The 57,671-nt window shown below is 50.7% G+C and carries 55 protein-coding genes and 1 riboswitch (1 of these 56 only partly in view); of the genes, 35 read left to right on the top strand and 20 right to left on the bottom strand.

What is annotated here, in order from left to right:
- The 7 genes from NYR52_RS14430 to NYR52_RS14400 form a co-directional block, all read right to left on the bottom strand.
- Positions 1-446: the 5' portion of a S8 family peptidase gene (locus tag NYR52_RS14430; protein ID WP_022737151.1), read on the bottom strand. Its footprint begins 718 nt before the window's first position; 446 of the gene's 1,164 nt are visible here — the first part of the coding sequence; it begins with the start codon at positions 444-446; its stop codon lies off the left edge, out of view.
- 341 nt (positions 447-787) lie between these two features.
- A complete protein-coding gene (locus tag NYR52_RS14425; protein ID WP_022737150.1) occupies positions 788-1,342 on the bottom strand; it encodes a DJ-1/PfpI family protein in 555 nt (184 codons plus the stop codon).
- 665 nt (positions 1,343-2,007) lie between these two features.
- Positions 2,008-3,261 carry an MFS transporter gene (locus tag NYR52_RS14420; RefSeq protein WP_132221287.1) on the bottom strand — a complete coding sequence of 418 codons (1,254 nt, stop codon included), beginning with the start codon at positions 3,259-3,261 and terminating at the stop codon, positions 2,008-2,010.
- A gap of 22 nt (positions 3,262-3,283) precedes the next feature.
- Positions 3,284-4,498 (bottom strand): ATP-grasp domain-containing protein, encoded by a 1,215-nt coding sequence (locus tag NYR52_RS14415; RefSeq protein WP_132221285.1) that lies wholly within the window; start codon positions 4,496-4,498, stop codon positions 3,284-3,286.
- Between the two features lie 9 nt (positions 4,499-4,507).
- Positions 4,508-5,743 (bottom strand): ATP-grasp domain-containing protein, encoded by a 1,236-nt coding sequence (locus NYR52_RS14410; protein WP_259435899.1) that lies wholly within the window; start codon positions 5,741-5,743, stop codon positions 4,508-4,510.
- A 78-nt stretch (positions 5,744-5,821) separates the two neighbouring features.
- Positions 5,822-6,517, bottom strand: coding sequence for an iron-containing redox enzyme family protein (locus NYR52_RS14405; RefSeq protein WP_022737145.1), 696 nt, complete (start codon positions 6,515-6,517; stop codon positions 5,822-5,824).
- A gap of 492 nt (positions 6,518-7,009) precedes the next feature.
- Positions 7,010-8,095: a nitric oxide synthase oxygenase gene (locus tag NYR52_RS14400; protein ID WP_132221281.1), complete on the bottom strand. Its 1,086-nt coding sequence runs from the start codon at positions 8,093-8,095 to the stop codon at positions 7,010-7,012.
- 285 nt (positions 8,096-8,380) lie between these two features.
- Between NYR52_RS14400 and NYR52_RS14395 the strand changes: the two genes are divergently transcribed.
- The 8 genes from NYR52_RS14395 (at position 8,381) to NYR52_RS14360 (ending at position 13,834) form a co-directional block, all read left to right on the top strand.
- Complete coding sequence (locus NYR52_RS14395; protein WP_259435898.1) at positions 8,381-8,758, top strand: hypothetical protein; 378 nt, start codon at positions 8,381-8,383, stop codon at positions 8,756-8,758.
- Between the two features lie 33 nt (positions 8,759-8,791).
- The gene (locus NYR52_RS14390) at positions 8,792-9,433 is read left to right on the top strand and encodes a PspA/IM30 family protein (protein ID WP_259435897.1); all 642 of its coding nucleotides are present in this window, start codon (positions 8,792-8,794) and stop codon (positions 9,431-9,433) included.
- A 154-nt stretch (positions 9,434-9,587) separates the two neighbouring features.
- Positions 9,588-9,875 (top strand): hypothetical protein, encoded by a 288-nt coding sequence (locus NYR52_RS14385; RefSeq protein ID WP_132221275.1) that lies wholly within the window; start codon positions 9,588-9,590, stop codon positions 9,873-9,875.
- Positions 9,876-10,058: 183 nt separating this feature from the next.
- Positions 10,059-10,769, top strand: coding sequence for a cell wall-active antibiotics response protein LiaF (gene liaF / locus NYR52_RS14380; protein ID WP_259435896.1), 711 nt, complete (start codon positions 10,059-10,061; stop codon positions 10,767-10,769).
- Positions 10,766-11,830, top strand: coding sequence for a HAMP domain-containing sensor histidine kinase (locus tag NYR52_RS14375; RefSeq protein WP_106342343.1), 1,065 nt, complete (start codon positions 10,766-10,768; stop codon positions 11,828-11,830). Before liaF ends, NYR52_RS14375 begins: the two co-directional genes overlap by 4 nt.
- On the top strand, positions 11,827-12,459 hold the full coding sequence (locus tag NYR52_RS14370; RefSeq protein ID WP_022737138.1) for a response regulator transcription factor: 633 nt from the start codon (positions 11,827-11,829) through the stop codon (positions 12,457-12,459). The genes NYR52_RS14375 and NYR52_RS14370 overlap by 4 nt, the downstream gene beginning before the upstream one ends.
- Before the next feature lie 91 nt (positions 12,460-12,550).
- Positions 12,551-12,823 (top strand): hypothetical protein, encoded by a 273-nt coding sequence (locus NYR52_RS14365; protein WP_259435895.1) that lies wholly within the window; start codon positions 12,551-12,553, stop codon positions 12,821-12,823.
- A 243-nt stretch (positions 12,824-13,066) separates the two neighbouring features.
- Positions 13,067-13,834, top strand: a complete 768-nt coding sequence (locus NYR52_RS14360; RefSeq protein WP_259435894.1) for a CAP domain-containing protein — start codon at positions 13,067-13,069, stop codon at positions 13,832-13,834.
- A gap of 378 nt (positions 13,835-14,212) precedes the next feature.
- Here NYR52_RS14360 and trxA read toward each other — a convergent pair whose 3' ends face one another.
- Complete coding sequence (trxA, locus tag NYR52_RS14355; protein ID WP_132221267.1) at positions 14,213-14,530, bottom strand: thioredoxin; 318 nt, start codon at positions 14,528-14,530, stop codon at positions 14,213-14,215.
- Positions 14,531-14,698: 168 nt separating this feature from the next.
- Positions 14,699-15,124: an RrF2 family transcriptional regulator gene (locus NYR52_RS14350; RefSeq protein ID WP_102993376.1), complete on the bottom strand. Its 426-nt coding sequence runs from the start codon at positions 15,122-15,124 to the stop codon at positions 14,699-14,701.
- Positions 15,125-15,468: 344 nt separating this feature from the next.
- On the opposite strand from NYR52_RS14350, the gene NYR52_RS14345 reads away from it, so the two are divergent.
- On the top strand, positions 15,469-16,239 hold the full coding sequence (locus NYR52_RS14345; RefSeq protein ID WP_259435893.1) for a peptidoglycan DD-metalloendopeptidase family protein: 771 nt from the start codon (positions 15,469-15,471) through the stop codon (positions 16,237-16,239).
- 48 nt (positions 16,240-16,287) lie between these two features.
- Here the strand turns inward: NYR52_RS14345 and NYR52_RS14340 are convergent, their stop codons facing one another.
- Complete coding sequence (locus NYR52_RS14340) at positions 16,288-16,905, bottom strand: LysE/ArgO family amino acid transporter (RefSeq protein WP_154987370.1); 618 nt, start codon at positions 16,903-16,905, stop codon at positions 16,288-16,290.
- A gap of 303 nt (positions 16,906-17,208) precedes the next feature.
- Here NYR52_RS14340 and NYR52_RS14335 point away from each other — a divergent pair, with 303 nt between their 5' ends.
- The 4 genes from NYR52_RS14335 (at position 17,209) to NYR52_RS14320 (ending at position 22,109) form a co-directional block, all read left to right on the top strand.
- Positions 17,209-18,645 carry an FAD-linked oxidase C-terminal domain-containing protein gene (locus tag NYR52_RS14335; protein ID WP_054096224.1) on the top strand — a complete coding sequence of 479 codons (1,437 nt, stop codon included), beginning with the start codon at positions 17,209-17,211 and terminating at the stop codon, positions 18,643-18,645.
- Between the two features lie 47 nt (positions 18,646-18,692).
- Positions 18,693-19,973, top strand: a complete 1,281-nt coding sequence (locus NYR52_RS14330; RefSeq protein ID WP_259436773.1) for a (Fe-S)-binding protein — start codon at positions 18,693-18,695, stop codon at positions 19,971-19,973.
- Between the two features lie 43 nt (positions 19,974-20,016).
- On the top strand, positions 20,017-20,937 hold the full coding sequence (gene murQ / locus NYR52_RS14325; RefSeq protein WP_259435892.1) for an N-acetylmuramic acid 6-phosphate etherase: 921 nt from the start codon (positions 20,017-20,019) through the stop codon (positions 20,935-20,937).
- A 317-nt stretch (positions 20,938-21,254) separates the two neighbouring features.
- On the top strand, positions 21,255-22,109 hold the full coding sequence (locus NYR52_RS14320) for an undecaprenyl-diphosphate phosphatase (protein ID WP_375163156.1): 855 nt from the start codon (positions 21,255-21,257) through the stop codon (positions 22,107-22,109).
- A gap of 67 nt (positions 22,110-22,176) precedes the next feature.
- Here the strand turns inward: NYR52_RS14320 and NYR52_RS14315 are convergent, their stop codons facing one another.
- The 4 genes from NYR52_RS14315 to NYR52_RS14300 all read right to left on the bottom strand — a co-directional run bounded on the left by NYR52_RS14315 (position 22,177) and on the right by NYR52_RS14300 (position 25,685).
- A complete protein-coding gene (locus NYR52_RS14315) occupies positions 22,177-22,398 on the bottom strand; it encodes a hypothetical protein (protein WP_022737127.1) in 222 nt (73 codons plus the stop codon).
- Between the two features lie 172 nt (positions 22,399-22,570).
- Positions 22,571-23,398, bottom strand: coding sequence for a carbohydrate ABC transporter permease (locus NYR52_RS14310; RefSeq protein ID WP_259435890.1), 828 nt, complete (start codon positions 23,396-23,398; stop codon positions 22,571-22,573).
- A 1-nt stretch (position 23,399) separates the two neighbouring features.
- Positions 23,400-24,320: a carbohydrate ABC transporter permease gene (locus tag NYR52_RS14305; RefSeq protein WP_246026894.1), complete on the bottom strand. Its 921-nt coding sequence runs from the start codon at positions 24,318-24,320 to the stop codon at positions 23,400-23,402.
- 114 nt (positions 24,321-24,434) lie between these two features.
- Complete coding sequence (locus NYR52_RS14300; RefSeq protein WP_259435889.1) at positions 24,435-25,685, bottom strand: extracellular solute-binding protein; 1,251 nt, start codon at positions 25,683-25,685, stop codon at positions 24,435-24,437.
- Between the two features lie 461 nt (positions 25,686-26,146).
- Here NYR52_RS14300 and NYR52_RS14295 point away from each other — a divergent pair, with 461 nt between their 5' ends.
- The 5 genes from NYR52_RS14295 to NYR52_RS14275 all read left to right on the top strand — a co-directional run bounded on the left by NYR52_RS14295 (position 26,147) and on the right by NYR52_RS14275 (position 32,341).
- Positions 26,147-27,187, top strand: coding sequence for a LacI family DNA-binding transcriptional regulator (locus NYR52_RS14295; protein WP_259435888.1), 1,041 nt, complete (start codon positions 26,147-26,149; stop codon positions 27,185-27,187).
- 145 nt (positions 27,188-27,332) lie between these two features.
- Positions 27,333-29,294, top strand: a complete 1,962-nt coding sequence (locus NYR52_RS14290; RefSeq protein WP_259435887.1) for a glycoside hydrolase family 15 protein — start codon at positions 27,333-27,335, stop codon at positions 29,292-29,294.
- A 222-nt stretch (positions 29,295-29,516) separates the two neighbouring features.
- Positions 29,517-31,073 carry an ABC-F family ATP-binding cassette domain-containing protein gene (locus tag NYR52_RS14285; RefSeq protein WP_259435886.1) on the top strand — a complete coding sequence of 519 codons (1,557 nt, stop codon included), beginning with the start codon at positions 29,517-29,519 and terminating at the stop codon, positions 31,071-31,073.
- Between the two features lie 176 nt (positions 31,074-31,249).
- On the top strand, positions 31,250-32,005 hold the full coding sequence (locus NYR52_RS14280; protein ID WP_259435885.1) for a hypothetical protein: 756 nt from the start codon (positions 31,250-31,252) through the stop codon (positions 32,003-32,005).
- A 135-nt stretch (positions 32,006-32,140) separates the two neighbouring features.
- A complete protein-coding gene (locus tag NYR52_RS14275) occupies positions 32,141-32,341 on the top strand; it encodes a YwbE family protein (RefSeq protein ID WP_259435884.1) in 201 nt (66 codons plus the stop codon).
- Here NYR52_RS14275 and NYR52_RS14270 read toward each other — a convergent pair.
- On the bottom strand, positions 32,338-33,048 hold the full coding sequence (locus tag NYR52_RS14270; RefSeq protein WP_029071924.1) for an endonuclease/exonuclease/phosphatase family protein: 711 nt from the start codon (positions 33,046-33,048) through the stop codon (positions 32,338-32,340). The genes NYR52_RS14275 and NYR52_RS14270 overlap by 4 nt on opposite strands.
- A gap of 95 nt (positions 33,049-33,143) precedes the next feature.
- Between NYR52_RS14270 and NYR52_RS14265 the strand changes: the two genes are divergently transcribed.
- From NYR52_RS14265 to NYR52_RS14220, 10 genes are all read left to right on the top strand, one after another.
- On the top strand, positions 33,144-34,016 hold the full coding sequence (locus tag NYR52_RS14265) for a hypothetical protein (RefSeq protein ID WP_132221244.1): 873 nt from the start codon (positions 33,144-33,146) through the stop codon (positions 34,014-34,016).
- 320 nt (positions 34,017-34,336) lie between these two features.
- A complete protein-coding gene (lepB, locus tag NYR52_RS14260; RefSeq protein WP_132221242.1) occupies positions 34,337-34,801 on the top strand; it encodes a signal peptidase I in 465 nt (154 codons plus the stop codon).
- 138 nt (positions 34,802-34,939) lie between these two features.
- Positions 34,940-37,069: a HelD family protein gene (locus tag NYR52_RS14255; RefSeq protein WP_259435883.1), complete on the top strand. Its 2,130-nt coding sequence runs from the start codon at positions 34,940-34,942 to the stop codon at positions 37,067-37,069.
- 69 nt (positions 37,070-37,138) lie between these two features.
- Positions 37,139-39,169, top strand: coding sequence for a hypothetical protein (locus tag NYR52_RS14250; protein WP_259435882.1), 2,031 nt, complete (start codon positions 37,139-37,141; stop codon positions 39,167-39,169).
- Between the two features lie 135 nt (positions 39,170-39,304).
- The gene (locus NYR52_RS14245; protein ID WP_158283285.1) at positions 39,305-40,087 is read left to right on the top strand and encodes an SGNH/GDSL hydrolase family protein; all 783 of its coding nucleotides are present in this window, start codon (positions 39,305-39,307) and stop codon (positions 40,085-40,087) included.
- 217 nt (positions 40,088-40,304) lie between these two features.
- Positions 40,305-40,931 carry a tetratricopeptide repeat protein gene (locus NYR52_RS14240; RefSeq protein WP_022737112.1) on the top strand — a complete coding sequence of 209 codons (627 nt, stop codon included), beginning with the start codon at positions 40,305-40,307 and terminating at the stop codon, positions 40,929-40,931.
- Between the two features lie 158 nt (positions 40,932-41,089).
- Positions 41,090-41,836 (top strand): thioesterase II family protein, encoded by a 747-nt coding sequence (locus NYR52_RS14235; protein WP_035952075.1) that lies wholly within the window; start codon positions 41,090-41,092, stop codon positions 41,834-41,836.
- 131 nt (positions 41,837-41,967) lie between these two features.
- Positions 41,968-42,636 (top strand): DUF4145 domain-containing protein, encoded by a 669-nt coding sequence (locus NYR52_RS14230; protein WP_259435881.1) that lies wholly within the window; start codon positions 41,968-41,970, stop codon positions 42,634-42,636.
- A complete protein-coding gene (locus NYR52_RS14225) occupies positions 42,637-43,263 on the top strand; it encodes a tetratricopeptide repeat protein (RefSeq protein ID WP_259435880.1) in 627 nt (208 codons plus the stop codon).
- The gene (locus tag NYR52_RS14220) at positions 43,260-43,745 is read left to right on the top strand and encodes a tetratricopeptide repeat protein (RefSeq protein WP_259435879.1); all 486 of its coding nucleotides are present in this window, start codon (positions 43,260-43,262) and stop codon (positions 43,743-43,745) included. Before NYR52_RS14225 ends, NYR52_RS14220 begins: the two co-directional genes overlap by 4 nt.
- Before the next feature lie 74 nt (positions 43,746-43,819).
- On the opposite strand, the gene NYR52_RS14215 is transcribed toward NYR52_RS14220, so the two are convergent.
- Positions 43,820-44,296 (bottom strand): DinB family protein, encoded by a 477-nt coding sequence (locus tag NYR52_RS14215; protein WP_132221234.1) that lies wholly within the window; start codon positions 44,294-44,296, stop codon positions 43,820-43,822.
- Between the two features lie 63 nt (positions 44,297-44,359).
- Here NYR52_RS14215 and NYR52_RS14210 point away from each other — a divergent pair, with 63 nt between their 5' ends.
- A complete protein-coding gene (locus NYR52_RS14210) occupies positions 44,360-44,548 on the top strand; it encodes a hypothetical protein (RefSeq protein ID WP_259435878.1) in 189 nt (62 codons plus the stop codon).
- Here the strand turns inward: NYR52_RS14210 and NYR52_RS14205 are convergent.
- The 4 genes from NYR52_RS14205 to NYR52_RS14190 all read right to left on the bottom strand — a co-directional run bounded on the left by NYR52_RS14205 (position 44,545) and on the right by NYR52_RS14190 (position 48,469).
- Entirely contained in the window at positions 44,545-46,389 is a 1,845-nt protein-coding gene (locus NYR52_RS14205) for a PTS fructose transporter subunit IIABC (RefSeq protein WP_259435877.1), read from the bottom strand. The genes NYR52_RS14210 and NYR52_RS14205 overlap by 4 nt on opposite strands.
- Before the next feature lie 11 nt (positions 46,390-46,400).
- Positions 46,401-47,315, bottom strand: coding sequence for a 1-phosphofructokinase (gene pfkB, locus NYR52_RS14200; RefSeq protein WP_132221228.1), 915 nt, complete (start codon positions 47,313-47,315; stop codon positions 46,401-46,403).
- Positions 47,312-48,055, bottom strand: a complete 744-nt coding sequence (locus tag NYR52_RS14195; protein WP_132221226.1) for a DeoR/GlpR family DNA-binding transcription regulator — start codon at positions 48,053-48,055, stop codon at positions 47,312-47,314. Before NYR52_RS14195 ends, pfkB begins: the two co-directional genes overlap by 4 nt.
- 279 nt (positions 48,056-48,334) lie before the next feature.
- Positions 48,335-48,469: a hypothetical protein gene (locus NYR52_RS14190; RefSeq protein WP_259435876.1), complete on the bottom strand. Its 135-nt coding sequence runs from the start codon at positions 48,467-48,469 to the stop codon at positions 48,335-48,337.
- Between the two features lie 135 nt (positions 48,470-48,604).
- On the opposite strand from NYR52_RS14190, the gene NYR52_RS14185 reads away from it, so the two are divergent.
- The 6 genes from NYR52_RS14185 (at position 48,605) to NYR52_RS14160 (ending at position 57,535) form a co-directional block, all read left to right on the top strand.
- Positions 48,605-48,844 carry a hypothetical protein gene (locus NYR52_RS14185; RefSeq protein ID WP_132221224.1) on the top strand — a complete coding sequence of 80 codons (240 nt, stop codon included), beginning with the start codon at positions 48,605-48,607 and terminating at the stop codon, positions 48,842-48,844.
- A gap of 17 nt (positions 48,845-48,861) precedes the next feature.
- The gene (locus NYR52_RS14180; RefSeq protein ID WP_259435875.1) at positions 48,862-49,200 is read left to right on the top strand and encodes a DUF2085 domain-containing protein; all 339 of its coding nucleotides are present in this window, start codon (positions 48,862-48,864) and stop codon (positions 49,198-49,200) included.
- Between the two features lie 293 nt (positions 49,201-49,493).
- Positions 49,494-50,819, top strand: coding sequence for a tetratricopeptide repeat protein (locus tag NYR52_RS14175; protein ID WP_132221220.1), 1,326 nt, complete (start codon positions 49,494-49,496; stop codon positions 50,817-50,819).
- Between the two features lie 54 nt (positions 50,820-50,873).
- Positions 50,874-50,983: riboswitch (SAM riboswitch) on the top strand.
- An 80-nt stretch (positions 50,984-51,063) separates the two neighbouring features.
- Positions 51,064-54,507, top strand: a complete 3,444-nt coding sequence (metH, locus tag NYR52_RS14170) for a methionine synthase (protein WP_259435874.1) — start codon at positions 51,064-51,066, stop codon at positions 54,505-54,507.
- A 12-nt stretch (positions 54,508-54,519) separates the two neighbouring features.
- Positions 54,520-56,376, top strand: coding sequence for a bifunctional homocysteine S-methyltransferase/methylenetetrahydrofolate reductase (locus tag NYR52_RS14165; protein WP_132221217.1), 1,857 nt, complete (start codon positions 54,520-54,522; stop codon positions 56,374-56,376).
- 1,030 nt (positions 56,377-57,406) lie between these two features.
- Positions 57,407-57,535, top strand: a complete 129-nt coding sequence (locus tag NYR52_RS14160; RefSeq protein WP_259435873.1) for a hypothetical protein — start codon at positions 57,407-57,409, stop codon at positions 57,533-57,535.
- The last annotated feature ends 136 nt before the right edge of the window (positions 57,536-57,671 follow it).

Below are 57,671 nucleotides of genomic sequence, written 5' to 3'. Positions count from 1 at the left end.
ACGCCGGTGTCAACAATGGCCACTTTTACTTGGTTAGAACCCTTTGTTACATCCCAAGCAGCTTCCGCCCCCACTTTTTGCGGAGCGTATTGTTGAGAGTATTTGGGATCGTTTGGGATGAAGGTGGCATGCACTTCGCCGTTGGGTTCAACATATTCGACGTTGGGGTTCTTTTTATAGGCATTGATGGCTTCTTGGACACTTTGCCCTTTGTTCAGTTTGATCACTTGGTACCCCAATTTGGCATGTTTGGAGGCTACTTGACCTTTGGCAGTCGCATGAATGGAAGCGGCTTTGGTTGAAGACGTGCCAGGTTTGAACTTAACGATGATTTCTTGCGGCTTTTGGTCTTGGGCGACTGCATGAGCTTGGGGAATGGCGGGCGATATGACCATCATGGTGCTCAGGGCCAAAGCGGTGACCACAGCAAATGGATGCTTAAACATCGGCTCATCCTTTCGTTATCGGATTAATATTCTACAAAATGAAAATAATCAAATTTTGTTACAAAAGTGTGTCGGTAATTATGTGGTTTTGTGGAAGTTATTTCATATAATTTAATGTACAAGGAATTTATTTTATTATTTAAAATGTTATATGTTGCTTTGTATTGCTTTATTTTTTCAATTATTTCCATTTTGGAGTGAGGTTTTTTACAAGATATGCGGGCGAGTTGGGTTAGAATTCAAAAATAAATCTGCTGGATATATAAGAAAAGGGAACCGATGGGTTCCCTTGTTGTTGATGCTGCTCAGGTGTCTGATATGGTGCTGATCCGATAGTGTGTTCAGCGCTTTTCCACCTGTTGGATGAATTCACGCATCAAATCGGGCAAGTTGTTCCAAGCATGGCCGGAGATGAGATTGCCGTCCACGTGTACATGGTTTTCTACATAGGTAGCGCCTAAAGCTTCGATATCGGGCTTGCAGGCGGTATAAGCGGTCATGGATCGACCTTGGATCAGGTCTTTAACTGGAGCGAGGGAGATTCCCCCATGGCAAACAACCATGATCGGTTTGTTGTTTTCAAAAAACGGACGCAAAATCCGACCGTAATCGGGATGGAGGCGGATGTATTCGGGAGCTCGCCCGCCTGGAATGATGAGTCCGTCATACTGGTTGGGGTCAACCTCTGCGAAGGAGAGGGTGGCCGCCAAACCATACCCCTTTTTCTCGGTGTAGGTTTCCCAAGCTTCAAAATCGTGTACCACAGTGTGAATGGTTTTCTTGGTTGGTGCGGCAATATCTGTTTCATAGCCTTGTTCCAGACACCGGTAGTACGGATAGTAAACTTCCAACGCTTCGACAGCGTCACCGGCGACAATCAGTATTTTTTTGGACATGGCTGGTCCCCCTTTTGCATTTGGTTGTGGGAGATGAATTTCCCCTCATTTTTTTCACTTTCGGCGCAAGGATGAAACGTCTTTTTTAGCTGTTTGGCTCCATGGTCGAAAAGTGGTTCCGTCTGTCCGCGTTTTGTGTGCTTCTTGTGGATGGAAAAGATATAAACAGTGTAATCGGCCCTGGATTTGCACATGAAACAGGGGCGAGTCATGTTGTTCATTTGATTGACATGGGGGACCAGATACTGTTTTACCGCTTGTAACAGATGCTTTTTACAAGAGTAAATCAATCGATTCACATCCTCTGCCCTCTAGAGTGCGTGTCTGATAAATGGGCCGCGATCCGTCAATTTGAAAAGGTTAGACACGCTCTAGACGTTATCTCTCGATGTAGGTTGAACGCGCGAGCCGGAAAGGGGAATGCAAGTGGGCTCCATGTCTTGTCTTTTTCAGGGCTTGAAGGAACGCTGTTTGGAGGAAAAGATGCTGTCCATCTGACACATGGTGAATAATCAGCCTTGTCTGCCGGTGGGCGGATGCGGACTGGAGAAGGAGCACCGGCTCTGAAGGCCGCCAAAAGACGGCCTTATTGAGGTTTGCTATGCTTATTAACCTTCCTTTGCCATGGTTGTGATCAACAGAGAACAAGCGTGTTGCCTCTCGTCTTAATCATTGGATACCGCCTTTCTTTGTTGTGTGTGAACAAGGCTGTCCGATTCCACTCGTCTTTTGCCCAACCACGTGCAGATGAGGGGAAACACCAATGTGCCAGCCAATGCGTAGTAAGCCAATTTCAAGTCGATTTCCCCAATGTAACTCACCGCCCAACAACTGACGATCGCCAACAAAAGGCTGAGCATGGAAATAGCTGTCATAGTACGTCCGACATAATCAGGATGGACATAAGTGAACACGAGCGATTTGGACAAGACTTTCGTATTTCCCACAAACAGGCCCAGTAGCAAGTAATAGAAAAAAGCCCACAATGTATTTGGTGATGCGGCAAACAGGTAGGTGGACAATGCGGTGAACAGAATCGACCCCAGCAACAAACCAGGTAAGCGTTTGCTGTTGGCCAAGATGATACAGATGGCGGCGGAAATCAAGCTGCCAATTCCCGCTGCTGAATCGATGACTCCCAGCGTGAGTTCATTGCCGTTGATAAGGTTGTAGTTGAATGGAGAGATCAGTACATTCATGGTCATCAAGTAAGGGAGGGAGATGGCGGAAGCCAAGCTGAAGTAAAACATTTTTTTGTGGTTGACTAGATAATCCCAGCCTTCCTTCATGTCGTTGAAATAGGCCGTCAAGGAAAGCGAAGCTGCTTGTGGGCGGTCGGCGTAGACTCCTTTCAACGGCATGAAGAGAGCGACGCCAAGCAGGTAAGTGGCCGCGGTGATGATCAGCGTCACATCGACGCCCCACATTTTCATAAACAGTCCTGCGAACAGTGCCGCTGACAGCAGCCCCACTTGCCAAGCCGATTCGGTGAGCGATACGCCGTAAACGTATTCATCTTCTTTCAGTATTTTTTTCAACATGCTTTCTGTGGTCGGAGCCAGAATATACCAAGCGATATAATTTAAGAAGACAGACAGATAAAACAGGGGCATGTTGAATGCGCCCAGATAGGTGAGCAATGGCAAGGCACCGATGCACAGGAAGCGGAGTAGGTTGCACCAAATGGCGATGTTGGCGTTGTTGATCCGGTCGATTAATACGCCAGCGAAGGGAGAGAGAAACAGGGATGGCGTTAATTGCAGGATGAGCATATAGCCGATTGCAATGACTGAGCCAGTTGTTTTGGTCATGATGACGAGTGTGGCCAAAGTAAACATCCCTTCGCCGAGTAGCCCGACGAGCGTGGCTAAAAAGAAGAAGTTGAAATGTCTGTTTTTAAACACTTTTAGACGAGACATGCATGAACCACCTTCTCATTTTCTAGTCGCATAAACGGGTAATCAATTTGTATTTCTCGATGGTCATGGCAATATCCCGCTCAATTTGCATGGGATCCAGGGACTTGTATCGGAAGCGGCCACCGATCTTCAGATAGCCGCCGTTCCCATCCAAGATCTGGCCGGGTTCAGGCAGGATCTGTTTGTACAAGGTACCGATGGTTTGAATCAGATCTGTTCGCTCTACCACTTCGCAAGGGGTTTCGGTCGGTTCCGGTACCATGAGGAAGCCTCCGTACCAAGACGAGTTTTTGATATGCAAGCCCTTAAACTGGTCCAGCTCGAGATCCACCCATTCTTTGACCAAGTCCAGCCCGTAGAGGTCTTTAATCAAAAAAGGAATTTCTCCTCCACCAATTCTGGCCCCGATCTCCAGAAAGACCGGCTCGGAATCGTGCCGCATAATGATCTCCAAATGGAAAATGCCACGCTCCAGACCCAAGGTTTGAAGTACTTGTTTGGTAAACTGCGTGATGGTGTCGTTTTGTTCGCCCGGAGGCAACATGACTGACCCAAGCGGCTGGCCATGGTTGAAATCCAGACAGGTGTGGATATAGCGGGAGGGTCGGACGAATAGCAACTGTTGTTGATGAATCACACCGTCCACATGATAGATGGGGCCGTTCACATACTCCTCACACTCGTAATCGGTGATGTCGATCGCTTGAAGAAGGCAGTGGAGGTCTGCTTCCGTGTCGACCTTATACACCCCTTGGCTCGCGGCGCCCGTCCGGGGTTTGAGAATCAGCGGGTAACCCACTTCCGCAGCGAAACGGATGGCATCTTCACTGTCGCGCAAGTCAAGGAAGCGGGGAACGGACAACCCTTTGGTGAGCAGCCGCTCCTTCATGCTCACCTTGTCGCGAAACAGTTTGACTTGCTCCCTGTCCACACCGGGGATACGAAAGCGTGAACGCAATTCGGCCGCTTGGATCAAATCAAACTCCGACAGGGCTAAGAGCCGGTCAATTTGTCCATGTTCATCGCTAATCGCCTGCATGGGACCCATCAATTGGTTTATATCTTCGAGATCGTCCACCATATACGTTTTTGTATGTTGTTTAATATGGCGGATGCCCTCAGCACCGGCTTTATTCACAATGTAGAAGATGCGGTGTTGCTGATGGTCTATCAAGCGATCATATGCGGCGAAGTCGTCATCCCAACGGTTGATCACCACGATGTTTTCCGCTTTCATCGGCTCCTCCTATTTTTTGGTGAGCTGCTTAAACTTGATTTGGCGGTCGCCTTGCAACAAAGTTTCTTTCAGGCGATCATAGTCGTCACCAACCACGGCAAAATATCCGATTCTGCCCATGAAACTGTTCGCTTCTGGAATCTCCTGACCTGTGGGGATGGTGAGGTTGCAGTCAATGAGACCGTCAAGGGCGCGAAGTTGCTCCAATCCTTCTACCGTGTCATAGCGTTTGAGATTTTCGCGAACGAAGAAGCGGACTCCCGCTACCCGCTGGGAAGTTTGCTCCGGCAATGACAAAGGGCTGCCCAAGTAACTGTCTATCATCAACTTGTACAGGTCGATTCCTTTGGCATGATAAATCAAATCGCAGATGTAATCTCCAGCCAAGCGCACCCCGATTTCGATCAAGACGGGCCCTGTTGATGTCAGGCGGATTTCAGCATGGAATGGGCCCATGTTGATGCCGAGTGCTTTGATGACTTGGCCTACGTAATGATGGATGGTTTCTTCAGCTTCTGCGTCCAAGGGGGCGCTGACAATATGGCCCACTTCCACAAAGTAAGGCTCCGGGCCCAGCAGTTTTTCGGTGATGCTGAAATAGTGAATCATTTCCCCATCTACCAAGCCTTCCACACTGTATTCCGGCCCTTGCAAATATTCTTCAAGCAGCACATCCCCCCGCGCTGTCTGTTCCAAATCGTTAACCGCCATTTCCGAGATGCGCCGGTAAGCTTCTTCCAATTCCGAGTGGTTGTTCGCTTTTCGCACGTTGAAGCTTCCCGAGCAGTCAACCGGTTTGGCGACCAGGGGGAAACCGACATACGCCGCCGCTGCTTCGAGCTCCTCTGCGTCAGTCACCAAGCGGTAGCGAGGGACACGCACTCCAGCATCGGCAAGGGCTGTTCGCATCAAATCCTTGTATCGCACGTGATTGACCACTTCAGGCTTTAATCCCGCGTTGCCCAACAAATGGTTAATCCGGTTACTCAGGGGGACATAATACTCAAATCCGGGTATAACCGCATCGATACCCAGTTCTTTATCCAGTTTCCAAGCTAGATCTATCACTGCCTGGTCGTCGTTTGTGTCAACGCGCTCAATCCGGTCGGCCAGCCGCAGAAACTCGGCGGGAATGATCCGTTCCCCTTGGTCATAGGTCAGAACAATCACGGTGTGGTTCAACTCTTTCGCTTTGGGAATCAGCTTCCATCCCGAAGAAACAGGCTCTAATATTACCACGTTCATTGCCTTTCTCATCCTTTCAATATGTGGGGATTATATAGAAGGGAGAAAATGAAGAACATTTTCTCCCTTGGGTTTGCTTTAAGCGTTTTGACCAATCGTTGTGTCATATAACTCTTGGAAGTACATGCTGATGAGGTGGATGAATTTACGCAGATAATCTTTTGCTTTCTCGCCGTCTTCTGGGGTTTTCATCACCCGCTCGACGGTTTGATACATGAGCCCGACGTGATCTTCATGCTCATCCACGCCCAGGTGGGCCATGGAGCCCTTCACATATTCTGTGCCGTATTCGTCAGCGGCTTTTTTGGCGATGTTCATGTTATATTGGTCGGAATACCATTCGACGAACCAGTTCCACACCATGGTGGGCATGGGGCCGTCTTTGTCGATGGAATAGTACATGTAGCCGATCAGCAATTGGGTAGAAAAGAGCGGGGGAGTGTTTTTTACTTCTTCCCTGGTCACGCCGAATTTCTCCAGGTCGGATAGGAACAGGTTGTCATGGCCGAATTCTTCCGCGAGGTAAGTGGAGAGGAGTTGCGCTAGTTTGTTGTCGCTGTAGCCGATTTTGTACAAGCAATAGGAGTCGACTTCATTGTTCAGTCCGATCCGAATGATCGTTTCCATCAGATGACGTTTGTAATATTCCCGATCAATAGCTTGTCCGGCGTGAAACTCTTTGGTCATCGGAACAGTCTCAAACAACTTCTCCATTTCTTCCTTAGCAATGCTTTCCATTTCTTCTCTTGTCGGAATACCCGTTGTTACGGCCATGGTTTGGCATCCACCCTTCTTTTCGTGATATTTGAATTCACAAGTACAATATATCACCCGACAATAAAATATTCAATAAATTTAGTCGAATCAGTTATATATAAAATTTAATTATATGTACATTCATTATTTTTATTATGAATTGATTGAGTGTTGCTAGGATGTGTCTGGCAAATCAAGATGTGTGAGGAAGAAGCGGGGGGAGGAAACCTTTTCTTGAGGAGTGCCTCGCAATGTGTGAAGCGAATGAAAATAAGGTTTTGGAGCCGCTGGTCTATTTATCAGACACGCTTTGGAATGGTTGGGAAGTTATTGTTGTTATTTATTGATTTTATGTTTTTTAATAACGGATCATTTGCAGATGACGGACTGTGAACGGAAGTGCTCATGTTCGTCTGCTTTGGAATATAAATTTAAAATTTTACTTTCGATCATACACCTGCCCCGTGTGTGGTTCAAGGTTTTCTTAGATAACAAGATTAAACCGCCTTATTAGTGATAAGGCGGCTGTTGATAGAAAAAATTGGGTGACACAATCGCGTTTTCGTAAGTTTGGTGGAAAATGTGGGTTGCCGCGGGCGACAGGGGAGGGATCAGCCAAGTCCAGTCTCCGGTCAAGTCCCGTTCAGCTTTTGCTTCGTTTTTTTCAAAGGTTTTAAACTGTTGAGCGGCTGTGTGGTGATCTACGATGGTCACCCCGTGGTGTTTGTAGGAGTGCAACACGGCGATGTTCAACTCGACCAAGGCCCGGTCTTTCCATAAGGAGGCGTTGGAACGCGTGTCCAAACCAAGGTTGGCCGCGATGCGCGGAAGCAAGTTGTAACGCGTTTCATCTGCCAGATTTCGCGCTCCGATTTCTGTGCCCATGTACCAGCCGTTAAACGGAGCTGCCGGGTAGTTGATCCCGCCGATTTCCAAACGCATGTCCGCGATGATTGGCACGGCGTACCATTTGACCTCCAACCCGCCAAATAAGTCATGGTGCGGATGAAGGATCGGCACTTCTAAGATGAGTTCTTGCGGTATCGGCAGCCACCGCGGCGTTTGCCCGTTCAGTTGGACGACGAGAGGCAACGGGTCGAAATGCGTGCCAGCTCCGCGCCAACCCAAGGATTGGCAAGCGCGAGTGAAAGCCAGGGATGATGGGTCCCCTACGATGCCGGAGGGGGTGTCATATCCCGCATAGCGGATGAGTTGATGGTTCCAGATCCGCACTGGGGCGACTTGAGCCATCTCTGGTTGGAAGATAGTGATGGTGGGGATGATTTCACCACCGTTGGTGCTTATTTCAATGTGATTGAGCAAGGCTTGAAACACATCCGCCTCTTTTTGGAGATGACGGGCGTCGATCACGTTTAAGCGATTCCAGAACAGGCGGCCGATGCAACGATTGGCATTGCGCCAGGCCATCTTGGCGCCATGCACCAGTTCTTCGTCTGTGTGCTCATAATAGCCGAACTGGTCAATGTGCCGTTTCACTTCTTTCAGTCTCGCCTGTGTTTCGGTTGATGGTTTGCCCAGTTCCTGGTGGCAAGTCTGGATGAATTGTTCTGCCGCATGATGTAGCGCGTTGTTCATATGAAAATGAGCGTCCTCCTGAATAAACAATGTAGGTTTAAGCAATCGGTTACTTCATCGAGATATGAAATGGCATGTCCATCATATCAGTTTCTATTGGTGATAAAAAAGAGCCGGTTTGTTTTGGCAAAGCAAATGGTGCATAGAAGGATTGAGAGGGAATCGCGCTATGGTCGCAAGTGCCCCTCCGACTCAAGTCGTAGTCGAAAATAGCACTCAGGGTCGTGTTGTGAACAAGGACGCTTCGGTATGATGGAGTCGAGCAGGTGCAAGGGAGGGAAACAGATGAAAAAATTGTTTGGAGGGTTGTTGTTACTCATCGGGATCGCCATTTGCCTCGATGACATTGGCGGCTTGCTCGTCTTGATGTTGACGGGTGCTCTCATGGTATACGGATTGAAACGGTGGAAACGGGCAACCACTGAAGGGCAAAAGGTAGTAGCCGTATTAGTAATGGGGGCAGCTGCGCTATTGTTATTCAGATGGTTCCCCTCGGTGGTCGGTTTATTGATTGGCGGAGTGCTCTTTTATCTGGGATGGAAGGTGTTCAACGGGGGTCTACCCATCTCTTTGGAGAAGGTGACCGCGCCAAGAACGCCGACAAACGATACTTCTTTTGATGCCGATTGGCGTGCGTTTATGGATAAACAAAACAAACAATAGTATGAAATCAAATATCATGAGGGGGAATGGCTTATGTCTTGGCAACGAATTTGGGATTACTTGGTGGCGACTTACCATGAAATCATCAATGATGCGGACAAGCCAGAAGCAATGCTTAAACGACATCTGCGCAACATTGAAAAGGAAATTTCCGCGGGTAAAGCGATGCTTGCCAAACAACAGTTGCTGACTGAACAATACCGCCGGCAAGCAAGTGATGCGAGCAAGCTGGCTGAAAAACGTGCAGAACAAGCCAGAATCGCCAAAGAAGCGGGAGAAGAAGAGTTGGCAAACAGAGCCTTGGCGGAAGAAGAATACTATCTAGAAAAAGTGAAAGAATACGAAGGATATGAGCAAAAATCTACCACGCAGACAGAAGCCTTGCGGCATCGAGTGAGCCAACTGGAGAAAAAATATCTTGATCTGAAAGACAAGAAAAATGAATTGGTGGCCCGCGCTGAGATGGCTAAAGCGAATCAGCGCGTTCAAGCCATGCTTCATTTCACCACTTCTGACACCTTACTGAAAGAGTTCCAGCGCATTGAAGAGCGCATTGCGGAAATGGAGATGAAGACACAGGAGCTAGCTGGTGAGAATCCCACGGAGGCGAAGCTGATTCCGGCACCGTCATCCGCCGCACAGATCGCTCTGAATCCGGCTGAAGGGAGTTCATAAGGACAAGAGGGCATGCGCACAAAAGACTCCGTCCGAATCCGGAGTCTTTTGTGCGTTGGCTGTTGGATTGCCCGGTCAGGGCTCGGGCATGAGGTGGTTTTAGATTCGTTGTACCGAAGGCCAATGGGAACATAATTGATAAAGGTGGGGAAAGATGAAGCGGGACAAAAAAAAGCAGGCTGGCTTGTTTTTTATGATTCTTGGGGCGCTGGCGTTCATAAATGGCATCCCCGATGGCATAGCGGGCTCTTTGCTTGCTGGGGCCGTGATCGTCATTGGCGTCAGCTTGATGAAAAGAGCGGAATCGACGGAGGAAAAACGGGTGGGACTGTTTACTTTTCTTTTCGGTATTCTTCTGTTTTTGCCCGGGGTCCCCTTTTTAATCGGCTTTTGCTTTGGCGCGGCATGCTTGTATTGGGGATGGCGCATGATCCGGGATTGACCGTTGCCCTGTTTTCAATGCCGGGGCTCTTCGTCCATAATAGAAGGATATGATCCCTGAAAATAAATTGGATGGAAGGACGACCAACGAATAGGGGAGGCATGCCATTATGCAGGAGAATCTGAGCGGCAAGATCCGTGTGTATTGAGCACTCGGCCATGTGGGAATGAAGGGGGGAGCATTGTGCGCCTGTTTCAAAACAGGTTGGCGGGATGGATTATCTTAGGTGCTGGGGCCTTGATTTTATGGGGGTTGACTGATTGGTCTTTTGTTGGTTCATTGGTTTTATTTATTATCGGGGTTATTTTATTGCGCAATCACCGCCGCAAATGGGGTTATGGCTTTTTGCTTTTATCCGCGATTGTATTTATCAGTCACCTTGCTGAAGTGGAGTGGGGATGGATTGCCTTCTCCATCCTGCTGGTCTTTTTCGGCTACCGCCTGTTCACTGGCCGTAGCCAAGAGAAGACGCCGGAAATAGATGGAGGTGCCCATGTGCCGCCAGCTGATTTGATCGTAAAGAAATCCGGCTCCCCCAATGCAATGGCGGGGACCCTGCACTTGATGAATCTGCGTTATGACTTGGTTGATCTCAATCGGTCCGCTATGGTTAACGATATTAAATTGGATTTGTCAAAAGCGATCATTCCCGAAGGGGAAAGTGCGATTGTGATCAGCGGACTTATCGGTGATGTGGACATTTATGTCCCGGATGACCTCGATGTGTCTGTGGCCGCGACCGTTAGCGCCGGTTATTTGGATATCCTAGGCCACCACCAAGGAGGCGTTAACCGCCAAATCATGTTGGAGACCAAAGGGTATGAGCAAGCCAGGCGGAAAGTGAAAATAAGCATTTCCCTGTTGGTAGGGGACGTGGGCGTGAGGCAATTATGAACGGAAACCGACCGACCAACATCCACTGGCGCATGACACAGTATACCATCTGGGTTTGCGCCGTTTTGGCCTTCTTGTTGCTGACCGTGTTTCTCAATGCCTATCGCTTGGGTTGGGAAACGCTGTGGACAACCAAGTTGTCGAAAGTGCCTGTTTTGTTGGTGGCGTTTGTTTTGGTTCTGCTTGTGGGCGCTTGCGCCGGCTTTCTCTACGGGTATGCGATTAAACGGAGGCTGTCCCGCTTGATTGAGGCCATTCTGCGCTTTGAGCGAGGTAATTTCTCCTATCGCCTGCCCGATCTTGGGGAAGATGAAATCGGCTTGGTGGGAACCCGGTTGAATCAGATGGCAGAACGGATTGAAAAGCAAGTCGCCTCATTGCAAAAATTATCTACGGAGAAAGCGGAATGGGTAGAAGCTCAGAAACAAGCGGTTATCTCCGAAGAGCGGCAAAGGTTGGCACGGGAGTTGCACGACGCTGTCAGTCAACAGCTGTTTGCCATCTCCTTGATGGCTTCGGCGATGAAAGAAACCTTGCCTGAAGCGGAGGACTCGGTGGGCAAGCAAATTGCGATGATTGAGAAAATGGCCGGGATTGCCCAAAACGAGATGCGTGCGCTGTTGTTGCAATTGCGCCCGGTAACTCTGGAGGGCAAAGGGCTGAAAGAGGGATTGGCGGAGTTGCTTGAGGAGTTTGGCGCCAAGCATCCCGCTTCGTTGCACTGGGAAGTAGGGGATTTGCCTCGCTTGCCCAAAGGAGTAGAGGATCATTTGTTTCGGATTGTGCAAGAAGGGTTGTCCAATGTGTTTCGCCACGCGCAAGCGACGTCAGTCACCGTGCGTTTGGTGTTCCGGGGACGCCATGTCCATTTGCGGATGATTGACAACGGCGTGGGTTTCGATATGTCCAAAGTGAAGTCCTCTTCATACGGTTTGCAGTCCATTCAGGAGCGGGCCAGTGAAATCGGGGGCATCGCTGAAGTAATTTCCGTGCCGGGCAAAGGGACGCAAATCGAAGTGAAAGTGCCCATTGTGGTTGATGGAGAGGGGGAGAAAGCGTGATTCGAGTCATGATCGTGGATGACCATGAGATGGTGCGGATGGGTTTGGCTTCCTATTTGTCGGTTATGCCGGACATCACGATTGTCGCGGAAGCAGCCAATGGCCTTGAGGCCGTTCGGCTGGCACAAGAGACCCAGCCAGATGTGATTTTGATGGATCTGGTCATGGATGTGATGGATGGAATCGAGGCTACCAAGGAGATCTGCCGCGTCATGGAGAATCCGAAGATCATTGTCCTGACCAGCTTTATTGATGATGACAAGTTGTATCCTGTGCTTGAGGCCGGCGCTTTTAGTTATTTGTTAAAAACATCCAAGGCGCATGAAATCGCCGAGGCGGTGAGGGCGGCGATGAAGGGGGAACCGGTCTTGGAGGCCAAAGTGACTGGCAAGATGCTGTCCAAAATGCGGCGCGCGGAAGAAAGCAAACCGCATGAGTCCCTGACTGCTCGGGAAATAGAGGTGCTCCGCTTGATTGCAGAAGGGAAGACGAACCAAGAGATTGCCGATTTGCTCCACATCACCGTGAAAACGGTGAAAACCCACGTCACCCACATTTTTTCTAAGCTGGAAGTGGAAGACCGCACCCAAGCGGCTATCTACGCCCACCGCAATCGCTTGGTGCCCTAAGGGATATTAGATCCGGTCTTTTTTCGCATTCACTTTGCATCAATAAAAGGTTAATATATATAGGACAAAAACATCGCAAGGGAGACACATGATGATTATCGGTGAGGACCTTTTTTTGCAGCAAGTGAATCGGGAGTTGGAGCGGATTGAAACCAAGTTAAACCAAGAAGGGGAGAAGCCAAAGTGGCTCACCCTCCAACGGCAAAAGATCGCCTTGAATTTGATTTGTCACCAATTGAAACAAATTGACCCAAACGTGGGGGAGTCTTCGGAAAACCCGGATGCGGGGCAAGTGCGGCGAAATTTGTATTATTTTAAGGCGCAGATGTTGTTGCGTCAAATTGAAGAGCGGAAGCAATCATGAGGGTGTTTGGTACAGCCCAGCCAGCACAGAGTCGAGATTGGACCTGTGCTGTTTTTTTAACAAGAGAGTGGGAGAGGTTGGCGAGGTTCAGAGTAGCTCTTTTGCGATGCATGGATGTCAACATGGAATCGCCTTGATTTGGTTTTCCATCTTTCAATGAAATTGCACATTTCACATCGTTGTCACTTTGTTGTTTGAGCTATACTCATTCATATAAGAATATTTTGCTTTAGGAGGTCAATGATGCGCCTAGCCATGTCCGCTCTGGGTTTAGCTGTGTTAGTTGCGCTAACAGGCTGTGCGCCAGAAGCGAAGTCAACCGAGACAGAGACCAAGTCCGTTGCCAAGCCGGTTCCAGAAGCTGAGCCGGTAGCGGAAACCAATGATGTGACAGTGGCCATGGAGGAACCGCCTTCCCCGGAAAAAGCGGAGAAACCAAGTGAACCAGTTGAGAAGCAAACAAAACTAGAGATAAAAGAAGAAGCCAAGCCATCCGCACCATCTTCGTCCAAACAGGAAAAGAGAGAAGAAAGTACTGACCGGGAGAAGAGTACAAATAATCGAACAACGAATCAAGCTGATGACAAGTCAAACCAATCCATCCCTGACAAATCCCAGTCCGCGATGTTGGAAATTGAAAAAGAAGTTGTTGCACTGGTTAACAAAGAGCGGCAACAACGGGGATTGCACAAATTGGAGATCAGCGAAAGCGTATCTCGCGTCGCTCGGAAAAAATCAGAAGACATGAAAGAAAATAATTACTTCAGCCATGATTCGCCCACTTACGGTTCGCCGTTTGATATGTTGAAGCAGTTTGGAGTGAAATACCGGATGGCGGGAGAAAATATCGCTGCCGGGCAAACCACCGCCGAGAAAGTGATGGAGAGCTGGATGAATTCCGATGGACACCGCGCCAACATCTTGAATCCGGATTACACGCATATTGGTGTCGGATATGTCAAAGGCGGTTCTTACGGATGCTATTGGACTCAGCAATTTATCGCTAAATAATCCAAGTGGGTGTTCATGATATACGATAGATACAATAGCAAACGACAGCCCCTGTTGGGCTGTCGTTTGGCTTTTTAGAAGGTTACCCAGTCAGCACTCGCACTCGTCTTTGCCGCATTTTGAACATTTGGACAATTGTGGGCGGACCATGCGCGCTCCCTCCTTCAACGTGATAGGCAAAGAAAACTAGCATGGGTGATAGTGCGATGCGAAATGGGAAAGCGTGATGGGATTCCTAGGTATTTACTGTTATTATACCATTTTGAATCGGTATTTTTACTATAAAAAAAGAATTGGTTTTATATACTGGTGCTACAACATAGCGAAAAGACCGGCAACAGCCTGATCGGGGAGGTGTTGCCGGTCTTGAAAGGGATGTTATTGATGTTGGAGAATCAGATTTTTCAGCTCTTTCAGCGGTTGCAAACCGACACGTGAATCTACTTCGGTGCCATTTTTGAACAGTTTCAGGGCCGGAATGCTTCTAATGCCGAAGTTGGCAGCTGTTTGCGGATTTTCATCTACATTCAGCTTGGCGATGACGACTTGGCCTTGCAATTCGGCCGCCAATTCATCCAAGATCGGGGCCAAAGCTCTGCATGGGCCGCACCACGGAGCCCAGAAGTCGACGAGCACCAAGGGGGCGCTTTTCAAAGTTTGTTCAAACGTAGCATCATTAATGTTGATTACGGACATCAGGTGTCACTTCCCTTTTAGTTTAATTGTAACTATATCAGTTACACTTTACCCGAAACAAAGAGCCGCAAACCCACAAATGATTGCAAAGTAAATGAGTGGTCCAGAGCGTGTCTGGCAAACCAAGTAATCACATGGAGTGGAATATGTGCTACCTAGACACGCCCCCTAATTTCTTTTATTCATTTGCATTTGGTTGAGTAGGTCCTGGATGGTGTACTGATCCAAATGGCGTTCGAATTGCTCCTCTGCGCCCTCGAAGATGTGACTCATCACTTGGCCGATTTGCGAGGCGACGATGCAATCCATGGTCGGGTCGCCGGAGCGCCAGTCAGAAACCAGCGAGCCTGCAGATGTCAGGCGGTAGATCGATCCCAATGTGATCTGGCGGGGATTGCCACGTAAAATGTATCCGCCGCCCGTTCCTTTTTGCACGTCGACCAAGCCAGCTGTTTTCAACAGGTTCATCACTTTCCTGATCCGCACGGGATTGGTGCAGATATTGGAGGCGAGCAATTCACTGGAAGCCATGCGCGAGGGCAGATAGGCCAAAAAGACCAGACTGTGTACGGCGATGTGAAATTCACTGTTCAATGCAGCCATCCTCCTCGGGTAAATGTAATCATAACAGTTACATTTGGCTTTGTCAAACGAGGGTGGCAGGAAAATTCACAAATTTAATGTTATTTTTACCGGTTTTAATAGAGGGAATTATGTTTCTTTTGAATAATTATATATGCGTTTTCTCTTTATCTTGTGCCAACAAAGGAGGAGATGGGGCAAAAGAAAAGTAGGGACGGTTTATTCGTAACAGGAGAGCAAATGGTGGCGAAAAAGGACATAATTGTTTAGGGCATTTCGCGAACAGCAAAAATGACAAATCCTTTCCCGGCTAGGAGAAATGGGTTTGGCAATCATCGTTTGGAGGAGATGCTGTGATGAATCACATCGTGCGGTTTTCATTGTTGACCCTGCTATTGTCGGTTGTTGTTACATTTTTTCCGCAAAGCGCTCTCGCCGCTCCGGCTTTTCAAATGCCGTTCCCTTGTGGCCAAGTTTGGGAAGGACAGACGCGTACCAATCATAATCCTCAGAACTCGGTTGATTTGAATCGGGCCGATGATTTGGGAGACCCGGTTGTCGCGTCTGCCGCGGGCAAGGTGACTACCGTGCGCGATTTGGGCTCGACCAGTTACGGCAAGTACGTGGTGATTGATCACGGAAGCGGATGGACGACCCTGTACGCGCATCTCAACTCGTTCAGCGTCAGTGTTGGACAATCGGTTTCACAAGGACAAAAAATCGGAACTGTCGGTTCAACGGGGGGATCGACGGGGCCGCACTTGCATTATGAGCAACGTCTAAACGGGTCCCCGCAAAAAATCGTGTGGAACGGGTCGCAAATTTACTACTTCGGCACCAAAAATTACACCAGCAAGAACAGTTGTAGCACGGGCGGAGTCACTGGCACGGTGAACACGAACAGCGGCGTTTCGGTCAATGTGCGTTCCGGCCCGGGAACCAACTATGCCATTGTTGGATCTGTGGCTGATGGGCAAAAAGTTACGATCAAGTGCCAAAAACGGGGAGAAACCGTGACGGGAACATATGGCACCAGTAACTTGTGGGATTACATTGGCACGGGCTATATTTCCGATACGTATGTTTACACCGGTTCAGATGGGCAAGTGGCTCCCACTTGTAGTTAATGGGTGAAGTTGAAGCGCCAATCCGCGGATTGGCGCTTTGCTTTGCAACTAATTTGGGTTGGTGAGGTGAAGGATCATATAGACAGCCACGCCCCAAATGATCAAGGCAGAAATCTTGTTGATGAAGCCTAGAGCCCTGCCCGACGCATCCAGTTGGCCAACCCACCTTCCACACAGGCCTAATCCGAAAAACCACAGCCAGGAAACGGAGATACAGGCGAGGCTAAAAGCCCATTTCTCCATTCCTTGATATTGGATGGAACTGGTGCCGATCACCCCGATCGTGTCCAATATCGCATGAGGATTAAATAAGGATACAGAAGCGGCAAAGGAAATCTGTTGCTTGGTCGACATCTGCTCTGCATGTCTCTCAGCCGGGCCTGTTTCTGTTCGCCAGATGGACCAACCCATGTAGAGTAAGAACAAGATGCCGATCGAGAATAAAACGATTTGCAACCAGCTGACTGTAAGGATGAGAACGGAGACGCCCAACACCGCCAAGGTGATGAGCAATGTGTCGCACAACGACGCAGTCAAGATGACGGGCAAGGCCCGACGAAAATGCGTTTGGGTAGCACCTTGGTTGAATACGAACACATTTTGCGCGCCCAAGGGTAAAATTAGGCCAAAGGCGAGAAGCGCGCCATGGATCAGAGCTTGAATCATCGTTGGCACCTCCACTTGGTTAAGCTAAACCGAACCCGTTCCCGGGCGTGTGGTGGGTGTTATTAAAACCAATGTGATGGAAAAACGAAATAGATATAATATTTATTTTATATGAAATGGCATGTTAAATAAAAATTTTTTAGGTTGACTTGGGTGTGACAGCTTCAAGGGGGCATGGCCAACAGGGGCTCAAGTGCTTCGGGCGCCGGCGCATCTTCGTTCCAGGAGTTTGCGCGGGGGCAGAGGAATAACTTAGGGTGAGGAAGCAATCCATCTCATTTTATGCGCGAGGAGGGGTTTGGGATGAATGCGGACAGACTTGAAGGGAAGCTGGCTCCGGATGTAAAGCGGCGCTTGGTTGCGGTCGTTGGTGAAGAGCGGTTTTTGGACAGCTTGAATGAAAGATTTGTTTACTCATATGATGCCACACCGATTTTCCAGGCGATGCCGGACGCGGTGATTATGCCGCAAACCACTGAAGAGGTATCGAACATCCTGAAGATCGCCAATGAACACCGGATCCCTGTCACGACGCGCGGTTCGGGTACCAACTTGGCGGCGGGCACGGTTCCGACGGCGGGAGGGATTGTGCTGAATATGCAACGGTTTAACCGGATCGTGGAGATTGATCGCGAGAATCTGACAGTGACGGTGGAACCGGGTGTAGTGACGGCTGATCTCCACCAGGCGGTGGAAGCGGAAGGCTTGTTTTATCCGCCTGATCCGGGCAGTATGCGCATCTCCACGGTGGGTGGAAATGTGGCTCAGTGCGCGGGAGGGATGAGAGGATTAAAATATGGGGTCACCAAGGACTACCTGATGGGGTTGGAATATGTTTTGCCGTCGGGCGAAGTGTTGCGCTCTGGCGGTAAAAACGTCAAAGATGTGGCCGGATATGATATGACGCGCCTATTGGCCGGATCGGAGGGGACCTTGGCCGTCATCACACAGTTAACGCTCAAATTGCTTCCATTGCCGGAAGCGAAACGGACCATGGCAGCTTATTACGCCAGCCTAGGCGACGCCGCGCGGACGGTCGAGCGGGTGATCGCTGCCAAAATCATCCCGGCGACGATGGAGTTTCTCGATCAGGCCACGATGCAGGTAGTGGATGAATTTGCGAAGCTGGGTTTGCCGACGGAAATGAAGGCGATGTTGCTCATCGAGCAGGATGGTCCGGAAGAATGGGTAGAGCGAGATATAGAGCGGATCGCGGAGATCGCCAAGGAAGAAGGGGCGGTGCAAGTACGGGTGGCTCAGACGCCTGAAGAGGGTGCCAACCTGCTGGCGGCCCGGCGCACAGCTTTGTCGGCATTGTCCCGTTTGCGGCCTACCACCATCCTGGAAGATGCCACGGTGCCCCGTTCCCGTTTGGCGGAGATGGTTGCAGAGATTGAGCGGATCGCGGAAAAATACGATGTGCAGATCTGCACGTTTGGCCATGCTGGGGATGGCAACTTGCATCCCACTTGTCTGACGGATGAACGGAACAAAGAAGAGCTGGCACGTGTGGAACAGGCCTTTGAGGAAATCTTCCTGGCTGCGCTGCGATTGGGCGGGACGATCTCTGGCGAACACGGGATTGGGCTGGCGAAACGGGATTATCTGCCATTGCAAGTGGGAGAAGGGGGTATCGCCTTGATGAAAGCAATCAAAGAAGCGTTTGATCCCAATCACATCATGAATCCGGGCAAAATGTTTGCCAACAGTGACCGCCGTCGGGTGGTGATCAAACAATGAACCAAACGGATAAAGCGTGTGATCCGGCAGTCGGCCAGGATAAGGCGATGCCTGTAGCTACGGGAAAAATCAAATTGGATGAAATCATGAACTGCATGCAATGCGGCTTTTGCCTGCCCGCTTGCCCAACGTATCGGCAGACGGGTTTGGAATCGCACAGCCCTCGCGGACGGATTGCTTTAATGAAAGGGGTAGCGCAAGCTCAATTGCCAACTGATGCAGAGTTTGCCAAAAACATGTACGCTTGCCTGGGCTGCCGCGCCTGTGAGACAGCTTGTCCAGCGGGCGTCTCTTATGGCAGTTTGCTCGAAACGGCGCGTGAGGTGGTGGAAGATCAGAACAAAAAGACGGCCAAGTCCTCCTTGTTGCGGAGGTTGGTGTTTGAACACCTTTTTCCCCACCCAAACCGGATGAACGCCTTGGGTACGGTGTTGTGGACGGTACAAACGCTGGGATTGCAAAAACTGGCTACGCGCACCGGTTTGGCCCGGGTGTTGCCACGGGCACTGGCGGAAATGCAACAGGCGGTGGAACCGGTGGCCTCACCATTTATTCGCAGTAAGCGCCAACGACGGATGCGGGCGGAAGGGGAGAGCTTGTATACCGTTGGTTATTTTACCGGATGCGTGATGGATGTCTTGTTTTTTGAGACCAATCAAGCGACAGCGCGTTTGTTGGCTAAGGCTGGGTGTGAGGTGGTGTTTGTCAGCGGCCAGACTTGTTGCGGGGCGCTCCATGCTCATGCTGGGGAGAAGGCGTGGGCGGTGGAGTTGGCGAAGCGGAATATTGAAGCGTTTGAACAAAGCCAAGTAGACTTCATCGTCAACAGCGCCGGCGGTTGCGGGGCGGCGCTCAAGGAGTATCCTCATTGGTTTGAGGATGATCCGGGTTGGCAAAAGCGTGCCAAAGCGTTTGCGGACAAGGTGCGGGATGCCAGCGAATGGTTGGCGTCATTGCCACCGCTTTCTTTCACTAAAGAGCTTAGCGCGCGGGTCACTTACCAAGATTCTTGTCACCTTGCCCATGGTCAGGGGGTGCGTGGCCAACCGCGCCAATTGCTTAACCTCATTCCCGGAGTGGAAGTGGTGGAGTTGGAACAGGCGGATCAGTGTTGCGGATCGGCGGGCATTTATAACATCACGCATTTTGCCCAATCGATGGAGATATTGGATGCAAAAATGGAAGCGGTGAAGAAAACGGATGCGCACTTCATTGCAACTTCCAATCCCGGGTGTTTGTTACAGATGAGGCAGGGTATCATCCGGGCGGGGCTAACCGGAAAGGTGGAAGCGGTACATCTCATGGATCTGTTAGACCGCGCCTTGTGAGGATGTGGGATGAGATGGGAACGGATTACGCATGGGAGGGTGGATGAGATTGAAGCAAATCAATGAGCGGTTAAGCACGTTGACGACAGAGTCGCGGAATGAAAAGTCTATGCGGTTGGATTCCGCCGACACGTTGGAGATTTTGCGCATCATTAATGAAGAAGATCAAAAAGTGGCGTTGGCGGTTCAAAAGGTGTTGCCAAATGTCCAAGTAGCTGTGGAGTATGCAGTGAAGTCGTTGAGCCTGGGCGGGCGGCTGATCTATGTGGGAGCCGGAACCAGCGGGCGGTTGGGTGTCTTGGATGCAGTGGAATGCCCGCCTACGTTTAGCACGAGTCCTGAAACGGTGCTGGGATTGATGGCAGGCGGTGAAAAAGCCTTTGTCCAAGCGGTGGAAGGGGCCGAAGACAATGAGGAATGGGGCGAGCGGGATTTGCGTGAAATCGGCCTCACCCATCGGGATACAGTGGTGGGGATTGCTGCCAGCGGACGTACGCCGTATGTGATCGGCGCGCTGAAGTATGCCCGCCGCATTGGCGCTCGTACGGTCGCTCTTTCCTGCAATGAGCGGGCTCGTATCAGTCAGGAGGCCGATCAGGCAATTGAAGTGGTTGTGGGGCCGGAGGTGTTGACCGGCTCCACCCGGATGAAGGCGGGAACGGCTCAGAAGATGGTTCTCAATATGATTTCCACCGCCACCATGGTAAAGCTGGGCAAAGTATACGAAAACTTAATGGTGGATGTGAGCATCAGCAACCGCAAACTGAAGGAGCGGGCCATCGAAATCATTCGCACCGTGACCGGTGTTTCCCGTGAGCGGGCGGAAGAATCATTGGAGCAAGCACGTCATGAAGTGAAAACGGCGATTGTCATGATCAAGGCGGAAACTACATACGAAAGGGCAGTCAGGTTGCTGGAGCGAGCAAATGGCAATGTGCGCCAGGCGCTTTCGCTGGCGCGATGATTCGTCGTCGAAAATGGCTTTACACGCCGATGGATTCACAGGTTCGCATTTTTTGTGGGGAAGGTGAGACAGAATGTGTTCATTAATACGGCATAATCAGCATACATAAGAATCAAGCCGTTGATGAGTAGCGTGTGTTACCAACAACCTCCGGTAAAGTCAAGTGCCTGTCGTTCTTGGGTTTTTAATGCCTTCCTGCGACTGCTGCATCCACTCGATTTAGATCGTAAGTTTGTCTCTATAGGTTCAATAAATTGAACCAACTTCCTTCGTACAACACTGTTATAATCAGAATAGGTTTGATTTGAAACAGAATAATGCACACACATCGTGTCAGGAAAGGTGAGGAATTGAACTTGTGGGACATTATTGTAGCCATCATCTTGGGGCTTGTTGAAGGATTGACAGAGTTTGCCCCGGTTTCGTCCACGGGACACATGATTATTGTCGATGATCTGTGGTTGAAATCGAAAGAGATATTTGGACATGACGTGGCGGTAACATTCAAAGTCTGTATCCAGTTGGGTTCGGTTCTGGCTGTGGTCGTCGTGATGAAAGACCGCTTTATCGACTTGCTGGGACTGGGCAAGAAGAAGGATGGAGAAGGCAACCGCCTCAAATTGACCCAAGTGATTGTCGGTCTGTTGCCGGCTGGCATCTTGGGGCTGTTGTTTGAAGATAAAATTGAGGAATTCTTTACTGTTAATCTGGTTATCTACTCTTTGATCGGCGGCGCTATTTTGATGATTGCCGCAGACTGGTTCCGTCCGGCTCGACCCAAAGTGGAGACGGTGGATCAGATTACATACAAGCATGCGATTGGGATCGGGTTGTTCCAATGCATTGCCGTGTTGTGGCCGGGCTTTTCCCGTTCTGGATCGACCATTTCCGGTGGGGTGTTGATGGGCTTGAGCCACCGTGCGGCCTCGGACTTCACCTTCATCATGGCTGTACCGATCATGTTGGGTGCTAGCACCGTATCCTTGCTCAAAAACTGGGAGCACTTCACAATGGATGCATTGCCGTTTTTCATCGTCGGCTTTGCAAGTGCCTTTATCTTTGCCCTTCTGTCAATCCGTTACTTCCTGAAGCTGATTAACAAAATCAAGCTGGTGCCGTTTGCTATTTACCGCATCGTGCTGGCGTTGATCTTGTTCTTGGTCGTATCTTGACCATACCGAAAAACCACCTCAGATGCCTGGTTGCCAGGCTTGGGGTGGTTTTTGTATGGGGTCGATCTTACCAATATCTATATCTCCGATAAGGTCTCCGATATGGATAGAAAGGAGCGATGAAAAACGGAAAGGGACGCGGAAACGGAAAGGGGAAGAAGAACGGGTAAAATTGTTGCGTCTGGGCATCGGGCGTCGGCCAAGCGTTGTGCGTCATCAAATCCTCCTCAAACGCATAAGGCGCATGCTGCTCTTCATATTCATGTGCATAGGGCTGATTTTGAGTCATGATAGGCACCTCCCATGGATTTATGATTATTCTATTCTGGGGGCGTTTGTTGGTGCTTGGCTATATCCGAGAAGAAGGAAGGACGAAAAAAAGAACCCCAATGGTTGGGGTTTTAGGAAGGCTGGATTTACCATTCAACTCTTCGTTAGCAGGTCTTGCCTTGGGCTGAAAATCATCCTTTGGTGCCACCGGCAGTCATACCGGAGATCAAGTAGCGTTGCGCAAACAGGAAGAAGCACAAGACCGGCAACGTGATTAGGATTGCGGCGGCCGCCATCAGGTGGTAGTCGGTGTTGAATTGATTGACAAACTGTTGCAAGCCAATCGGCAAGGTGTACATCGTTTCTTCATTCATTAAGGTGATGGCGATCAAAAATTCATTCCAGGCGGTGATGAAGGAATAAAATGCCGTCACAGCCAGACCGGGCAAGGAGAGCGGCAGGACGATCCGCACAAAGGTACCCAAGTGGGACAGCCCGTCTACTCGAGCTGCTTCTTCCAGCTCATAAGGGATGGTGTCGAAAAAGCTTTTCAAGTTCATGATGCAAAAAGGCACTGAAACCGTGGAGTAAGCCAAGATAATACCAAAGTAACTGTTTAGCAAACCCAATTTGTTGATGATCAGATAGAGCGGGATGATCAGTAGCGCGCCAGGGAACATCTGCGTAATCAACACGCTGAGTTCCACGCCGCTTCGCCCGCGGAATTTATAGCGCGAAATGGCGTAAGCCGCCGTCGTCGACAAGACCAAGCCGACCAAGGTGGTAAACAGGGCGATCAGGACGCTATTCTTAAACCAGGTTAGGAAGATGCCATCCGAACGGGTTAAGACCGTCTTGTAGTTGTCCAAGGTAAAGGTTTCGGGAATCCATTGAATCGAGCTGGAAAAGACCTCCGCTTCCGGTTTGAAACTGGTCGCCAAGATCCAGAGAACCGGAAAGACGGCGAGAAAGCAGGAAATAATCAAAATCAGGTGTACCCATCCGTTTGATTGGCGCATCTCAGTAATACACCCCCTCGTTGGCATTGGCTTTTAACACTCGTCGATAAAAGAGCGTGAAGACGATGAGCACGCTCAGGATCACAACCCCGTAAGTTGAAGCGACTCCCAAATTCCAATTGCGGAACGCTTCTCGGTACGCGTAGGTCACCAAGATTTCGGTGGAGTGAACCGGACCGCCGCCCGTAATCAGATAAATGATGTTAAACATGTTGAATGTCCAGATGATCCCAAGTGTGGTGGCTGTAGTGGCAACGGGTTTCAGCAGGGGCAACGTGATGTTTTTCAGCTGTTGCCACCAGGTGGCGCCATCGATGCGTGCTGCCTCATAGAGCGACTCCGGGATGCTCTGCAAGCCGCCCAAGAGGGTGACCATCATGAACGGAATGCCGATCCAAACATTGACCAAAATGGCCGAAAACATCGCCCAGAAGCTGTCTCCTAACCAGGGGACGGCAGGGAGGCCCAGGTTTTTCAATACTAAATTAAACAGGCCGTATTTGTCGTTGTACATCCATTGCCAAGCGAAAGCGCCAACAAAGGAAGGCACTGCCCAAGGAACCATGAGCAACATCCGGTAGATGCCCCTGCCTTTGATTTTGCGGTTGAGCAGCAAAGCCAGGAACAAGCCCAAGGTGAAGTGGAAAAACACGTTGACGAAAGTCCAGATCGCTGTTTGTACCAAAACGTCACGGAAGACGGATTTGGGTTGGAAGATAGTGCCGAAGAGGTCGCTGTAGTTTTTCAAGCCGATCCATTCATAGCTGGGCGGCAGAAATTGGTTGCCCATGTTGTATTGGTTCATGTTGGTAAAGCTGTACGAGATGCCTTGTGCCAGCGGAATAAAAACGAGCAAGGTCATGACGATAAACACAGGTGCTAAGAAGACATATGCAATCCACGCATTATTACGGGTACTCACTTTAGCCCGCCTCCTTCCATCATTGGCGCTTTTGCGCAAAGAGTGTGAAGAGGGAAGAGGGCTGTCCGCTCCTCTTCCCTAGGGCCCGCCAGCGGAATGAATGCGGGCGGAAGATTATTTATTAAGCAACTTTTTCCAAGATTCGGCCACTGCATCCAACGCTTGTTTTGGTGTTTTTTCTTTTTTGAAGGCAGCTTGGATTTCCGGATTAAACGTGGTGTAGATCTGGCCGCCTTCCGGGATGACTGGGCGGTTGGTCGCTTTGTCGAGGACGGGGCGCCAGTCGTTGACCAAGCGATTTTCCTTCACTTCTTTCAGCTCAAACGCTGATTTGCGGGTCGGGATCAGTCCGTTTTTGGAGGCGAACTTGGCTTGGTTTTCCGCATTGGTCAAGTAAGCGATAAATTTGTAGGAAGCTTCTTTGTGTTTGGAACCGGCATAGATGACGAAGCCGTTCCCTCCGACGGGAGATCCGGTTTTGCCTTCCGGGCCGGCTGGGATCGGGGCGATGCCCAGGTTGTTTGGATCTTTGAATTGCTCACCTTGCAAGAGATCTGACGTGGCCCAAGGACCTTGGAAGACCATTGCAGCGCGCCCGGTTTTGAACGCTTGTTGCAGGTTGTTGTAATCGTTGGCCGCGCTAAACTCGTCGGGCATCACTTTGTCATCCCGCAGTTTGAGCAAAAATTCCAATCCTTTGACCGATCCGGCGTTGTTGACTTGAATTTCCTTATTCTCCGTGATTAACCCACCGCCAAAGGCCCACATGAAGGGTTGAAACCAGTAAGCGTCCGACTGGCGGTAATAGAATCCCCACTTGTCTTTGGCCGGGTCGGATAAGGCTTTAGCCACTTGGTAAAATTCGTCCATGGTTTTGGGTGGTTCCTTAAATCCTTTTTCAGCCAGCAGCTTTTTGTTGTAGAGCAGGCCGAGCGCATCGGCCACTTGGGGTACGCTCCAGGTTTTTCCATTCCACTTGCTGTATTTGAGGGCATTATCCAAAAAGTCGTCTTGGTCTTTGAAATAATTATCGAGGGGTTCCAGCAGGCCCAATGCCGCGAATTCCGGTGTCCAAGCGATTTCAGAACGAAGGACGTCAGGGCCTTTGCCCGCTTGGGCTGCGGTTTTAAATTTGTTCTGCCCTTCGGCGAATGGCACGTTTTCCATTTTGACTTTAATGTCTTTGTGCTCTTTTTCAAAATTGGCGATAATTTCTTTCAATGTTTCTGTCTCTTCTGTATTCATCGTGTTCCAGAAAGTGATGGTGACCGGTCCGGATGACTGTTCGGTGGCAGAAGGGCTACAACCGACCAGTAACGAACCCGCGAGCGCGACGGAAGCAAAGGTGCGCAAAAATTTTTTCATGTACCTGTTAGCCCCTTTCTGTGGATGTACTGTTGAAATGTCCGGGAGGTTACTCAGCCCATGCCGTTTGCTTGATGAAGGCAGGGTACAAGGGTAAAAGAGGATCGATAATAATGGCTGCCCAACATTTCAACATTAGTGCAAACGTTTTCGCAAAAAGACGAGATGAGGCAGTTCTCCTGTATGACTTATCCTACACCAAAAAGAGGGAGTTGGAAAGCGTTTGCACACGATTAAATATAGCTAAAATCAGCCATGAAATGCGATATATTGAGATTATCTTTGAATATCGTCCGTTTTCTGTATATTTCTTCGTTATATTAATGATATCTTGTGAGAAATGTGTTATTTTAATCGGAATTACAATGTTTTTGCGCTTTGAAAAACGGGAGGTTTACAATTTTCGGTCTTTCCGCTAGGATAGGATATACAAACGTTTGCACAAATTTGGAGAGAAAGCGATGCCTTCTGTAACCGTTAAAGATGTGGCGCGGTTGGCGGGGGTATCCCCTTCTACTGTTTCCCGCGTCATTTCTAATCATCCGCGCATCAGTAAGGCCACCGCCGAAAAAGTGCGGCAAGCGATGGAAACGCTCGGCTACCATCCCAACATGACAGCGAAGAAGCTGGTCTCCAAAAGCACCAAAACGTTGGGGCTCGTGTTGCCGCGTTCGGCCGAAGAGCTGTTTGCCAACCCCTTTTTCTCTGAAGTGTTGCGGGGCATGCTGGCTTGCGCGAATCAAAAACAATATGACTTGTTGATGTCTTCGGCCAATAATCCGAAAGAAGAAATGGAAACGGTTACCCGCATGGTGTTGGGGCGTCAGGTGGATGGGATGATCCTGATCAAACCCCGCAAAGCGGACCCCGTAATAGAAAAATTGCTCGCGTTGGACTTTCCGTTTGTGGTGTTGGGGCGCTCTCTTGAGCATCCTGACGTGCCGGCGGTGAACAATGATAACATCGCCGCGGCTTTTGATGCGACGTTTCATTTGATCAACCAAGGGCACCGTCGCATCGGGTTTGTCAGCGGCCCGCCGGAGTTGGTCGTGTCGGGCGACCGCTTGGCTGGTTATCAAAAAGCGTTATCCCAGGCGAAATTGCCACTTAGGGACGAATGGGTGATTGCATCAGACATTTTGCCCAAAAACGGATTTCACGCTGTCTCCATGGTGATGAACGCGCCTGACCGACCCACTGCGTTTGTGGTGTCGGATGATGTGGTCGCCTTTGGCATGATTCGTGAATTGGTGGGAGCCGGTTATCAGATTCCTGAGGATGTGTCTGTTGTCGGCTTTAACAACATCGTGTTGTCGGAATTGAGCAATCCACCGATGACCACAGTAGATATCGGTATCTACCATCTGGGCTATCAGACAGCGCGCCACTTGATCCGGATATTGCAAGGGGAAAAAGTGGCTGAACCAAATGTAACCGTGCCGCATCGGTTGGTGATCCGCCAATCGGTCAGATTTTTACCCCACGCTGACGATGCGCTTTGATTTTTGCCGATGCAAGCCGTCGGTGCCAACGCTGTGCCTCATTCGCCGCAAGGATGGCGGGGCGTATCGGGGAGAGATGATCCTCGCATGCCGCTCCGCCGGCAACCAAAATCTCATCTCGATTGGATCGAAAGGAGCATCATCCATGAACAGATCGCCCATCACCCGTAAACCTTATCTCAACGATGCTGTGATCGGTAATTCTTCCATGTTGGCCGCTTTGGATGCCCGCGGCGAAATGCATCGGTTGTGGTGGCCGCATGTGGATATGCCACAACATGTGGAAACCATGAAAATGGGGGTATTGGTGGACGGAATGCAGTCAGCGACGAGCTGGCTGGAGAATGAACAAGCGTGGAGTCATGAGCAAACCTATTTGCCAGGAACCAACATCCTGCGCACGCAGGCGACAGGACGGGATGTTCCTTTGATGGTGGTGACCACCGACTTCGCGGTGCCGGATAAAGATTTGCTCGTACGTCATGTCACGTTGACCAATACAGGAAAAGAGCCCTTGTCCCTTTCGTTTTTCGTGTACGCTTCTCTACAGATCGCCGAGCATCCTTTGTACAACACCGTAGCGTTTGAGCGGCAGATCGACGGATTGCTTTATTTCCGCCACCAGTATGCTTTTGCGCTGTCTGGTGCAAACGATTGCGCAGGCTATGCGATCGGAGATGCATTTCATCATGCGTCCGCAGGCTATCTGCCGGGTGATGCGATTGGCATGGTGCCGCACGGGGCTTTGTCTTTTCGAATGACCTTGGCTCCGGGAGAAACGCAGTTGTTGCCGCTCTACTTGGCTGCTGGCTCGACTGTGCATGAGGCGATGGCCAACATGCAGGAGGCCAAGCAGGTAGCTACCGACGAATGGTTGGCCCGGACGGAAGCATATTGGCGCGCATACTTGCAGGAGGCCAAACCGTTAGCCTTGGCGAATGAACGGGTGCAAGCGATCTATGAGCGATCGTTGCTCGTATTTAAGTTGATGTCTGACCAGAAGACAGGGTGCGTGATTGCGGCGCCGGAGTTTGATGAGGCCTTTACCCGCTGCGGCGGTTATGCATACTGTTGGGGGCGCGATGCAGCATACATCACTACGGCGTTTGACCGAGCAGGATTAACTTCGCTATCCCGGGAATTTTACCGTTGGGCGGTGCTTGCGCAGGATCCGGACGGTTCTTGGCAACAGCGCCACTATCATGATGGTCGCTTGGCTCCGTCGTGGGGATTGCAGATTGATGAAGGTGGTTCGATCTTATGGGGAATGCATCAACATTTTCTTGTGACCGGTGACCGGGCTTTCCTGGAAGAAATGTGGCCGGCTGTGGAAAAAGGGGTTACCTTTTTGCTCAGCTTCTTAGATGAAGAGACAGGGTTGCCCCTTCCCAGCAAGGATCTTTGGGAAGAGCGTGAAGCGGAGCACACCTATTCGGCGGCAGCTGTGTTCGGCGGCTTGACTGGTGCGGCTGCCATTGCGCGAGAGTTGGGTTACGCCTCCTTGGCTGATGCTTGGCTTAAGGCGGCTGACAGCATTAAGAGGGGGATGGAACAGAACACCATTGATGAACGGACGCAAACGTTTCTGCGTGGGATCAAGCTATCTGTGAGTGAAGCGGAGTATGAGGAAGCAGTGGCTCAAGGAAAACCAGTCGCCACCGTGACGGATGACAAGGGTTATGTTCGCCGCCAGTTGGCGCAAGATGATGTGAAGGATATCAGCTTGATTGGTTTGTCTGTTCCCTTCCAGGTGTTTGATCCCGAAGATCCGCGGATGGTCGCTACGGCGGATGCGATCGAACAGACATGCACCGCCCCAGAAGTGGGTGGGATTCGCCGTTATGAAGATGATACGTATATCGGGGGGAACCCGTGGATCTTGACCACTCTGTGGCTGGCGCAATATCGCATCTTGCAGGGCCGTTTGAGCGAAGCCAAAAAACATTTCACTTGGGCGGTAGAGCATGCCACAGCGCTAGATCTTTTGCCGGAGCAAGTGGATAAAGCGACCGGGGAGCCAGCATGGGTAGTGCCGCTCACTTGGTCGCACGCGATGTTTGTGTTGACTGCCCAAATGCTCGCAGAAGCGGGCGTGGAAACGATCTAAACAACCATTGCCCTATCAGTGAAGCCCCGATCGGCAACTGTAGCCGATGGGGGTTTTTGCTTTGAGTCCGGCTTTGGCGCATGTTTAAAACAAATCCGGGATGGTGCGAGTGGGAAAGACATGCTACACTCAAATGGATGCGCTCCCAATCGGTCGGGGGCTATTGGGTGTGAATGAAAGCTTTACGAGAAGCATCAGTATAAATGGAAGAGAGTGTCGCAGATGAGCATTCTGACAGTTAAAAACTTAAGCCACGGGTTTGGTGACCGCGCGATTTTTCAAGATGTGTCGTTCCGGTTGCTCAAAGGGGAACATGTCGGCCTGATCGGGGCCAATGGCGAAGGGAAATCCACTTTCATGAACATCATCACCGGGAAGCTGGAGCCGGATGAGGGCAAAATCGAGTGGGCTTCCAAAGTGCGCGTCGGCTATCTGGATCAACATGCCGCGCTGAAAAAAGGGATGACGATTCGCGATGTGCTGAAAAGCGCGTTTCAATATTTGTTTGACATCGAAGCGGAAATGAACGAAAAATACGCCAAGATGGCGGAGGCCACCCCGGAAGAGCTGGAACGGCTGATGGAAGAGGTGGCCCCCTTGCAGGATTTGCTGACCAATAACGATTTCTATACGATCGATGCCAAGGTGGTGGAGATCGCCAGAGGACTCGGGTTGGAGGATATCGGTTTGGATCGGGATGTGCATGAGTTGAGTGGGGGGCAACGGACAAAGGTGCTGTTGGCCAAGCTCCTGCTGGAGAAACCGGATATTCTGCTGTTGGACGAGCCGACGAACTATTTGGATGAGCAACATATCACTTGGCTACAGAGGTATTTGCAAGAATATGAAAATGCGTTTATCCTCATCTCGCATGACATTCCCTTTTTGAACAGTGTGATCAATCTGGTCTACCATATGGAAAACCAGCAGCTAAACCGATATGTGGGTGATTATGACCGGTTTAAGCAGGTATATGAAGCCAAGAAACAACAGTTGGAAGCGGCCTATAAAAAGCAACAGCAAGAAATCGCGGAGCTAAAAGATTTCGTGCAACGCAACAAAGCGCGGGTGTCCACAAGGAATATGGCGATGTCCCGCCAGAAGAAGCTGGACAAAATGGAAGTGATTGAGCTGGCCAAGGAGAAGCCGAAACCGGAATTTCACTTTAAAGAAGCGCGTACGTCCGGCAAATTGATTTTTGAGACGCACCAATTGGTCATCGGCTATGACGAGCCATTGTCCCGCCCGCTGGATTTGCGGATGGAGCGTGGACAGAAGATCGCTTTGATCGGGGCGAACGGGATCGGGAAAACGACATTGTTGCGCAGTATCTTGGGTGAGATTCAACCCCTCTCCGGCACGGTGGAACGGGGGGAGTATTTACACATCGGCTACTTTGAACAAGAGATCAAGACGGCCAATCACAACACATGCATCGAAGAGATCTGGAATGAGTTTCCCGGATTTACACAGTTTGAAGTGCGCGCTGCCCTTGCCAAATGCGGATTGACAACAAAGCATATCGAAAGCAAAGTGGAGGTGCTAAGCGGCGGGGAGAAAGCCAAAGTGCGCCTGTGCAAGCTGATCAACAGAGAAACCAACTTGCTTGTCTTGGACGAGCCGACCAACCACTTGGATGAGGATGCCAAAGATGAGCTGAAACGGGCATTAAAAGCGTATAAAGGGAGCGTGCTCATCATCTGCCACGAACCGGAGTTTTATCGAGACGTGGTGACTGATGTATGGAATTGCGAAGCGTGGACGACAAAAGTGTTTTAAAAGGTCAGATGGGGATGCTGACCACCTGGGGCGAAAATTTAACATCGGCTTAGGAATCTTTTTATGAGCAAGCGCAGGCGGGGACATTGACGGCTGGAAAAATGGGATTGTCCCGCCAGCGTTTTTATTATAAAATGGAATGCGAACATGCATTCGTATCCGGAGGTTGATCAGCGATGAAAAGCTTCGTTCCCACTTTGGTCATGAGTGAATGTTGGCCCGAACCTTTTTCTTTTGTCGATCAGTATGGGGGACGGCCTTGGGGATTGCCGGAAGCGTTGTGGCCGTCTTGTTCAGATTGCGGCCGGGCGATGCCTTTGCTGGCACAATTTGCCCATCATCCGGAGCGGATCGATCTCGGACGCGAGGGCAGGCGTGTCTATCTTTTTTTATGCCAAAATGAAGAGGATCACTGTTATGAGGGACATGCCTTTGTTTTCTTGGAGGCAGAGCAGTGTACGGGCAGATGGACGGAGCGGCCCACTTCAGTCTCCACGCTGTTGCCATCAGTCACTGTTGTCGGTTGGCGTGAGAAGGAGGATGGCATTTCACCGGAGGAGTATGTTCGTTTTTTCCAGCGCTTGGAGGAAGGTGGGAAAGCCTGGTCGAGCCTGCATGAGATGGAGACCAAGCTGAAGGGAACCCCCACATTCATCCAAAAGCCGGGTGGGGATGCGTCTACTTTTGCCGGGCAGATCGATTGCTTTTTGAAAGTGATAGACAACATTCCGCCGGAGCTGTGGCAGAAGGATCAGCTTGGGCGTTCGATTTATCAGTCGCCCACAGAGGGATCGCTTTTTATGAGCCGCAGTAAAGAAGAAGGCATCGCTTACCTCGATTTTGTTAACTTTGGCGATTCGGGGATGGGATATTTCTTCATCCGACCTGATCGCGAGCGGCCCGAAGGGAGTTTTTTCTGGGATTGCTGTTAGCGATGAAGGGCAGTTGTCCCGTGGCGGAGCAGCGGATGGGGTTCTTCTGCTTCGCAGGGGTGGGTAAATCGGGATATACTATGGAAAAAGCTTGCCTTGCCATATGGCAAGCTTTTCTCATGGGAGGTTTACCAGATGGATGGGCGGACACGCGCTAACATTGCACCAGGGATGGAAGTACGGATTGTGTTAAAGCGGGATCAGCAGACGGGGAAGTTAACTCAAGGAGTAGTGAAGGAAATCTTGACGCATTCACCGATACATCCGCACGGGATCAAAGTACGTTTGCAGGATGGGCAAGTGGGTCGGGTCAAGGAAATTGTGTCTAAGACTTAATCATCCAGCCGCAGTTTGGCGATTAAGGGAAGATGGTCGGAAGCTTGCGGCAGGGGAGTGGAGACTTCTGCCTGGATCACTCGCCATTCCGGGCTGACAAAGATATAGTCCAATTGCCAGCGTGGATGGGGTGCCGGATAGGTGAGCAAAGGTTTTTTTTCTTTGGCCCGGCTGATGTCCGTCAGGTGGGATGACAGCTTTCGCCAAGCGGCGGAATCGGGACGCATGTTCCAATCACCCATCAGAATGACAGGGTGGGTTTCTTGCGTCACCCGATGCAGGATGAAATCTGTCTGCTTGCGGTGAAGCCAAGGGTTGAGAGGAAGATGGGTGAGATACACCTTGATCGCTCGCCCATGAAACTTCAGCTTGGCTTCCAGCAAGGACCGGTTTTCGGCGATGCGGCTTCGAAAAAGATGGTTTTGTGACGCAAGAATGGGCAGACGGGATAAAATGGCGTTGCCAAATTGGCGGTCGGGGCCTAGAGTGTGGGCTTTGCCGAACAAATGGTGCATCCCCAGCCGTTGGGCCAACCAATGGGCTTGATCCAGATAGCAACTTCGTCTGGAAAAGCACCGATCCACTTCATTTAATCCGATCACATCCGCATTTGCGGTTCTGAGCACATGCAAAACCCTCTCCATGTCCCACCGTCCATCGCATCCGCGGCCGTGGTGCATGTTTAACAACATCACTTTTAATCTCACGCTTTATCCCTCCACCTCTCATCTTTACCATGTTCGCTGGCTCGAATCAAGTAAATCGGCCCAGGCGGGAAATCTACTGGCGCCGGAGGAGATCAATGTACCGGGCGTGTTTTTTTATGGAAGTGGCTGGCGCGTGTAGCTGGTCTTCGTATACAATGGACTTCGACTTTAACAGAAACGGAGCGGATGACGTGTCCAATCATTACCGTAGCATTGGGTTTCACATTGCCACAGACGACGATATAGAAGCATTGGTTGACCAGCACATTTTGCAGGGGGCTGGGCGGGAAGTGAAGACACCGGACAGCCACTATGTGGAATATCTGTTGCCCGGCGGGGAGCAATTAACGTTACCTTTCGATGAGCAAGGGCGTATCATCGATCTCCATCCCCATTATCGGGGACAGGGGCGGATGACTGCCCGGCTGGAAAAAGTGCTGACTCACGATCAGTTGCCGTTGGAGCTCTCTTACTTCGCTTGGGCCAATCCCAAAGCCGGTCTGGTGGGGGAGGAGGCGCGGGGCGATTATCCTTTCTTGTTCGAGGTGCCGGAGTATGGGACGATGCGCCACTTGCAATCGTTGCCGCAGACGGTCTCTGTGCAGATCGCCGCATTTGCTTATGAATTGAGTTGCTATGCAGATGAAGCGGAGTATCAAGCAGCGAATGATCCAGATATGCCGATGGCGGTGGAATCATTTATCCCGACTGGATTGTTTGCCGATCCGGATGGAGGCGGTGAACCCCGCGCAGAAGCGATGCTGTCGGGCCGCGTGCTGGCCTGTGAGCGGAAAACCAACGCGTATTCCGGCCAAGATTATTGGGCGTTGTTGGTCAAGACGCCGGGTGGAACGATCGATGTGGTGTCCGCGCCGCAAACTGTCGAGGGGCACCCGCAGGTCGGCGGCATTTGCAAGGGCGTTTTTTGGTTGAGTGGACAGCTTGTCAGTGATTGGCGCAACAGGTAAAAACCTGATGGCGTAAAATGCCCGGAAGCAATATCCTCGTTGATATCCTCCCGGGCTTTTATCTCTCCGTATACACGGCTTAAGCCGTGCGTTTTCTCTTGGTCCAGTCCCTAGAAAACTTCTCATGGTATTGTGAAAGATGATAGCGGATAGATGAAGTGTGCATAAAGATAAGAAATAATTATTTTAAAAATAATGATACTTACTATTATACCTAAATAAATGTTAGATTATTTTTAACCGTTGTTATATTATGATGAAAAGAAAGTGTCGTTGCCAACGCCATCACACCCATGTAGAAACAAAGGAAGGGATCCCATTTGTCCGATTCACACAAAACACTCCACCTTTTGTTGTATGCCATGATCGGTTTAGCCGGCCTGGCGCTTGGCTTGCGGTTGTTTTTTGGAATTTACCAGGTGCATGGTGTCGGAATGGAACCCACACTGAAGAATAAAGAGCTTTGTCTGGTGGCGAACTATCCGCTGTCCCTGGAACAAGGGGATCTGGTCGTATTTCGTTCAAATTCGGGCAAACCGCTGGTTAGGCGGGTGATCGGCCTGCCCAAACAAAAAGTTGAGATCAAAGACAGCAAGGTCTATATCAACGGGCAATTGGTGCGCGAGCCTTATGTGGCCCGAGCCAAGGGTATTATTGATACCGCGCCTGTTCAAATTCCCGAAGACGAGTATTATCTCTTAAGTGACGACCGGCTGGACACGCTTGACAGTCGCCGGCTGGGAACCATCCACAAGGATCAGTTGTTAGGCAAGATCATCTATTGATTTTTAACTTTTGTTCTTTTATGCTATATTTCCGATAATGTCTTTCGAGGCACAAAATTGAAAACGGATACATCTGTAGCATAAGCACCTGGCGCAGAGCGGGTGCTTTTCACTGTCTTATAGCAAAAGTGAAGGGGTGTGACAGAGTTGAACGAGGCTTACGCACAGGAAGAAGCCCGATTGCAAGTGATGCTGAAAAAAATCGAAAAGCAGTTGGTCGAGTTGGAGGGGATTCCGCGTTACCGAGGCAAGGACTTGGTGGAACAGGCGCTCGACCATCAACGGCAAAATCGGTTAAAACAATTGCGTATCGCCCGAAATGAGCCTTATTTTGGAAGACTGGATTTTGCAGAAGACGGAAAAGAGGAGCCGACACCGCTCTATATCGGCAAATTCGGTGTGCAGGATGACAAAGAGAACGAGCCGCTGGTGATTGACTGGCGGGCTCCTGTTGCCAGCTTATTTTATTCATTTACAGGAGAGACGGACCGTGCTGAGTACACCTCCCCTGACGGAGTCATTGAGGGGACGGTGTATTTGAAGCGGAATATCGCGATTCGCAAGCAACAGATTCAGCGGGTGGTTGACAGTTATGTGCGGGGTGAAAAGTCATCGGGGATGGTGGATGAGTTTTTGCTTTACCGCTTGGGTGAAAAGAAAGATAACCGCTTAAGGGATATCGTGTCCACGATCCAGCATGAACAAGACCAAATTATCCGCGCCGAACGCAACCTCCCGCTCGTAATCCAAGGGGTACCGGGGAGTGGTAAAACCACAGTCGCTTTGCACCGCTTGGCTTATTTGCTGTACCAGTATCAAGAACAGCTACGGGCGGAACGGTTTGTCATCTTTGCTCCCAACCGCATGTTTGTCGATTATATCTCGGACGTGTTGCCGGAATTGGGCGTGGGCGATGTCCAGCAATTCACCTTTGCCGACTGGGCCTATGATTTTTTTGACGACGAGTTGCCACCGCCTGAGGAAAAGGAATGGGCGGATGAATTCATGATGGGGGGCAACGTCGATCAAGCGGAGTTGGCCTGGTTCCGATATAAAGGAAGCCTTGCGTTTTATGATCGGGTGGCAGCGTCTTTGACGGAGCTGGAAGCGACGTTTGTGCCGGAAAAGCCGTTTTCGCCTTGGGAAGGCAAAGGGTTGCCAGCGGAGGAGATCCGGCGTTGGTTTGCGGAAGAGTATCGGCATTATCCACTTCTGAAGCGGAAAGAACGCGTATTTGCGAGATTGAAGCGCTGGTTGGAGATGGAGCTGAAAGAAATACGTGATATCGATCCGCGGGGGAAGATTCGCAAACAAGCCAACCAGCGATTGCGCACCTATATGAAGGCATGGCCCCAACCCACTCCTTGGTCATGGTATCAGCACTTAATCAGCACGAAGTCATCCGAATTTGAAGTTGCGCCACCAGCGGCGTTTGTCCAAAAGGTGAAACGAAAGCAGGTCGGTGTTACCGATTTGGCTCCATTGCTGCACATCCATGTTGCGTTACACGGGATTTCCAACGAAAAAACGTTTGATCATGTGGTGATCGATGAAGCGCAAGATGTATCTCCTTATCAGTTGGCAGTGTTGCAACGGTTTTGCCAAAGCAACTCTTTCACCATATTGGGTGATCTGTTACAAAACATCCATGTCCATAAAGGGATTACCGAGTGGCGCGAATTGATGGACTTGTTTGCAAAAGGCACGTGCCGGTATGTGCAGTTGAACAAGAGCTATCGTTCAACCATGGAAATCATTCAGTTTGCCAATGAGATTGTCCGGGATTATGCCAAAGGAGTGGCTGTGGCTACGCCTGTTTATCGAAGTGGGGACCCGGTGCGGATGTTGTCCGTGTCGGCGACGGAACGGAGTGTGTTGTTGGCTCAGGAAGTGCAGGCTTTGATCGAGCGAGGGGTTGGCACCGTGGCCGTGGTGACGCGGACAGAAGCGGAGAGTGAGAGAGTAGCGGCCGAGTTGCGCGAACAAGGGGTGGAAGTGCATCTGATCACTTCCACGCAGGCAGAATATCACGGGGGCATTTCGGTGATCCCGATTTATTTAACCAAGGGAATGGAGTTTGACGCCGTCATTTTGGTGGAAGTGGATGAGGGGCGCTATCCTGTAGATGAGCTTCATGCTAAACTGTTGTTCGTAGGTTGTACCCGGGCTTTGCATCATTTGGTGATAATGTCTTCTGAGCGCCCTTCTCCGCTGTTGGAAAAAGCGGCGCGGCATGGACTGGGTGAATCGGGCGGTGAGGAAGTGTAACGTGAGCGTGGATGCTTGTTCGTCGCCCGAAAAAACGCCAAAAAACAAAAGAGAATATGGGTGACAACAATGAAGCTGAACGAATGTTTGAAACAACTGTATGACGAATTGGAAGAGTTGTCGATCACTTACGCCCCCCACCGAAAGGTTCAGGAAGAACATGAAATCCTCTTTGCTGATGAGTTTCCCATCCCGACAAATGGATTGATGTTAACCCATTGGGGAACGGATGCCGGCTCAACGACCGAATTCGTGCGGGAACTCCCTTCGTTGGAATTACGGCGCCATTTACCGGCCAAACAGTTGCAATTTTTCTTTGCCGATCTCTCCCCCGACGCCTGTTTGGCCTTTGTCTTGTTTTATTGTCGCCATCAGGGAGTGAGTGCGCAAGAGTTTCCGCTGGAGTGGTTGGATTACAGTATCCGTTGGGAAATGGGCGATGTGAAAACCACAGGGAAACCATTTGAATCTTGGGGTTGCTTACACAGTGCCTTGGCTTACGCTTCCTATGTGACGGAAGAGCAGATGCATGCGACTGGGGAGATGGCGGTGCGGATCGATCCGGAGCATGTGCAACGCGGGTTGCTTTCCTGCTTGTATTTGGTCATTCTTTTGCTTTTGGAAGAGGTGGCACCATATGAAGTGCCTGAGCTGGATCACATCGAAGAATACAATGCGGCGATCACCCATTTGCGCCTGGAGTATCAAAAATATTTGCAAGGCTTGAAAAATGCGACGGTGACGCAGTTAGAGCTTCCAGTGATCCATGCGAACCGAACCGTGCTGGTTGACGCTTTTATCACCAGGGAGAACACGAACATCGGCTTGTTGAAATCCTTTCTGATTCATGATGAAGAACGGACTTGGCTCCAGTCGGGTTTCCAGTTTATCGCTATCTACCGTCCTGATCTGAAAGGGACGGGTCGGGACATGGTGATCCAAGTTGATCCCACGATGAATCTACATCTACAGGATTTGTGGCGAAAATTGGAGGAGATGGAGGATGAACGTTGGGGCGGCGAGCGTCCCTGTGACCAACCGCTGGTTCCGGAGCGATCCCCGGCCAATCGCCCATGGATGGCTTCCAATGAAAATATGACCGCGTTATTTGCACCGCGGCAGTTGGATGATGGTACCATGGGCTCCAAGTTGGAATGGGCCGAGGTGGTCGGAGCGATCTGGGAGTTGTACAACCCCGCTAACTCCATCAAGGTGAACCCTTATCTGGCCGATGGTTCCATCGGGGCTGCGTGCAATATTTATGAGTGCGAACCCATTTATCACAACGGAAAAGTATTTATCGCCGCCAAGTGGAATTCATTGGGGAAACAACAAGTGTTTGTCAGTTCGCCGACGATGCAGCGATATTTGGCGGTTTGCGCTTCGGGCACATACCAGAACCGGGTGCCACCCATCCATCCTTTGCCGCCAAAGCATTCATTTGATTTTATTGAATTGCCGTGCGGCTATGCGCTGATTCATCCTGGCGGCATCTTAATCTTGGACGATTGGAACAGCGAACCGCTTGATTTTGCGCTTTATGCGGGAGAAGTGAAAAAACTGGTCGACAGGGTGAACACATTCCAACGCATCCGCGAAGAATGTGCGGAGGTGATGGAGTCGGTGGAAGAACTGTTGCAGCAAAATCAAACCCTGTCCGGGAAGAAGTTGATGGAGCTGAATCGGTGGATTACCGTCAAGAAGGTAGAGATTCGTAACAAGATATTGGCGACGATGCCATCTTCCGTAGATTATTACCTCGACCAGTTCCGTGAGACTGTGAAGAAGAGATGGGGATTGGGCACGCAGCTAAATGAGTTGTACAACACGGTGTCCGAATTGGAGAACATCATCAAAAGCCACAGCGAATTGCGCGTCGGTCGGCTAATTAACTTAATTACGATTTTCGGGTTTCCCATGGCGTTGTTTAGCGGTTTGTTTGAAATTGTGTTCGAAGATTTGCCCAGTCCCAAATGGTGGGGAATTCATTGGGTTGGGTTAGGATTGTTCGTCATTTTGTCCGCAGTGAGTGTCTTGGCTTTGAATCGATATGTACGAAAAGGAGCCAAACAGGAGAAACAATGGATGATGCGGCAGTGAACGGCTTGCCGGCTGCAGGGTGCGTACATGCACTTGCGGCCGGCCGGGAGGTGAAAGGGGTGTTGCTGATGATTATTCAGAATAATATGATAACATAAGTATAAAACCATGCTCGATATAAATGAGGTGACTGTTGTGAACAAAGGCCGCCTGTTGTTACTGGTGTTGATGACAACGCTTGTCTCCCTCCTGTCGACTGCTTCTCCAACTTTTGCTGCTACCACCTGGCGCTACACTGCTTTGGGTGACTCGCTTGGCACCGGTTTTGGTTCTTGGTATGGGTATGTATATCGCTACCGGGATTATATCGCAGCTGATACGGGAAATGATGTTTTGTTGACCAATCAGAGTGTAAATGGCTGGACGAGCGCTGATTTGGCAAAGGCGTTACAAACGGATGCAGATTTGCGCCATGCGGTTGCCAGCGCCCAAGTGATTACTTGGAATATCGGCGGCAATGATCTGCTTGGTGCGCGCAACAGCTATATCAGAGGGACGTGCGGGGGCGTTGACCAAGAGGATTGTCTGCGCCAAGCCGTTGCTCATTTCAAGCGGAATTGGGACCAGATCGTCGACAGTATCCAACGCTTGCGCGCTGGGCAACCAACCTTGTACCGGACGATGGATGTGTACAATCCCTTTGTCGATGAAGACAAACATGCCGCTGGTGCAGACCGAAGCAAAAGCCGGTTTGAAATATTGAAGCCTTATCTCGATGAGATCAACCGCCATATTCACGAGCGGCAAACCAAGGGGTATGCCGTAGCTAAGGTTTACGATGCCTTTAATGGCCCGAATCATGATCAAGACCCGGGTGCCAAAGGATTACTTTTTTGGGATGGTGTTCACCCCAATGACCAGGGGCAACGGCTGATTGCTGAGGCATTTCGCCAATTGGGTTATGCGTCACTTCGCTGACGTTGATCGCAAGAGAAAGTGTTTCCGGTAAGCGGCTTGTAGCGCGTGCCCGGAAACATTTTTTCGTGTTACTTATTTCAAAAAGGGGAGGTTTAGCGTTAAATCGTTCCTATTTTGACTTGTATTTTACAAAATTAAGATTTTTAATCAGTGCAGGTTTAGTATAATAGAATCGTTGAAAGGTATTTATTCATTTTTTATAGGGGGAGATGGGGCAGTGAGTCAATTTGAACATGAAAATCAAGAAACAGAAGCACAAGGAAATGGGCAAGTGCTTGACTTTCATGAAGAGAAAGAACGCCTGCGCCAGGATGAAGGCATTAAATGGATGATTAAAGCCGCCGAAGCGGGGGATGTATGGTCCATGGCGGAGTTGGCATACCTGCTTTTGACAGGCAACAAGGTGCGGCAAAACCTGGTTGAAGGTGAAAAGTGGTTGCGCAGAGCAGCTGAGGCCAATGACAAGTGGGCGATGATGGAGCTTGGATACCGGTTGATCGTGGGAGAAGGATTGGCTCAGGATGCAGTCGAAGGGGAGAAGTGGCTGCGACTGTCGGCTGAAGCCAATTATCCGGTGGCCATGCGCATCTTGGGTTACCGCTTGTTGGAAGGTGACGGTTTGGAACAAGACTTGGAAGAAGGGGAAGTCTGGATTCGCAGAGCAGCTGAGGCAGGTGAGGCGATTGCAATGCGGATTCTGGGTTACCGTCTGCTCAATGGTATCACCTTCCCGCAAAACATCGAAGAAGGAGAGCTTTGGTTGCAAAAAGCGGCTGAAGCGGGTGAAGTGGTGGCCATGCGTGAGTGGGGCAATTACTTGATCAACGGTGTCTCCAAAAAGTAACCGTACCCATCATGCCCTGCAAGAAGAACGGTCTGATATAGCAAGGGAGTGGGGGCGTAGGTCGCCACTCCTCCGGATTCGCAGCCAGTCGATGCCAAAGCCCTTCATGGGGCGAGCAAGATTTGAAATCGTGTCTACATAGATTGGAGAGTGTCGGGATGACTACCAAAACAAATCAGGTGTTGATGTACCGCAAGCCGAATCCGCAAGCGGAGCTGCGTCTGTTTTGCTTTCCATACGCAGGGGGCAGTGCCTCGATTTTCACCCAATGGCAAGCTCGGTTTTCCAATCGGATCGAGGTGTGTCCGGTTCAGTTGCCGGGCCGCGAAAATCGTCTATTGGAAGAGCCGGTGTCCTCGATTGAGCGACTGGTGCCGCAACTGGCTGATGAATTGGAGCCCTATCTGGATCAACCTTTCCTTATTTTTGGACATAGCATGGGAGCGTTGATCGGGTTTGAGCTGGCGCGGGAATTGCGCAGGCGGAACCGTCCGTTGCCGCAGAAGTTAATTGTTTCTGCCAAACAGGCGCCGCACATCCCCCGGAGCAAACCTCTCGGATATGACTTTTCCGACGAGGAATTGATCAATCAGTTGCGCGAATTGAATGGTACTCCGGAAGAGGTATTAGCGAACCGGGAGTTGATGGAATTGATCCTTCCCATCATTCGAGCCGATTTTGCGTTGGTGGACCGCTACGTTTACCGTGAAGAGGAGCCGTTGGCCTGCCCCATTTTGGCGTTTGGCGGAATCGAGGACCCTGATGTGAAACAGGAGGAGTTGGCGGCTTGGCAACAGATGACAGCGGGTGGGTTTGTTATGCAGCAGTTTGCAGGGGGTCACTTTTATTTGTTTCAAGAAAATACGGACGCTTTGGAACAGATTGTGGCGGCAGTGGAGAAGTAGCCGTGCGCTGTGGCCAGACCCGGCATTCGCCCGTCATGGGAATGCCGGGTTATTCGTTTTATACGAACTGATGAATTATTTATGATGTAAGGATTTACTTCATGCATGATCTATCCAATAAGGAGAGTTTGATGGTGAGCAACCATGGATTGTTTTCTTTTTTAGCAGATGTATCCGTCGATTTGGTGAGGTTAGGTGAACAGTTAGAACGAAATCTTTTTGATGATCCCCACGCATCGTTGGCTAAAGCGAGGGTGTTCGGCGAAGAATTGGCCAAGCTGATCGCCGCCAAGGAAGGGCGAGCCAAGCTGGTATCCGCCACCCAATACGAAAGGTTGAAAGCGTTGGCGCAACAAGGGGCGATCACCGAAGTGATGCGGAGCCACTTTGATTTTGTGCGGACAGAAGGGAACAAGGCCGTTCACAATCCGAAATACGAGAGCATTGAACAAGCTTTGCGCGCACACCGCATCTTATATGAATTAAGTGTATGGTTTATGAAACAGTACGTAAACCCGTCATTCATGCATGAGGGGTATGTTCATCCTCGCCCGACAAGTCCGGAAAACATTAGTCTGGATCGGATTGAAGAGATCTTGGAAAAGGCGCTGGAGAAGAAATTGAAACAGGTCATGTCTACTGATTCCGGAGCGACCGGCACCATGGAACAGGAGTCGGCGATAGCAGCGCAAACAAACCTGATAGAGAATAATGACAAAGTCTCAGAAGGAATGAAATGGCTGGCCAAGGCGGCAGAGGCGGGGGATGTGTGGTCGATGGCGGAGTTGGCCTATCGGTAATTGACGGGCAAGCAAGTGAAGCAAGATGTGGTCGAAGGGGAGAAGTGGCTCAGAAAAGCGTCGCAAGCGGGTGACAGTTGGTCGATGATGGAGTTGGGCTATCGCTTGTTAGTCGGGGATGGGTTGCGTCAGGATGCGGTTGAAGGGGAGATGTGGTTACGCCGGTCGGCAGAAGCGGAATATCCAGAAGCGATGCGGATTTTGGGTTACCGCTTGCTGGAAGGGGACGGCCTCCAGCGAAACGAGGCGGAGGGAAAACGGTGGATTCAGCGGGCGGCGGAGAAAGAAGAGCCGATTGCTATGCGCATTTTAGGCTACCGCTTGTTGCACGGCGTTGGGTATGAGCGGGATCAGGAGCAGGGTGAGTACTGGCTCCGCAAAGCCGTAGAAGCGGGTGAAGTGGTTGCGATGAGGGAGTGGGGCATGGCATTGATCGAAGGAACGGTTCTGCGCCAGGATGTGATTTCCGGGGAACGGTGGCTAACCAAGGCAGCAGAGGCAGGGGATGAGTTTGCGATGGCTCATCTGGCTTATAAGAAACTGACTGGTAAACAACTGCAGCAAGATATGATCGGGGGGAAAAATGGCTCAGGAAAGCGTCGCAAGCGGGTGAAAAATGGTCGATGATGGAGTTGGGCCGCCGTCTGCTGGCGGGAGATGGATTGATCCAGAATGCGCACGAAGGGGAGATGTGGTTACGCCGGTCGGCAGAAGCGGAATATCCGGTGGCCATGCGGATTCTAGGTCATCGTTTGATGGAAGGGGACGGCTTGCAGCAAAATGTGGCCGAGGGCAAAGCGTGGTTGCGGTGGGCGGCGGAGAAAGAAGAGCCGATCGCCATGCGCGTCTTGGGTTACCGCTTGTTATACGGTATCGGATATGTTCCAGACCTGGTGGAGGGGCAATATTGGCTCCGCAAAGCGGCGGAAGCGGGTGAGGTGATCGCGATGCGGGAATATGGCTTCGCACTGATCGAAGGAAAGGTCATGGCACAAGATATTGCCGCGGGAGAAAGATGGTTGACCAAAGCGGCGGAGGCAGGGGATGCCAAAGCCGGACAATGGTTGAAAAAGAAAAAAGGTGGCCTTTGGAATCTGTTCAGATTATGAGAAAAAGCCGAGTCATGGAAGGGAATCCACGACTCGGCTGAACAGCGATGGCAGTTGCCAACGGCGCGTCGCCCTTAATCCAATTGTAATTTGACAAACAGTGGCAGCGTTTCCACCCCGACGATCCGCGCATAAGTGTACAGTTGACCTTTGTGGTGGATCTCATGATCCCGCATCATTTGCAAGAGCACTTCACCCGAAAACGGACGACCAAATGGTTTGGTCACGTCCACCATCGCGGCAAACTTTTCATCTGGCAGGCTGGACAAGGATTGGCGGTTTTTGTCGGTCAGTGCTTGCGCCAACTCCCGCAACTCGGCGACGGTGTTCACAGCTTTTTCCGGCTCAGCAGGGGATACAAAATGTCCTGCGATAACCGAATTGACAAACATGTCAGCGGATTGCAGTATGTGCAAGACCAATTCTTTCAGGGACATGCCTTTTTCCCAAGGGCGATAATCCAAATGCTCGTCTTGCAAATGCTCCAACAACTCCAAGAGGACCAGGCGGTGACGCAACCAACTGTTGACAAAACCGTTTGCTTTGCTCATCAAGATTCACCTTCCAAATTAGAAGTTGCTTACAAAAGTATATTATAGCTGAAAATGGGGAGGATGAGATCAGTTTTTGCAAAAAAAGCCATCTGTTGTCCGTTTGCCGCCAGGGCGTGTTTGGCAAATCAAGTTTGTGGGGAAGAAGCGGCGAAAAAACCTTTTCTCGATGAGCGCCTCGCCACGCGTGAAGCGAATGAGAAAATGGTTTTGGAGCCGCTAGCCTATTTATCAGACACACCTTGGTGTTAATCCTGCCTTGGCCGTTTCCAAATGCCTAGTGCGATGGCAGTAACGAGAGAACCCACCACAATGGCCGCCGCGTAATGGAACGGCTTGTTGACGAGGGGGATGACGAACAATCCACCGTGAGGCGCGGGCAGTGTGATCCCTAGCCACAAGGATAATCCGCCAGCGACAGCCGCTCCGACAATGCAGCTTGCCAAAACACGCAAGGGGTCAGCGGCCGCGAAGGGAATCGCTCCTTCCGTGATAAATGAGGCTCCCAGGAGATAATTGGTCAAACCCGCTTTCCGCTCAGAGTCACTAAATTTGCGCTTGAAGAATGTGGTGGCTAACGCGATGCCCAATGGTGGAACCATTCCGCCAGCCATCACCGCAGCATGTGGGCCGAAGTTGCTCGCTTCCATGCAGGCGAGGCCGAATGTGAAAGCCGCTTTGTTGATGGGACCTCCCATATCCGCGGCCATCATGCCACCCAAGATCACACCCAACAGGACAGCGTTGGTGCCGGAGAGGCCACTAAGCCAAGCGGAAAGCGCCTTGTTTAGCGCGCCTACCGGGCCGTTGACAACGGTGATCATCAGGATGCCGGTGAGCAGGGTGCCCAACACGGGATACAAGAGGACCGGTTTGATCCCGTCGAGCTGTTCAGGTATGAAGGCCAATACTTTTTTCAGGCCGACCACGATGTATCCGGCTAAAAAACCGGCGATCAACCCGCCCAAAAAACCGGCTTGCGCTGAGGCTGCTAAGAAACCGCCAACAACCCCGGGAGCGAAGCTAGGACGGTCAGCGATGCTCATCGCAATAAAGCCAGCCAAAATGGGCACGAGGAAATGGAACGCTCCTTCACTGCCGATTTTCATCAACATTTCGGCGACAGGCCCTTTGGCCTCAATGCCACCCCAGGCGAAGGCCAAGGCGATCAGCACACCGCCCCCCACCACAAACGGCAACATGTTGCTTACACCATTCATCAAGTGCTTGTAGAAACCAGCACCTCCCCGAGAGGATTCCGAGCTGCGTGAGGTGTTGTCCGCAACATAGAGAGGGGCCTCCTGCCGGAGAGCGGCTGTAAGGAGCCGTTCCGGCTGATGGATGGCTTCGGCGACACGCACTTGAATGACGGGCTTTCCATGAAAACGGCTCATCTCCACCTGTTTGTCGGCGGCTACGATAATGGCGGTCGCTTGAGCAATATCTTCTGGTGTGAGCTTGTTTTTCACACCGGTTGACCCATTGGTTTCCACTTTGATGGTAAGGCCCATTTCCCGCGCTTTTGCGTTGAGCGCGTCAGCGGCCATATATGTGTGGGCAATGCCCGTGGGGCAGGCGGTCACCGCCAATATGAGCTGTTCGGTGGTGTCGGTGGTTGCCGTTTCTTCCGGCTCGTTTTCCAATTCTTTGTCTTGGATGAGCGCTACCAACTCTTCCGCCGTGTGGGCTTGTTCCAACTGTTGGCGGAAGGTGCTGTCCATCAGAAGAACGGACAGGCGCGACAAGGTTTCAAGATGGGCTTCATCAGCCCCCTCGCCAGCGGCGATCATAAAGAATAAATGGGCTGGTTGGCCGTCAAGCGTTTCATAATCGATGCCTTGAACGCTTTTGCCGAAGCAGATAGACGGTGTTTTGACGGCATCCGTTTTGGCGTGGGGAATGGCGATGCCGTCGCCGATGCCCGTCGATCCCGACGCTTCCCGCTTGAGAATCGCTTCTTTAAACTTGTTGCGGTCTGCGAGCCGTCCCGCTTCATCTAATTTGGCGACCAGTTCATCGATGACTGCCTCTTTGGTGGTCGCTTGGAGTTCCATGATGATGGTGTCCGGTTTTAATAGGTCTGTAATCTTCATGAGGCCCCTCCTTACAGTTTGGTTAGCTCGACTTGTGGATAAACGGCTTCGATCGTGTCTAGGTTGGCCAAGTCCGCTGAAAAAGCGGTAGCGCCGCCAGTCGCAATACCATAGCGGAATGCGTCCGGCACTGAACCATGTTGCGACAGATGGCCGATGAAGCCAGCGACCAAGGAATCACCCGCGCCCACAGAGTTGACTACGGTGCCGCGTGGCACGTTAGATCGGTAGATCCCTTCGGCGGTGAACAACAGAGCGCCCTTGTCGGCCATCGATACAATGACATGCTTGATTCCTTGGGCTAACAGCTTTTCGCCATAAGGGATCGTTTCGTCGAGCGAGGTGAAGGTCGTGTTAAATAATTCACCCAGCTCGTGGTGATTTGGTTTGATCAGAAAGGGATGGTGGCGAACCGCCCGTGCGAGTGCTTCACCGCTAGTATCGACTACCACCTTGATGCCGCGTTTGCCATAGGTGACCAACAGTGTTTGATACAGGTCAGGAGGGAGCGAAGGAGGAATGGTGCCAGCGAGCACCAGCATGTCCCCGGGCTGGAGGCGTTCCAGCTTTTGCAGGAATTGCTGTAGGCGATCAGGGGGGATGGAAGGGCCTGCGCCATTGATTTCTGTTTCCCCGCTCTGCTCCTTTAGTTTGATGTTGATGCGTGTATCCCCGTCGATATGGACAAAATCATGCGCCACTCCCTCACTCGTCAATGCTTCGGTGAGATAGGTGCCGGTGAACCCGCCGACAAAGCCGAGGGCGGTGGTTTCCACCCCTATCCGCGCTAAAATGCGGGAGACATTGATTCCTTTGCCGCCTGGGTATTTCTGTTCCTGGTCCATGCGATTCAATTCGCCTCGGCGCAAGGTTTGAACATGGACGGTAAAGTCGATTGATGGATTGAGTGTTACTGTATAAATCATGTGTCCACCTCAATAATGTCGGTCTGATTTAAATAGGATTGCCGCTGTTCTTCCGGGAGCTTGTCGGTGATGATGCGCATCTCATGGATGTCAGCGACTTTAGCGAAGGCCACTTCATGGAACTTCTGGCCGTCCGCCAGCACATATGCCTGGCTGGCCAAGCGCGCCGCCGTTTTTTTAATCATGGCTTCTTCGGGATCGGGTGTGGTGTATCCCAGCTCCAAATCAATGCCATTGGTGCCTAAAAAACACTTGTCAAAACGATAGAGGCGCAAGGACTCCAAGGCCATGCTCCCAATCATCGCGCGGGTGGACAATTTGATCATTCCCCCCAGCAAGTAGGCGCGGATTTGCCGTTCAGCCAGTGCTTCCAATTGCGCGAAGCCGTTGGTGACAACGGTCAGATTTTTGGCTTGCAGGTGGGGCACCATTTCCAATGTGGTGCTGCCCGCATCGAGATAGATGCAATCACCGGGCTCAACCAAGGAAGCGGCGGCTGCAGCGATGCGCTGTTTGATTTGAAGGTTTTTGGTTGATTTTTCAGCAATGGTTGGTTCGGCTCCCTTGGTTTGTAGCAAGGCGGCTCCGCCGTGAATCCGCTTGAGGAGACGGCGCCGTTCCAACTCGATCAAATCGCGGCGGATGGTGGATTCTGACGAATCTGTCGCTAGGACAAGCTCTTGCAGCTTGACAGCACCCTTTTGTTTCAGCAGATCCAAGATCACTTGGTGTCGTTGAATTGTAAGCGTTTTCGTTCACCTCGCTTCCTTCTTATCATAGCGGATGTCGTTTGTTTAATCAATCAATTTCTTTCATTTTCTATCTTTTTCATTCAAAACGAATGGGATAAATCTACATCAAATACAAACTTTTACAGATGATTTGTAACCAAATTAGTAAAATCAAAAGAGGAAATATCATGACGGTAAACAAAATCATATTGACAAACAGATTGCCTTCTGTTGATTATGAATTGAGGTAACAGGGATAGTGAGAAAGCGCCAATCCCAAGCGTTGATTCACACTTGTTGGTGCAACAGCATTCCGTTCACTGTGTGGCCGATAATGGTCAAGACGAAGGGATGGGAACGCGTTGACAAATGAGGTGAGTCCCGCACAAGGGAGATGAACAGCTTCATCTCCAGAATTTCCATTGATTGCAACATGATTGCCGAAAAGCTTGTTTCCGGATGTTTTGTTTACTGTTGGCGGGCGCAGTTGGCTCGATTTGACTTGCGTCGCCGATCACCACGGCAAGCGAACACATTGGTAAGAAAGGGGCTAGCTGATTGTTCTTCGTGAGTCTGGCATTGATTCTGTTGTTGGCGGTTGCCGGGGGAATCTTGTTGGCGCAGGGGCTGATCTTGGAAGGGAGTGCCTGTTTGGTTACGAGTGGCGTCCTTTTTTTGCTGTGGTTCATCTATTACAGGCGGCGCCGGAAGAAGTGTGACGACTTTGATTGCGGATGCGATGTGATTGACTGTGACTGCGTGGATTGCAAGTGCGTGGACTGCAATTGTTCGGACTAAAGCGAGGGGAGAAGCGAATGGAACACTGGCTTGATTGGTTGAAGTTCGTGCCCTGCCACCGCAAGCCAGAACGGTGTTTTCATATGGGGGGACAACCCTTACCCGTCTGTGCGCGCTGCCTGGGCATCATGATGGGCTATTTGTTTATTCCGATTCTGCTGTTGATTCCGCTTGTGCCGCCTTGGCCATTCGGGTTGTTGGCACAGATGCCGATGCTGATCGACGGGGGGACACAATGGCTGGGTTGGCGCCAGAGCAACAATTTCCTCCGCGTGGCGACGGGCCTGCTCAGCGGCTGGGGTCTTTCTGTCATCGTGGTGGATGGTGCACTAAAGTTGGTCCAATTAATTAAATAAAACAAAAATCATAAATTTGGCATAAAGATTCATTTTATGGAGAAGATAGAGGTAATGGGAAAATATTTCTTGTCCCGAAAGAGTTGAGGAAACGGTTTCTTTTTGTGTTTTTTTCAGATTATTTATCGTTTTATGTGATATTGCGGGGGCTTTCGAGGGCAAGGAATAAAAAATTAAGTAGTTGGAAAAAATTACACTCCTTTATATGGAAAAATTTATATGTTTATTCCTTTATAAAATGAAATAGATGGAGTAATATAGAAATAACAAGAATTCGGAAAGGATAGGTCGCGATGAACATTTTGGAAATGAGTGAAGTGGGCAAATACATTCGTAAAGTGAGAAAGGAAAGGGGATTGCGGCTGGAAGATCTCTCTGACCAGCATATCTCCACGGCCACGATCAGTAATATCGAGCGTGGCGTACCTCATGTGAACAAAGACAAAGTGTTGTATCTCATGAACAAGCTGGGTTTGGATCTGAGTGAAGTGCCCGACATGATCGAAAAGGACACTGGGAGCATCGAAAGCTTGCAAGTGAGATTCACCGCGATTGAAACCATGATCCAACTTGGCAACTACCAGCGTGCTTTAGCTCTGTTGTCCGATTTATCCGATGAGGTTACCTCTCAACACCAAGCAACGATTCACTACCTCAAAGGGCGCATTCACTTTATCAAGCGAGATTGGCGCAAAGCAGAAAGGGAACTGAGCGAAGCCATCCGTCTCGCTTATCAGGACCCCTACTCTCCCAAAGTCAACTTGGAGGCGGCCAGTTACTTGTGTCTGTCGGAATGCCGTATGCAACACAAGGACTGGGAGCAAGCGCTGAAATATGTTGAGCGAGGGCTGGACGCTTTAACTGATGAAGAAGAAATTTTCGAACAAATGCATGTAAAGCTTTTGCTCGCTCGTATTGAAAATCTGCAAAAGCTGGATCGGGCCGATGAGGCATTGCGCGGTGTTGACGAGGTATGGGCTCTGTTGCCGCAGATTCGCTCACGCCAGTTGATCCTCCAGACGTATGCGCTTCGGGCAGAACTCCTGCGTAAGATGAAGCTTTACCAAGATGCGATCCGCTATGCTCGCGAAGGAAGCCAAATCGCCGTGGGCAGCAAGGAGTATGGGGGAATGTTCCGGTTGTGGTCGGTGCTGGCACACTCCTATCAAGACGCGGGCCAATTGGCTGATGCAGAGGTTGCATTTGAGTTTGTACTGGAGCTGGGAGAGCATGTGAACGATAAAGAAGATTTGGTGCAGGCGAGCTGTTCGTTGGGACAGGTTTATCTCATGCAAGGGAAAATGGAACAAGCGCGAGATATACTGAAGCAGGCTTTGGATATGGCCGAACGCATTCACCATGGTTTGTTGACCAGCACGGCACTGATCTTGTTGGGGCAAGCGATGAAAAATATGAACCATTATCTGGATGCTATTGAATATTTCCAAAGCGCTGGCAAGATTGCGGACAAAAATAAGTTAAAAGACCGCGTCTACCTGTGTTATTATGAACTGGCAGATTGTTATGAAAAAATTGGTGAAGAAGCGAAATTTCAGGAAGCGACCCAACTGATGTATCAAACGCAGAAAGAGCTCAACAAAAACAAACTGTATTTGTGAATTTGATTGACACGGTTTTGCGAAATAGCTATATTATTGAGATATAAAAATAATCTCTTATCCAGAGTGGCGGAGGGACTGGCCCAATGAAGCCCGGCAACCTGTTGGATATTCCAATGTGGTGCTAATTCCTGTCAGAGAGTGTTCTCTCTGAAAGATGAGAGTGATAAGCGAGCGGCAAACACCTTTCATCTTTCGGAGATGAATGGTGTTTTTTTTATTTTGAGGAGAGGGTGGAGCCAGCATGGCCAAGCAGTGTGTGTCTGAACGACTGAAAGAGAAAATCCTCATCTTGGATGGCGCGATGGGGACGATGTTGCAACAAGCTGGGTTGACGGCGGCGGACTTTGGGGGGGAAGCCTTAGATGGGTGTAACGAGATGCTGAACCTGACCCGACCTGATCTGATCGAGTCGATCCACGATGCTTATTTTGCGGCGGGGGCAGATATTGTAGAAACCAACACCTTTGGAGCGACTCCCATCGTGTTAGCAGAGTATGAAAAGCCTGAATTGACGGAAGAGATCAACTTGGCGGCGGCGAGGTTGGCGGTGAAATCATGCCGCAAGTTCTCAACGCCGGAATGGCCGCGCTATGTTGCCGGAGCGATGGGTCCGACCACCAAAACGCTGTCCGTGACAGGTGGCACCACCTTTGACGAGCTGGCCCAAGGGTATTATTTGCAGGCGAAAGCTTTGATTCAAGGGGGCGTTGACTTTCTCTTGTTGGAAACATCGCAAGACACGTTAAATGTCAAAGCAGGGAGTGTGGGTATTGAGCGGGCATTTGCTGAATTAGGTGTCACTCTGCCGGTGATGGTCTCCGGCACGATTGAACCGATGGGAACCATGCTTGCGGGACAGACGATCGACTCTTTTTATGTGTCGATCGAGCATCTCAAACCGTTTGCTGTCGGCTTGAATTGCGCGACCGGCCCCGAGTTTATGACCGACCATATTCGCACCCTGGCGGGGATGGCTCGGTGCGCCGTCAGTTGCTACCCGAATGCCGGTTTGCCTGATGAAAATGGTGACTATTTGGAAACGCCGCAAGCGCTGGCCCGTAAAATGGCCGAATTTGCAAATAACGGTTGGCTCAATATCGCCGGAGGCTGTTGCGGCACCACGCCTGATCACATCCGGGCGATGAGTGAAGCATTGGCCGGCATTCAGCCACGCCAGTTGCAAGCTACGCATGCTCCCGCTGTATCGGGAATTGAGGCGGTCTTCTTGGAAGACAATCGCCCTATTTTAGTAGGGGAGCGGACCAATGTTATCGGTTCGCGCAAGTTTAAACGCTTGATCGCTGAAGGGAGTTATGAGGAAGCATCAGAGATCGCCCGCAAGCAGGTGAAAGGGGGAGCCCAGGTAATCGACATCTGCCTGGCTGATCCTGACCGTGATGAATTGGCCGATATGGAGAAGTTTTTGGCGTTTGTCACCAAGAAAGTCAAAGCGCCGCTGATGATCGACTCCACTGACCCCCAAGTGATTGCCCGCGCACTGACCTACACGCAAGGCAAAGCAGTGATCAATTCCATCAACTTGGAGGACGGCGAAGAGCGCTTCCAAGAGGTTTTGCCGCTGGTGAAGCGATTTGGAGCCGCGGTGGTGGTAGGAACCATTGATGAACAGGGTATGGCTGTTTCACGGGAGCGCAAGCTGGAAGTGGCATTGCGATCGTATGAGTTGTTGGTGGAGAAATACGGCATCGCGCCAGAGGACATCATTTTCGATCCCTTGGTGTTCCCCGTGGGCACAGGTGATGAACAGTACATTGGGTCGGCTGTGGAAACGGTGGAGGGGATCCGCCTGATCAAAGAGGCGCTTCCCGGCACTGCCACCATCTTGGGTGTGTCCAACGTCTCCTTCGGCTTGCCATTGGCCGGTCGCGAAGTCCTTAATGCTGTTTATCTGTATGAATGCACCAAAGCCGGTTTGGACTTTGCCATCGTGAATACCGAAAAACTGGAGCGCTACGCTTCGATTTCGGAAGAAGAACGCCGATTGGCGGAGCGATTGCTCTTTGATACCAACCAAGCTAATTACGATGCGGTACTGGCTGAATTTACGGCCTTTTATCGAGACAAAAAAGTGGAAGAGAAAAAGCAATCAGACCATCTGACATTGGAGGAGCGCTTGGCGCGCTATGTGGTGGAGGGAAGCAAAGACGGCCTGTTCTCCGATCTGGATGAGGCGCTGACCAAATATAAACCGCTTGATATTATTAATGGGCCGCTCATGGCGGGCATGGATGAAGTGGGGCGCTTGTTCAACGACAACCAACTGATTGTGGCTGAGGTGCTACAGAGTGCCGAGGTGATGAAAGCATCCGTTGCTTATCTGGAGCCGCATATGGACAAAGCGAAGACGCATGCCAGGGGGAAAGTGATCTTGGCGACAGTAAAAGGTGATGTCCATGACATCGGCAAGAATTTGGTGGAAATCATCATGGCCAATAACGGTTACGAGGTGGTAAACCTCGGCATCAAGGTGCCGCCGGAACAACTGATCGAAGCGGCGCGGCGTGAGCGTCCAGATATGATCGGGCTATCCGGCCTGTTGGTGAAGTCCGCCCAACAGATGGTAGTGACTGCGCAGGATTTGCGAAAAGCGGACATCCATGTGCCGATGCTCGTCGGTGGGGCAGCGCTGTCACGCAAATTTACGGATACCCGGATCTCTCCCGAATACAATGGCCCCGTTTTGTATGCCCGGGACGCCATGAATGGGCTTGAATTGGCGAATCGTTTGATGAATCCGGAAGAGAGAGCTGCGTTGGAGGCCGAGTTGCGGGCTAAGCGGGTTGAAGCGAAAGCGGCGAACACCGAAGTGAAAGCGAGTGTGCAGGTGGCTGTACGGCGTGTCAGTGAGATCAACCGCCAAGCCCCGGTGTTCGTCCCGCCCGACTATGAAAAACATGTGTATCGGGATGTGCCGCTCGCGCAATTGCGTCCTTATATCAATGAGCAGATGCTCTTGGGCAAGCATTTGGGCCTGAAGGGAAATGTGGCGGAGCTGTTGGCAGCTGGTGATGAGAAAGCTTGCCAATTGAAAGCACAAGTGGATGAGTTGTTTGCCGCGGCTATTTCCGACCGCTTGATCCGGCCGCACGGCTGCTATCGGTTTTTTCCGGCACAAGCGGATGGCGATACAATTCTGATTTATGACCCCAACGATCACAGTCGGATTATTGAACGGTTTACTTTCCCAAGACAGACAAAAGGCTCTTATCTCTGTTTGGCTGACTTTGTGCGGCCGGTGGAGTCGGGAGAGATGGATGCTGTCGGCTTTTTCGCCGTCACCGCCGGTTTGGGAGTGCGTGAGCAAGCGGAAACGTGGAAAGAGCAGGGCGACTACTTGCGTTCCCACTTGTTGCAAGCATTGGCATTGGAGACGGCGGAAGGGTTTGCGGAACGGATTCATCAGGTGATGCGTAGTGCTTGGGGCTTCCCCGACCCGGTCACCATGACCATGAAAGAACGATTTGCCGCCAAATATCAAGGGATTCGCGTATCGTTTGGTTACCCGGCTTGTCCCGACCTGGAAGACCAAGTCAAGCTGTTCCGATTGCTTGAGCCGGAAGAGATCGGGGTTGCGCTGACGGAAGGGTTTATGATGGAGCCAGAAGCGTCGGTGTCGGCGATGGTGTTTGCGCACCCTGAAGCCCGTTATTTCAGTGTGGTATAAGGAGGAAAATGAATGGGCAGACCAAATTTGATTGAACGGTTGCGGAGCGAGTTGCTCGTGGGCGACGGGGCGATGACCACTTATTTGTATCAGCAGGGCGTTTCCATCGGCGAATGTACCGAAGAGTTGGTGCTAAGCGATCCCAAACTGGTGGCGGGAGTGCACCAAGCTTATTATGAAGCGGGAGCGCGAGTGATAGAGACGCATACGTATGGTGCCAACCGGGAGCGGTTGACGCGGTATGGGCTGGAAGGGAAAGTGACGCGCCTCAACCGGGAAGCGGTGCGATTGGCCCGGGAATCGGTGGGGGATGATGCCTACATCTTGGGATCGATCGGTTCCATCTGTGCCGGGCGTGTGCCGGCCTATGATGAAGAGGAATACCGCGACATGTATGAAGAGCAAGCCACAGCGCTGTTGCATGCCGGAGTGGATGGCATTCTGTTGGAAACATTTCTCGATGTAAAGGAAATGCTGTTGGCTGTCGAAGTGATCCGTCCTCTGACCAACCTTCCGTTGCTGGCTCAGTTTTCCATGTTGGAAGTGGGCCGGACGCGTGATGCGTTTTCCATCTCTACCGCGTTTCAGTTGTTGGCTGAGCAGGGGGTAGATGGCGTCGGTCTCAATTGCCGTTTGGGGCCGATGGAATTATTGCGCGGATTGGAGAAAACGGTGGTGCCGGAACAATTGGTTATTACCGCGTTTCCCAATGCCAGCCGGTTAGGGATCACTGATGGGGAGTTGGCATATAAATCCAATCCCGCCTATTTTGAACAAACAGCGGAGTTGTTGGTGGAGCAAGGGGTCAGCTTGTTGGGGGGATGTTGCGGCACGACCCCTGAACACATCCGGTTGCTGGCCCAAAGCCTGAAAGGAAGAAAGCCGGTGCCACGCCGCAATCCGCAGAATCGGGAGACAGCACAACCGGTAGCGGTGGAGATAACCGAGCGCGTCAAACCGACGGTTGTAGAGAAAGTGCGCCATAAACGGACGATCGTGTGCGAATTTGACACACCCAAGGACTTGGACATTTCTGCTTTTTTGCATGGTGCCAGCCGATTGCAACAAGCAGGGGTTGATGCGATCACGATGGCCGACAACTCCTTGGCCACTGCCCGCATGAGCAATTTGGCCTTGGGGGCGATTTTAAAAGAGAAGATGGGAATTGAGCCACTTGTCCATGTTGCCTGTCGCGACCGCAACCTATTGGGGCAACAATCACACTTGATGGGCCTTCATGCGTTAGGCATCGACCAAATCCTCGTCATCACCGGAGATCCCACGCGGATGGGCGACTTGCCGGGAGCCAGCTCCATCTATGATGTTACTTCGTTTGAGCTGATCCGCATGGTGAAGCAACTAAATGAGGGAATCTCCTTTGCCGGACGCCAATTGAAACAAAAAGCCCGGTTTGTCGTCGGGGCAGCGTTTAATCCGCACGTGCGCCAATTGGACGCAGCTGTGCGCCGCTTGGAGAAAAAAGTGGAGGCAGGGGCCGATTTCATTATGACTCAGCCTGTGTACGACGCCCAAGGAATCATCGATGTGCATGAAGCGACGAAACACATCCCCATTCCCATCTTCATCGGGATCATGCCGTTGACGGGGTATCGCAATGCGCTATTTTTGCATAATGAAGTACCAGGGATAAAAATTTCGCCAGAAGTGTTAAAGCGCATGGAGCAACAGCCAGACAAAGCGGCAGGGCGCCGGGAAGGCGTGGCGATAGCGAAGGAATTGCTGGAAGTGGCATTATCCCGTTTCAACGGGATTTACTTGATTACTCCCTTCTCATATTGGCAGATGTCTGAGGAGCTGATCCGCTTCATCCATCAATACGACAGCCAACACATTGCTTTGCGGGCCTGATGGAGACCGGCTCTGCACAGGCAAAAAAAATCCCCCCTGTTGTTACAGGGGGGATAACCATGGAAACACCCAAAACCAAACCAAAACTGAGATGAAAAAGTTCAGGTACATAATCATTCGAGGCGACAAACGATTTTGTGTCAACTTTTTATCATTTTTTTAGATTTTATGTTGCAACCATTGGAATGATTGGACTTTCGGATAACTATTTGACGAGCATTCGTTGCATTCCTTTCATTCGACACAACAAGACAAGAGATGTCAAAATCATGAGAAAAGATGAATTTTAATTTTGTATTAGGTGAGAGAAATTGAGTCTCCTGGGCAGGAGGTTGGTCGTGTCCTGGGAGTTAATCATTTTCCAAATGGGAAATTTGCTTAACAAACAGTAACAATTGAACAGAAACAGGGATGAATTGTCCATATTTTGAATTAAAGTAGCTTTTTCTTTACGTTTATTCTGTTATATAGTATAAATTTAAAGGCGAATGAGTCGAAGGAGGGAAGCCGGGGAGATGTATGCGAATATTCTGGAACATGGCCTGTTGCTGTTCTCCATGCTGATCTCATTTATTTTGGCGGGCCTGTACATACGCGAACGTATTAAAAACAAGGAGAACTAGGCTTGCAACTTCACCCGGCCACAATCGCCGGACCCGCTTTGCTCGGTCGAACCCGTTTTTTATAAGCACTCATTATTGGTTTAAAAACCTCGCGGAGCATGGCGGGGTTTTTTTGTGCAAAAAAGAAAGGATGCCCTCCCAAATTGTATGGAGGGAAGGCGGTTTGTTAACAACAGCAACTGCTTTCGTGCCGTCTTGATGAAGATACGTGTGAGGAAGAACAATGACGCGGAGGAACGGGATGGGGACGGCGGCGGCTGCAACAATATTTCATATGCCACTTCAGCATTGCCATTTCGAATTTATGGCAGATTTTCAATTGCATATACAGATTTCTCAAAGCATGGGGATCACACGGCAAACGGTGCATCATATGATGGTGCCCCGGATATGGATGCGGCATTGGCATGGGCATCGGTTGCGCCGGCGGGCAAGGTCTCATGGGCGGGCATGGCGGCATCGGTTTCATGGGTGGCATGGGCGGCATTGGTGGCATCGGTGGCATCGGCTTTGCAGGTGGTGCCGGCGGCGTGTAAGGTTTTTGCGGTCTTTCCATGTTCTCACTTCCTTCATTTGTGATGACAGTGTATCTTATGAATGCCCCCGTGCGAATGTACCGTGCAGACCAGCCCATCTTTTGGGATGGCTGAGCCGGGCGACCTTCCCTTGGTT

It is taken from the genome of Laceyella sacchari (assembly GCF_024927925.1).
Taxonomy (GTDB): domain Bacteria; phylum Bacillota; class Bacilli; order Thermoactinomycetales; family Thermoactinomycetaceae; genus Laceyella; species Laceyella sacchari.
This window is presented reverse-complemented; position numbering and strand designations above follow the sequence as displayed.

Bases quoted from the DNA above. Each gene is read 5' to 3' on its own strand.
- NYR52_RS14275 (WP_259435884.1), top strand. From the start codon at position 32,141: ATGGATGGGCGGACACGCGCTAACATTGCACCAGGGATGGAAGTACGG.
- NYR52_RS14310 (WP_259435890.1), bottom strand. From the start codon at position 23,398: ATGCGCCAATCAAACGGATGGGTACACCTGATTTTGATTATTTCCTGC.
- pfkB (WP_132221228.1), bottom strand. From the start codon at position 47,315: ATGATTTATACAGTAACACTCAATCCATCAATCGACTTTACCGTCCAT.
- NYR52_RS14190 (WP_259435876.1), bottom strand. From the start codon at position 48,469: ATGGAAATTCTGGAGATGAAGCTGTTCATCTCCCTTGTGCGGGACTCA.
- NYR52_RS14230 (WP_259435881.1), top strand. From the start codon at position 41,968: ATGGTGAGCAACCATGGATTGTTTTCTTTTTTAGCAGATGTATCCGTC.
- NYR52_RS14385 (WP_132221275.1), top strand. From the start codon at position 9,588: ATGAAGCGGGACAAAAAAAAGCAGGCTGGCTTGTTTTTTATGATTCTT.
- NYR52_RS14220 (WP_259435879.1), top strand. From the start codon at position 43,260: ATGATGGAGTTGGGCCGCCGTCTGCTGGCGGGAGATGGATTGATCCAG.
- NYR52_RS14390 (WP_259435897.1), top strand. From the start codon at position 8,792: ATGTCTTGGCAACGAATTTGGGATTACTTGGTGGCGACTTACCATGAA.
- NYR52_RS14180 (WP_259435875.1), top strand. From the start codon at position 48,862: ATGGAACACTGGCTTGATTGGTTGAAGTTCGTGCCCTGCCACCGCAAG.
- NYR52_RS14340 (WP_154987370.1), bottom strand. From the start codon at position 16,905: ATGATTCAAGCTCTGATCCATGGCGCGCTTCTCGCCTTTGGCCTAATT.
- trxA (WP_132221267.1), bottom strand. From the start codon at position 14,530: ATGTCCGTAATCAACATTAATGATGCTACGTTTGAACAAACTTTGAAA.
- NYR52_RS14300 (WP_259435889.1), bottom strand. From the start codon at position 25,685: ATGAAAAAATTTTTGCGCACCTTTGCTTCCGTCGCGCTCGCGGGTTCG.
- NYR52_RS14395 (WP_259435898.1), top strand. From the start codon at position 8,381: ATGAAAAAATTGTTTGGAGGGTTGTTGTTACTCATCGGGATCGCCATT.
- metH (WP_259435874.1), top strand. From the start codon at position 51,064: ATGGCCAAGCAGTGTGTGTCTGAACGACTGAAAGAGAAAATCCTCATC.
- NYR52_RS14315 (WP_022737127.1), bottom strand. From the start codon at position 22,398: ATGACTCAAAATCAGCCCTATGCACATGAATATGAAGAGCAGCATGCG.
- NYR52_RS14175 (WP_132221220.1), top strand. From the start codon at position 49,494: ATGAACATTTTGGAAATGAGTGAAGTGGGCAAATACATTCGTAAAGTG.
- NYR52_RS14290 (WP_259435887.1), top strand. From the start codon at position 27,333: ATGAACAGATCGCCCATCACCCGTAAACCTTATCTCAACGATGCTGTG.
- NYR52_RS14215 (WP_132221234.1), bottom strand. From the start codon at position 44,296: ATGAGCAAAGCAAACGGTTTTGTCAACAGTTGGTTGCGTCACCGCCTG.
- NYR52_RS14280 (WP_259435885.1), top strand. From the start codon at position 31,250: ATGAAAAGCTTCGTTCCCACTTTGGTCATGAGTGAATGTTGGCCCGAA.
- NYR52_RS14235 (WP_035952075.1), top strand. From the start codon at position 41,090: ATGACTACCAAAACAAATCAGGTGTTGATGTACCGCAAGCCGAATCCG.
- NYR52_RS14400 (WP_132221281.1), bottom strand. From the start codon at position 8,095: ATGAACAACGCGCTACATCATGCGGCAGAACAATTCATCCAGACTTGC.
- NYR52_RS14345 (WP_259435893.1), top strand. From the start codon at position 15,469: ATGAATCACATCGTGCGGTTTTCATTGTTGACCCTGCTATTGTCGGTT.
- NYR52_RS14420 (WP_132221287.1), bottom strand. From the start codon at position 3,261: ATGTCTCGTCTAAAAGTGTTTAAAAACAGACATTTCAACTTCTTCTTT.
- NYR52_RS14405 (WP_022737145.1), bottom strand. From the start codon at position 6,517: ATGGCCGTAACAACGGGTATTCCGACAAGAGAAGAAATGGAAAGCATT.
- murQ (WP_259435892.1), top strand. From the start codon at position 20,017: ATGAGATTGAAGCAAATCAATGAGCGGTTAAGCACGTTGACGACAGAG.
- NYR52_RS14410 (WP_259435899.1), bottom strand. From the start codon at position 5,743: ATGAACGTGGTAATATTAGAGCCTGTTTCTTCGGGATGGAAGCTGATT.
- NYR52_RS14285 (WP_259435886.1), top strand. From the start codon at position 29,517: ATGAGCATTCTGACAGTTAAAAACTTAAGCCACGGGTTTGGTGACCGC.
- NYR52_RS14160 (WP_259435873.1), top strand. From the start codon at position 57,407: ATGGGCATCGGTTGCGCCGGCGGGCAAGGTCTCATGGGCGGGCATGGC.
- NYR52_RS14360 (WP_259435894.1), top strand. From the start codon at position 13,067: ATGCGCCTAGCCATGTCCGCTCTGGGTTTAGCTGTGTTAGTTGCGCTA.
- NYR52_RS14205 (WP_259435877.1), bottom strand. From the start codon at position 46,389: ATGAAGATTACAGACCTATTAAAACCGGACACCATCATCATGGAACTC.
- NYR52_RS14210 (WP_259435878.1), top strand. From the start codon at position 44,360: ATGAGATCAGTTTTTGCAAAAAAAGCCATCTGTTGTCCGTTTGCCGCC.
- NYR52_RS14365 (WP_259435895.1), top strand. From the start codon at position 12,551: ATGATTATCGGTGAGGACCTTTTTTTGCAGCAAGTGAATCGGGAGTTG.
- NYR52_RS14250 (WP_259435882.1), top strand. From the start codon at position 37,139: ATGAAGCTGAACGAATGTTTGAAACAACTGTATGACGAATTGGAAGAG.
- NYR52_RS14335 (WP_054096224.1), top strand. From the start codon at position 17,209: ATGAATGCGGACAGACTTGAAGGGAAGCTGGCTCCGGATGTAAAGCGG.
- NYR52_RS14165 (WP_132221217.1), top strand. From the start codon at position 54,520: ATGGGCAGACCAAATTTGATTGAACGGTTGCGGAGCGAGTTGCTCGTG.
- NYR52_RS14375 (WP_106342343.1), top strand. From the start codon at position 10,766: ATGAACGGAAACCGACCGACCAACATCCACTGGCGCATGACACAGTAT.
- NYR52_RS14415 (WP_132221285.1), bottom strand. From the start codon at position 4,498: ATGAAAGCGGAAAACATCGTGGTGATCAACCGTTGGGATGACGACTTC.
- NYR52_RS14265 (WP_132221244.1), top strand. From the start codon at position 33,144: ATGTACCGGGCGTGTTTTTTTATGGAAGTGGCTGGCGCGTGTAGCTGG.
- NYR52_RS14295 (WP_259435888.1), top strand. From the start codon at position 26,147: ATGCCTTCTGTAACCGTTAAAGATGTGGCGCGGTTGGCGGGGGTATCC.
- NYR52_RS14330 (WP_259436773.1), top strand. From the start codon at position 18,693: ATGCCTGTAGCTACGGGAAAAATCAAATTGGATGAAATCATGAACTGC.
- NYR52_RS14320 (WP_375163156.1), top strand. From the start codon at position 21,255: ATGCACACACATCGTGTCAGGAAAGGTGAGGAATTGAACTTGTGGGAC.
- NYR52_RS14425 (WP_022737150.1), bottom strand. From the start codon at position 1,342: ATGTCCAAAAAAATACTGATTGTCGCCGGTGACGCTGTCGAAGCGTTG.